This is a genomic window from Mesorhizobium intechi, assembly GCF_002879535.1.
Lineage (GTDB): Bacteria > Pseudomonadota > Alphaproteobacteria > Rhizobiales > Rhizobiaceae > Mesorhizobium > Mesorhizobium intechi.
In genome coordinates this window covers 1-51,884 of the sequence record NZ_PNOT02000258.1, presented here as the reverse complement: position 1 = coordinate 51,884, position 51,884 = coordinate 1, and the positions used below count along the sequence as shown (strand labels likewise).

Below are 51,884 nucleotides of genomic sequence, written 5' to 3'. Positions count from 1 at the left end.
GGAAATTCGCAAGCTGCATCGCCGGCTGAACGCCACCTCCGTCTTCGTCACCCACGACCAGGTCGAGGCGATGACGCTGGCCGACCGGCTGGTGGTGATGAATGGCGGACGCGTCGAGCAGGTCGGGACGCCGAGCGAAATCTACACACGCCCCGCAAGCCGCTTCGTCGCCACCTTCGTCGGCGCGCCGGCGATGAACATTCTGGAAGGCACGGTCGAACTCGACGGGCTGTCGCTGCTCGGCGGCAGCCGGCGCCTCGCCATGGCACGCACGGGCCTGCCCGTCGGCACCAGGGTCGCGATGGGCATCCGGCCGGAAGCCGTCCGGCTGGTGGCGACCGGCGTGGCCGGCGCGTTGAATGCCACGGTCGACCTCGTCGAGGAACTGGGGGCGGGGCGGGTCATCTACGTCGATCTCGACGGAGCACCGTTTTCGGTGATGACATCGGAGGCGGTCCACCCCGAGCCCGGCAGCCAGGTCGGCCTCAAGATTTCGCCTGAAGACATGCATTTCTTCTCGTCGGAGACGGGAGCCCGCCTCGATGTCTTCAAGGCGTCCGTACCCGAGCCGGCGCTCTGAAAGCGTGATGAAAATCATCCAGGTCACCGATGTGCATCTTGGCCGGCAAGGCGAGCGCCGCTATGGCGCGGACCTGCATCAAAGGCTGGCGTCCTGCGTCGCGCATATCAATGCGCATCACGCCGACGCCGCCCTTTGCATCTTCACCGGCGACCTGACCGAGACCGGCGCGCCGCAGAGTTATGCGGATCTGCGCGCTGCCCTGAACAGGCTGTCAGTACCGTACAGGCTGCTGCCCGGCAACCATGACCGGCGGGCCAATCTCGTCGCGGCGTTCCCGGAAAATCCGGTCGACGAGAATGGCTTCGTGCAGTCGGTCCATGACACCGGCAACGAAGTGCTGCTGTTTCTCGACTGCCTGGCGGAAGGGCGCATCGAAGGCGAATTGTGCGACAGGCGGCTTGCCTGGCTCGAAACCCACCTGGACCGATCAGCCGGCAGGCCCGCCTACATCTTCCTGCACCATCCGCCGGTCGCGCTCGGCCTGCCGCAGCTCGATCCGCTGGCGCTTGAACAGCCCCAGCGGTTGCTCAGCCTGCTGAAGCGCCATGGCGATGTCCGCCATATCTTCTTCGGCCATGTCCATCGCGACATCGCCGGCACCGTGGCCGGGATTCCATTCTCGGCGCAGCGCGGCCTGCACGCAAGGTTCGAACTTGCGCTTGACCGGTCGAGTGAAATTGTCGAACAGGCGCCGCCCTCCTACGCCGTCATCCTTGTCCACAGCGCCAACGAGAGGGTTGTCGTGCATGGCTGTGATTTTCTCGAGCGCTGGCCGATCTATTCAGCCGAAACCGGCGAACGCATCACGGCATGAACTGCTCGCCGGGCGCCGGTCCTCGGTGCCTAGACGAACACATGCGCCTTTCCCGACACGGTGAGCCGGACGATCTCGCCGACCATCGGTGCGTCCATGCCTGATTTGCGCAGGATCAGCGGCGTGTTGCCGATGGCGGCGGCGTCCGGTGGATCGAAGTTGTTCAGGAGCCGAACCGCGATCGTGCATGTCGAGCCGGCGAATTCCGATTCCGTCACCTCGCCGAACAGCATGTCGGGCGTGCCCGACATGCCTTCGCGCGACGTGCGCTTCAGCCCGATCTGCTCCGGCCGCAGCATGATGCGGGCGACATCGCGGCTGTCATTGGTATCGACGGCGATGCGGCCGAGCGGCGAGTCGGCGAAGCCGCCCGAAATGCTCGCCGGCAGGATGATGGCGTCGCCGAGGAATTCGGCGATCATCCTGTCCTTCGGCTTGAGGTAGAGATCGCGCGGCGTGCCGACCTGCGAGAATTTCCCGTCGCGCATCACTGCCACCTGGACAGCGAAGGACAGTGCTTCGGCCTGGTCGTGGGTCACCAGGATGGTGGTGATGCCGGCCGCCTCCAGAAGTTCGGCCACGGCCTTGCGCATCGAGGCGCGCAGGCCGGTGTCGAGCGCCGAGAACGGCTCGTCGAGCAGCATCAGCCGCGGCTTCATCGCCATGGCGCGGGCGAGCGCCACGCGCTGCTGCTGGCCGCCGGAGAGCTCGTGCGGGCGGCGCTTGAGGATCGCCTTGTCGAGCCCGACGATGTAGGCCAACTCGACGATGCGCTCGGCGCGTTTGTCATCGCCGCGGCCCATGCCGAAACCGATATTGTCGCCGATGGTCAGATGCGGGAACAGGGCGCCGTCCTGCGCCACCACGCCGATGCCGCGGCGATGCGCCGGGACAGCGGCCCCGCCATTGGCCAGCACCTCGCCATCGAGCACGATGCGGCCCTGGTCCGGTGCCTCAAAGCCGGCGATCAGCCGCAGCAAGGTGGTCTTGCCGCAGCCGGAGGGACCGACGATTGCGGTCCGGCTACCGCTGGCGACTTCGAGGTCAACACCGGCCAATGCGGCGACCGGGCCGTAATGCTTGTGCAGGCCGCGGATTTCGAGAAAGCTCATCGTCCGGCCATCCGTTTCGACTGGACATAAAGCAGCCAGGTCAGGGGCAGCGACATCGCCACCATGATGAAAGCGTAAGGGGCCGCCGAGGCGTAGTCGATCTCGCTGCTGTAGGACCAGAATGCCATCGCCAGCGTGCGGGTGCCGTTCGGTGCCAGCATCTGGGTCGCGGTCAGTTCGTTCATGATGCCGAGCGCCACCAGAGCCATGCCGGCCGCGGCACCAGGCGCCGACAGGCGAATGGTCGTCGACCACAGCGCGTTGAGCGGATGCCTGCCGAGGCTGGACGCGGCGCGCTCGAGCTCGACCGGCGCCTGGGCGATCGAGGCGCGCAGGCTGACCAGGGCACGCGGCAGGAACATGAGGGCATAGGCGACCAGGATGGTGAACAGGGTCTGATAGAGCGGAAGGGCAATGCGCACGGTGATGGTGACCAGCGCCAGCGCAATGACGACACCCGGTAGCGAGCCGACGATGTAGTTGCAACCCTCAAGCAGGCGCTGCAGCGGCCCCGGGGCGCGGATCGAGATCCAGGCCATCGGCATGGCGGCGACAGTGGCAAGCAGTGCCCCGGCGAGCGACAGGAACAGCGTCTGGCCGAGCGCCAGGCCAATCTCGTTGAGACGCCAGACCTCGGCGCCGCCGGCGATGAGCCAGCGGCTGATGGTGATGAACGGCACGCCGAGCGCCAGCAGCGTAATGACGACCAGCAAGAGCAGGCTCGGCGTGGTGGCGCGGCCGAGGTTCGCGCGCTGCTGGTTACGCGCCGCGCCGGCGCCGACACGGGCATAACGCTCCTCGCCGCGCACCAGCACTTCGAGGCCCAGAAGCACGAAGCAGCAGGTCACCAGCACGCCGGCCAGCATGTTGGCGGCCGGTCCGTTGAAGGTCGATTGGAACTGGTCGACGATCGCCGTGGTGAAGGTGTCGAAGCGGATGAAGACATAGAGGCCGTATTCGGCCAGCAGATGCAGTCCGACCAGCAGCGAGCCGCCGCATATGGCGAGCCTGAGCTGCGGCGTCACGACACGCCAGAAGACGCGCCACGGGCCAAGGCCAAGGGCGGCGGCTGCGTCCTCAAGGGCAGGATCGAGACGGCGCAGCGCCGCCGATATGGGCAGATAAAGGAAGGGGAAATAGGCGATCACCGACACCAGCACGCCGGCCCACAGGCCATGCAGGCCGGGCACCATGGTGATCCAGGCATAGGAGTGCACGAAAGCGGGGATGGCGAGCGGCGCCACGCACAGCCAGGCCCACAGCCTGGCGCCGGGCAGGTCGCTGCGCTCGGTCAGCCAGGCCAGCGCGACAGACAGTACGATGGCGATCGGCACGGTCAGCAGCACCAGCAGCGTGGTGTTGACCAGTAGTTCCCCGACGCGCGGCCGGAAGACCAGCGCCGACACGGTCTCCCAGCCGGTCTGCACCGCGACCCAGATGATGAAGGCGAGCGGCAAAAGGGCGAGCAGCGCGACGAGAACAGCGGCGGTGACAAGCCAGCGCGCCACCCGCCGATGCGGCATTCGGCGCATCTTCGACGGCGAGCCGGCGTGCCCGAGATCGACGGCGGACTGCATCAGCTCGGACACCCCACGGTTGCGGCGGGGCGCCGGCAATCGGGGGACCACGGTCGGAGGTCAGGAACGCAGCGTGTCGTCATCGACGAATGCCATCTCGAAAACAAAACGCTCCCGCGGAAGGTGGATTCCCGCGGGAGCACGGTCGGTTTGTCCTTATTAGGACGAACGACAACTAAAGCAAGCCGGCTGCCGTCATCAGGTCGGTGACCTTCTTGGAGTTCAGCGTCGTGGCGTCGACTTTCGGCGCCTGCAGGTCGGCCAGCGGAACGAGCTTCGGGTTGGACCCGGCACCCTTGCCGACCGCGTACTCGAAGGAGTTTCCGTTCTTCAGCACATCCTGGCCGCCCTTGCCGGTCACCCATTTCAGGAAGGCCTGGGCTTCTTTCTGATGCTTGCTCGAGGCGAGCACGCCGCCACCCGAGACCGAGACGAAAGCGCCCGGATCCTGGTTCTTGAAATAATGCAGCGCGACGTTCTTGCTGTTCTCGCCGGTCTTGGCTTGATCGCCGAAGTAGTAATAGTGGTAGATCACACCACCCTCGATCTCGCCGGCGTTGACCGCCTTCATCACCGTGCTGTTGCCCTTGTAGGCGGTGAAATTCTCCTTCATCGCCTTCAGCCAGTCCGCCGTGGCGGCCTCGCCCTTGAGCTGCAGCAGCGCGCTGACGATGGCCTGGAAATCGGCGCCCGTGGGCGAGGCCGCCCAACGGCCCTTCCAGCTCGGATCGGCGAGGTCGAGCAGCGACTTGGGCAACTGATCGGTCTTGAGCTTGGTCGTGTTGTAGGCAAAGACGGTGCTGCGCGCGGCCACACCAACCCATTTGCCGCTGGCCGCCTGATAGTCCTGCGGCACCTGCGCCAGCGTGTCGGCATCGACGGGCGTGAACAGGCCGGCATTCTCGACCAGCGCCATGGCGGGCGAATTCTCCGTCAGGAACACGTCGGCGGGCGATGCGGCCCCTTCGGCAACGATCTGGTTGGAGAAGTCGCTGTCGCCGCCATTGCGCAGCGTGACCTTGATGCCGGTCTCCTTGGTGAAGCCTTCGGCCCATTCCTTGGCCAGGCTTTCGTGCTGGGCGTTGTAGACGATGATGCCGGCATCCTCGGCCGTCGCCGGACCGGAGGCCAGGCCGATTGCAAGCGCGGTGGCGCCTATAAGGGCGGAAAGGGTGTATCTCATGGCGTCATCCTTGCTTTTGTTGGTCTTGGCACGCTGCACCTATCGATACATGACACGAATAGTCAACATTGTTGGCCTGCTTCAATCGGTCGCTGAGGCGGCGCGAGACGTACAATTCCATGTGATGGCACCCCGAGGAACGGTTTGCCGCAAGACGTACGAGCAAGGCCCATGAGTTCGTCCGGTCTGGGGCTGGGCCTCCAGGACCCGCAAACTTTCGTGATTTGCCCGTAGTTTGGCTTGGACATTATTTCGCCGGCCACGTAACAAATCAGTGCCGAGGCACGAAAATCGGGGGAGTGAACTCTTGTGAGCGGCAAGGACGAGGCCGAGCTTTCCCGGCTGTTGCGGGCCGCGATCGCCGGAGATGAAAAGGCCTATGCCGACTTTCTGCACCGGATTGCCGCGCTGGTGCGCGGCTTTGTCCGGCGCAAGATCGTGCAGGGCGGAGTCGATCCCGAGGATGTCGTGCAGGAAACCTTGCTGGCCATTCATGTGAAACGGCATACCTGGCGCCAGGACGCACCGGTGCTGCCGTGGATCTATGCGATTGCCCGCTTCAAGCTGATCGATGCGTTCAGGCGGCGCGGTCGGCGCATCGAAATCGATGTCGACGATATCGCCGAGACCTTCGCCGAACCGGAAGTCGAAACGGTCAGCGAGCGCGACATCAACAGGGCCCTCGACGGGCTGCCGCCGGCACAGCGTTCCGTGGTCTCGGCCGTATCCGTGGAGGGCCGCTCGATCGGCGAGACGGCATTGAAGTTCGGCATCAGCGAGACGGCGGTGCGTGTGTCGCTGCATCGCGGGCTAGCCGCCATAGCCAAGCGATTCGGGCAGGGGCGATTCGGGCGGGAATGACATGAGGACCGAGGATCTCATCAAGGCGCTCGACGCCGATGCAAGCAGCAAGGCGATGCCTCTGCGCTCGGCCTGGTGGCTGGCGGCTGGCGCGGCCATTGTCGTCGCGGCGGTGGTTTTCCTGCTGACGATCGGCCCGCGCCCGGATTTCATGGTGGCCGCGCACACGATGCGCTTCCTGTCCAAATTCGTCTTCACCATCGTGCTTGCGGCCACGGCCTTCGGCCTGATCCGGGCGCTGTCGACACCTGGCGCCTCGACGGCCAGGGCCGTGGCCTGGATGGCCGCGGCCCCTCTGCTGGTTGCCGTGGCGGTGGTTCTGGAGCTCTTCATGGTACCGGAGGCGTTGTGGGGCACCAGGATGATCGGCTCCAACATGATGATCTGCATGGGCTTTATCCCGCTGATCGGCATCGGCCCGCTGGCCATCTTCCTGTGGATGCTGCGCTATGGCGCGCCGACGCGGCCGGTGCTTGCCGGCGCGGTGGCGGGGCTGCTCGCCGGCGGGCTGGCGGCAACCTTCTATGCCGCGCACTGTTTCGACGATTCGCCGCTTTTCGTCGCCACCTGGTACACGATCGCGATCGCGATTCTCGCCTTGCTCGGCGCGCTCGGCGGGCGGTTTTTCGTGCGCTGGTAGCACGATAGAAGCGACGACACCCCGTGCACACCGATCCTTAATCATGCCGGCGATTGTTTGCCGGTTGACCAAATCGCGGTACCCCCACTCAACCTTTCCTTAAAATCGATCCTTCAGGGTTATCCCGGGAAAAAGCGATTGCCCACGGGGGTGGCACGGATCGTGAGACTACAAGGACCGATCAGGCTCGACAAACACGCAGCGCCGGCGTCGCTCGTGGCCGGCTTCGCCGTGGCCGCGGCCCTGGTCGTGCTGTCGAGGCTGGACCTTGGCGCGGAAGCGCTCAGACTTTGCCTGCAAGTGTCGGTCGCGATGACAATTGGCGAGCTTTTTTTCGCCTGTCTTTTCATCGGCCGCATCTCGAAAGATCGGCGGCAGATCGCCGAGAGCGAACAGCGTTTTCGCCGGGCGATGGAGGACTCGGCAATCGGCATCGCCGTCGTCGGCCTCGATGGGCGGTTTGTGCAGACCAATCCGGCGTTCGCCTCGATGCTCGGCTACAGCCGCGAAGAGATCGAGGCGCTGACCTTTTTCCAGATCACCCACCCCGACGACCTGCATGTCGGGCGGGAAACCATGGAAGGCATCAAAGCTGGCACGGTCAACGCCTTCCAATTCGAGAAGCGCTACCTCAAGAAGGACGGTACAGCGGTCTGGGCGCATCTCGCCGGCTCCGTCATTCGCGAGGAGAAGAGCGGCCGCCCGCTCTATCTCGTTTCACAGATCGAAGACATCGACGCGCGCAAACAGGCCAAGGCGCGCATCGCCGAGGCCGAAACGCGCTGGAATTTCGCGCTTGCCGGCGCCGGCCAGGGCGTCTGGGATCTCGACATCCGCAAAGGCGGCACCACCTACTCCTCGGCCTTGGTCAAGATGCTGGGTTATGCGGATGGCGAACTCGACGGCGACCCCGATCGCTGGCTGACGATGATCCATCCCGACGACCGCGAAACCGTCGCCGAGGCGGATCGCGCCCATCTCGACGGCCAGACAGAGTTCTTCGAGGCCGAGTTCAGGATGCGTCACAAGGACGGCCGATGGATCTGGATTCTCGACCGCGGCAAGGCCATCGAGCGTGACGGGGACGGGCGTCTGGTCCGGGCCATCGGCAGCCTGACGGACATCACCCGGCGCAAGGAGGCCGAGGAGCGCCTGACCGTATCGGCGGCAATGCTGGCCGACGAGAAAGAGCGGCTCAGGGTAACGCTGCAGTCGATCGGCGATGCCGTCATCTGCACCAATGCGGCGAACCGCGTCACCTTCATGAATCCGGTTGCCGAGAAGCTGACCGGCGTCCCGGCGGAGGCGGCTCTCGGCAAGACGCTCGGTCATGTCTATTGGGCGGTGGACGAGGAGACGGGACACAGGATCGGTGTGACACGGCCGGCGATCGGTGCGGAGACGCCCTCCGACCAGAATAGCCGCGCCGTGCTGGTGCGCCGTGACGACATACGCTGCAGTATCCGCCAGGTCGTGTCGCCGATCATGAACGAGCGCAACGAATTCTGCGGGTTGGTCATAGTTTTCCAGGATTTTACCGATGCACGCGCCCTGCAGCGCCAGCTTGCCCACGCCGCCGCGCATGATGCGTTGACCGGCCTTGCCAATCGCTCGAGCTTCATCCGCACCATGGAGGAGATCGTCGATCAGGCCCGCAAGGACGCCGCCGGGGCTGGCGGCAGCGACCATCAGTTCATGTTCATCGACCTCGACCATTTCAAGCTGGTCAACGACACCGGCGGTCACGCCGCCGGAGACGCCTTGCTGAAGCGGGTCGCACAGGCCGTGCGTGGCGTACTCGGGCCTGAAGACAGTGTCGCGCGCCTAGGCGGCGACGAATTCGCGGTCATCCTGAAATCGGGCTCGACCGCCGGCGCCAGGATCGCGGCGCGCTCCGTGATCGATGCGATAGCGGGATTGAACTTCACCTGGGATGCCCGGCCACATGCCATCGGCGCCAGCATCGGCGTGGCGGCGATAAACGCCAATTCCGGGGAGGCGGACGAGATCATCGCAAGGGCGGACGCCGCCTGCTATGCCGCCAAGGCGGCCGGCCGCGGATGCGTCTGCGTGGCGCCCGACGACAAGTCGAGGCCCCCCGCGCCGCTTGCCGCGGCGTCGTGAACGGACGCGTCAGCGCGTCGGAACGGGTTGCTCGCCGCGATAGTCGTAGAAGCCGCGCCCGGTCTTGCGGCCGAGCCAGCCGGCTTCGACGTATTTGACCAGCAGCGGGCAGGGGCGGTACTTCGAATCCGACAGGCCGTCATGCAGCACCTGCATGATCGAGAGGCAGGTGTCGAGGCCAATGAAATCGGCCAGCTGCAGCGGTCCCATCGGATGGTTGGCGCCGAGCCGCATGGCCGTGTCGATGGCGTCGACCGAGCCGACACCCTCATAGAGCGTGTAGATCGCCTCGTTGATCATCGGCAGCAGGATGCGGTTGACGATGAAGGCCGGGAAATCCTCCGAGACCGTGATAGTCTTGTCGAGCTGCTTCACATAGGTCTTGGCCGCCTCGAAGGTCTGGTCCTCGGTGGCGATGCCGCGCACCAGTTCGACCAGCTTCATCAGCGGCACCGGATTCATGAAATGGATGCCGATGAAGCGCTCCGGCCGGTCGGTCTGGGCGGCGAGCCGCGTGATCGAGATCGACGAGGTGTTGGTCGCCAGTATGGCTTCGGGATTGAGCTGCGGACAGAGCTGCGCGTAGATCTTGCGCTTGACCGTCTCGTCCTCTGTCGCCGCCTCGATCACCAGATCGGCGCCGGCGAGATCGGCCATCGTCGGTGCGGAGGCGATGCGCGACATCGCCTGGTTGCGCAGCTTCTCGTCAAGCTTGCCGGAGCCCACCTGGCGGGCCATGTTGCCGCTGATGGTGGCGATGCCCTTTTCAATGCGGTCGGGCGAAATATCGTAGATCAGCACCTTGTAGCCCGAAAGCGCGGAGACATGGGCGATACCCCCACCCATCTGGCCTGCGCCGATGATGCCGATCGTCTCGATCTTGCTCATTACACCGATCCCGTCCAAAGGCCTTTGCAGCCTGCTTTTTGTGCGGTGCAAACTAAAAGGGCGGGGCGACTTCGTCTACCCCACCCCAAGCATTTAATACGCTTTGCCAGAGAGCGTCAAAGCGCCTTCTGCAACTCCGGCAGAATGACGAAGAGATCGCCGACGAGGCCGTAGTCGGCAACCTGGAAGATCGGTGCCTCCTCGTCCTTGTTGATGGCGACGATGACCTTGGAATCCTTCATGCCGGCGAGATGCTGGATGGCGCCGGAGATGCCGACCGCGATGTAGAGGTCCGGAGCGACCACCTTGCCGGTCTGGCCGACCTGCCAGTCGTTCGGTGCATAACCGGCATCGACAGCGGCACGCGAGGCGCCGACCGCCGCACCGAGCTTGTCCGCGACCGGCAGGATGACCTCCTGGAACTTCTCCGACGAGCCGAGCGCGCGGCCGCCCGAGATGATGATCTTGGCCGAGGTCAGTTCCGGACGGTCGGTCTCCGACAGCTTGTTCTCGACGAAGGAGGACAGGCCGGGATTGGCGGCTGCCGCGACAGTCTCGACCGCGGCCGAGCCACCCTCAGGCGCCGCCTGGAAGGAGGCGGTGCGCACGGTGATGACCTTCTTGGCGTCTGTCGACTGCACGGTCTGGATGGCATTGCCGGCATAGATCGGCCGCTTGAACGTGTCCGGCGAGACCACTTCGATGATCTCGGAGACCTGCGCGACATCGAGCAGGGCCGCGACGCGCGGGGCGACATTCTTGCCCGAGGAGGTCGCCGGCGCGATGATGGTGTCGTAACCGCCGGCAAGCGACACGACGAGCGCTGCCGTCGGTTCGGCGAGGCGCTCGGCGAGTTCATCGGCTTCGGCGAGCAGCACCTTGCCGACGCCCTTGAGCTTGGCTGCTGCGTCCGCCGCGCCCTTGGCGCCCTTGCCGGCCACCAGCACATGCACGTCAGAGCCGATCTGCAGGGCCGCCGAAAGCGTCTTGGCGGTCTGGTCGGAAAGGCTGGCGTTGTCGTGTTCGGCGATGAGGAGAATTGCCATTTTATCTGTTCCTTTCCCGATCGCTTACAAAACGCCGGCTTCGTTCTTGAGCTTGTCGACCAGTTCGGCGACGCTCTTGACCTTGACGCCCGCCTTGCGGCCGCCGGGCTCCTCGGTCTTGATGACCTTGAGGCGCGGCTTGACGTCGGCGCCGTAGTCCGCCGGGGTCTTTTCGTCGAGCTGCTTCTTCTTGGCCTTCATGATGTTGGGCAGCGAGGCATAGCGCGGCTGGTTGAGGCGCAGGTCGGCGGTGATGATAGCCGGCGTCTTCAATTCCACGGTCTGCAGGCCGCCGTCGACTTCGCGCGTCACCTTGGCCTTGTCGCCTTCGAGCACAACCTTGGAGGCGAAGGTGCCTTGCGCCCAGCCGAGCAGGGCAGCCAGCATCTGGCCGGTCTGGTTCGAGTCGTCGTCGATCGCCTGCTTGCCGAGAATGACGAGGCCGGGCTGTTCGGCTTCGACGACGCCCTTCAGCACCTTGGCGACGCCGAGCGGCTCGGTCTGCTCGTCGGTCTTGACCAGGATGGCGCGGTCGGCGCCCATGGCGAGCGCGGTGCGCAGGGTTTCCTGCGCCTGCTGCGGGCCGATCGAGACGACGATGATCTCCTCCGCCTTGCCGGCTTCCTTGAGCCGGATCGCCTCTTCCACCGCGATCTCGTCGAACGGGTTCATCGCCATCTTGACGTTGGCGAGTTCCACCGCCGAACCGTCGGCCTTCACGCGAACCTTGACGTTCGCATCCACAACCCGCTTCACGGGCACAAGGATCTTCATTTGCCTGTCACCTCTTCACGCTAGTTGGGCGCGCTATAACAGCTTGCGCCCCTTCTGAGTTGTCGAAAGCCGACATTCCGGATGGAAATTCTGGTCTTTGCCCGTCTTGAACTGCTCCTTGAAAGCCTTGGGGCCCGGACGGAGACGTTTCCGTAGTTGGGGCAATCCTTGCCGTCAATACGCTGAAAGCGCCTCAAATCGGTTCAGTTTGGGCCAGAGGGGTTTCCCCGCCCCCAGCGCGTCGTGCTGGCCTGCGGTTCAGGCGCCGCCGGTTCAGCAGCAACCGGTGGCTGGTCCGATGTGGGAACCACGGCATCCTCGTCGGCGCCGGCAAAAAGCGGCACGCCGCGGCTGCGCAGGACCAGCACCAGCACCGCGCCTGCCATGATGCCGCCGATATGGCAGGCCCAGGAAATCTGGTCCTCGCCGCCGGCGGCGAACATGAAGACCTGGAACAGCACCCACAGGATAAGCGGGATGAAGGCCGGGATGCGCAGCGGGATTCGGGCAAAGGCCAGGACCCAGACCTTAACCCTGGGATAGAGGATCAAATAGGCGACGACCACGCCGGCGATGGCGCCGGAGGCACCGATCAGCGGCACCTGCGAATCCCAGGCGATAAGGCCCTGGAAGGCGGCGCCGGCGATGGCGCACAGGAGATAGAAGATCAGGTAGCGGATGTGGCCGAGCGCGTCCTCGACATTGTCGCCGAACACCCACAGGAACAGCATGTTGCCGCCAAGATGAAAGATGTCCGCATGCAGGAAGGAATAGGTAAGGTAGCTCAGGCTTTCCGGAATGATGATGAACCGAGGATCAAGCTCGGCCGTGTTGTGAACCACGGACGGAATAAAGCCGAGGCCAAGCACGGCGGCATTGGTGAAGTTCTCGCCGCCGAGTGCCGTGGCGCAATAGACCAGCGCATTCACCACGATCAGGCCGATCGTCACATATTGCAGGCGGATGTGGCGCAGCCTGTTTGTGTCGTAAAGCGGGATGAACATGCGTGCCTGGTCCCCTCCCGCTCTTCGATCCGTTCAGCGGTTCTTACCGGGAACCCATAGCACGTCGGCATTTCCATTGTCATTGACCGCCCGGGCGGCGACAAACAGGAAATCCGAGACGCGGTTGATGTATTTCAACCCGTCGCGGTTGACGTGCTCGCCCGGGTCTTGAGCCAGCGCCACCATCAGCCGTTCGGCCCGCCGCGCCACCGTGCGGGCCAGATGCAGCGCCGCGGCCGCCGGCGTGCCGCCGTTGAGCACGAAGGATTTGAGCGGCTGGAGATGCTTGTTGAGGAGGTCGATGTCCTTTTCGACACGGTCGGTCTGGGCGGCAACGATGCGCAGCGGCTCGTAGCCAAGCGGCTTGCCGTCATCGGGCACGGCGAGATCGGCGCCGAGGTCGAAGAGATCGTTCTGGATGCGTGACAGCATGGCATCGATCGCCGGATGGCTCGCTGCCGTGTGCACGCGCGCCATGCCGATGCAGGCATTGGCTTCGTCGACCGTGCCGTAGGCGTCCACCCGCAGGTCGGATTTCAGCCGCCGCTCACCAGTGCCGAGACCCGTCGTGCCGTCATCGCCGGTGCGGGTATAGATCTTGTTGAGCTTGACCACGTCGCCTCCCGGACGGCCTCACTTGCGGGTGAAATACACGGCCAGCAGGATCAGCACCAGCGCCACCGCCTGCAGCATGACACGCGCCTGCATCAGCTTGTTCGAGGTGACGCCCGAACCGCCACGCATCATGTTGATGAGGCCTCGGATCAGCACGATCACCACGGCGGCCATGACCAGAATGGCGAGGATGTTGAAGACGGTTGCCATTGTTGCGTTTCCAGTTGTTTCGCGTTCAGGCGCGTTTGGCCATCAGGCGGTAGAGTATCGATGCCGGCAGGATGCGTTTGAGCGCCGCGCCGATTCTGGCCGGCACTGTTACCACATAGTGCGGACGCGGGCGCCGCGACAGAAGGGCATGACGCAGAACCCTGTAGACCACTTCCGGCCCGGGCTTCAACGCCGATTGGCTGCCGCCGGCGCGCAGCCGCTCCAGCTGCGCGGCATAGTCCGCCCTGTGCACGGAATTCTCGATGTCGATGTTTTTCAGGAACCAGGGCAGGCCGTTGCTGGCGATCTTCGATTTCACCGGCCCCGGTTCGATCAGCGAAACATGGACGCCGCTGCCGTCCAGTTCCTGGCGCTGACAGAGCATCAACGCCTCGAGCGCATGTTTGGATGCCGAATAGGCGCCGCGAAAGCGCACCGGCACCAAACCGAGGATCGAAGAGCAATGCACGAGGCGGCCATGACCCTGGCGGCGCATCACCGGAACCAGGCGGCGGGTCAAATCATGCCAGCCGAAGAAATTGACCTCGAACTGCTCCTTGAGCGCGGCCACCGACAGATCCTCGACCGCGCCCGCCTGGGCGTAGGCGCCGTTGTTGAACAGGGCATCGAGCCGGCCGCCGGTGCGTTCGAGCACCTCCGTCACCAGCGCTGCAAGGGACTCCGGTTCGCTGTAGTCGAGGTAGAAAGCCTCGATGCCGTCGCTTTCGAGGGCGGCGATGTCCTCGGGTTTTCGCGCTGTTGCAAAGACCCGCCAGCCTTCCGCCTTGAGTGCCCGGGCGCAATATGCACCTATGCCGGACGAGGCGCCGGTGACGATGATGGTGCGCAACTCCTGCGCCGTCGGACTCGTGATTTCGCCTAGGGTTGCCATTTGCCGCATTCACTTCCCATATTCGCGGCGTCGAGACAATCGAAGGGAACGCGGGGTCTTGCTGCGGAATATTGTCGCTCTGCGCCGCGTGCTCTACGACGCGCTCGGCCATTTCAACACCGATGACGGCTGGGCGATGGCCAGCCATCTGGCGATCACCTCGCTGATGGCGCTGTTTCCGTTCCTGATCTTCGCCACGACGCTGGGCAGCTTCCTCGGCGCCCAGGCCTTCGCCGACACGGCCGTGCACCTGGTCTTCGACACCTGGCCCGATCAGATCGCCAAGCCGATCGCGCATGAGGTGCTGAACGTGCTGACGGTTAGGCGCACCGATTTGTTGACCTATGGCGTGCTGCTTGCCGCCTATTTTGCCTCGAACGGTATCGAGGCCCTGCGCACCTCGCTCAACCGCGCCTATCGCGTCACCGAGACGCGCGGCATCATCTATCGCCGGGTGCAGAGCATCTTCTTCGTGCTGATCGCGACGGCCGGCTTCCTGGCGATCAGCGTGCTTCTGGTCTTCGCGCCCCTGCTGGCGCGGCTGGCGGAAGCGCATTTCGAATGGATAAAGCCCTATACCGGCACGATCACCCTGTGGCGCTACGTCATTGCCTCGGCCGTTATCATCGGCGGGTTGTTTGCCGTCCACTACTGGCTACCGGCCGGCAAGCGCCGCTTCGTCTCGCTGGTGCCGGGCATCGTCTTCACACTGGCCGCATGGCTCATCGGCTCGACGATGTTCGCCACCTATCTCGACCACTTCTCGTCCTATGTGACGACCTATGCCGGGTTGGCCTCGATCATGATCGCGGTGGTCTTCCTCTACATCGTCTCGGCGATCTTCATCCTCGGCGGCGAACTCAACGCCGCGATCAGCCGCTATCTGGAGGCGCGGGCCCGCGTGGGTTGACCCTGTGCCTTGGCCTGCCGCGCCGTTGCCAGGCCGACGCCGAAGGTGGTGATCGCCATGCCGACGATCTGCAGCGCGTTGAGCTGCTCGTCGAACAAGCCCCAGGCGATGATCGCCGTCACCGCCGGCACCAGGTAGAACAGCGAGGCGACTTTCGACATTTCGCCGTCGCGGATCATCACCATCAGCAGGAAGATGGCACCGAGCGACAGCACCAGCACCAGCCAGGCCATGGCGAAGATCAGTTCGCCATTGATGATGACGGTGTGCGTTTCGAAGGCGAGCGCGGCCAGGATCATCAGCGAGGCGCCACCGACATATTGCCACATGGTCGCCGCCACGAGGTCGCCGCCGGAAGCAAAACGCTTCTGCCAGATGGTGCCGGCGCTCATGCCGAGCACCGAGACCAGCGAGGCGGTCAGCGTCGCCGCGGTCACGCCGCCGCCGAGCGCGCCGAGCTTTGGCCACAGCACGATGACGATGCCGATCAGGCCGATGCCAAGGCCAAGCCAGTGGCGCGGCAGGATCGCTTCTCCCAGGAACTTGCCGGCAAGCACCGCGGTGATCAGCGGCTGCAGGCCGACGATCAGCGCCGAGAACCCGGCCGGCATGCCCCTGTGGATGGCCCAGAAGACGGCGCCGAGATAGACACCATGCATCAGCACGCCGGCGCCGGTGGCATGGAGTGCTTCCTTGCGAGTGGCGCGCTTCGAACCCAGAACGGGCATCAGGGCTGCCAGCAGGATGGCCGCTATGACGAAACGGGCGGCGAGGAAGGTGAACGGCTCCGCCCATGGCATGGCATAACGCGCGCCGATGAAGCCGGTTGCCCACAGGACGACGAAGGTGGCGGGGATGAACCGCTTGATGCTTTGCATTTTCCGCAGGCCGCCGCGCTGGTGAAAAACTGATCGTGGCGCTGCTCTAATCCGGTTCAACCCGGCGTGCAAAACGAAACGATTGATCCATGCATCACGGGAATTCAATCGGTGGCGAATTCGTCACGCCTGGCCAGAGCTCAACCGGCTCAGAGACCGACCATCCGCCTGACGTCGTCAGTCGATGCGCCGGCCACGCGCAACTTGGCAAGGCCGGTGTCACCAAGGCTTTTCGACAGTTTCCGGCCGTCCGGCCCAAGGATGAGCCGATGGTGGAAATAGGCGGGTTGCGGAAGCCCAAGAAATTCCTGCAGCAGGCGCTGCACGCCGGTGGCGGAAAACAGGTCCTGCCCACGCACGACATGGCTGACCCCTTGCAGGGCGTCGTCGACGATGACGGCCAGGTGGTAGCTGGTCGGGATGTCGCGGCGCGCCACGATCACGTCGCCCCAGTCCTGCGGGCGGGCCTCGACCGAGCGCGTCGCCGATAGCGTCTCATCGCTGAATTCGGTCCATGCGAGGTCCCTGCCCACACGCGCAACAGCGGCATCGACATTGAGCCGCCAGGCGAAGGGCTCGTTTTCGGCGATACGCCGTTTGCGTTCCTTCACCGGCAAAGCCTTGTCGGACGGGGGATAGAGCGGCACGCCGTCGGGGTCGCGCGGCCAGTCACGCCCGCGCTTTTCGCTGTCGGCTATGAAGGCCCTGATCTCGCCACGGCTCATAAAAGCGGGGTAGACGAGGTCCTCGCGGATCAGCCGGTCGAGCTGCGCCTGATATTCTGCGAAATGCTCCGACTGGCGGCGCACCGGCTCTTCCCAGCCAACGCCCAGCCATTTCAGGTCGGCAAGCACGCCGGCTTCGAATTGCGGCGTGCAGCGCGTGGTGTCGATGTCCTCGATGCGCAGCAGCAGGCGGCCGTCGTGGGTCTCAGCGAGCTTCTGGTTGAGCAGCGCGGAATAGGCATGGCCGAGATGCAGTTCGCCGTTGGGGCTTGGCGCGAAGCGGAATGTCAGGAGCGTCATGTCTGAGGCGGCAGTCGGGTTGTGCTGTGCTTTCGGCGGTTGCTACTTTGCTGCACTTTGGCGGACAAGGATACCATGCAACGCATCGCGACGCTGGACGACATTGCGCGGGGGCTCGATGCGCTTTGCATCATCGACCCGCGCCTGGAAAAGGTGCGCGGCATGGCCGGCGAGGTGCCGCTCCGGCTTTCTGAGCCGGGGTTCAGGAGCCTGGCTTCGATCATCGTCTCGCAGCAGGTGTCGCGGGCGAGCGCCGACGCCATCTTCGGCCGCCTGACGAAACTCGTCGATCCGCTGACGCCGCAGGCGATCCTGGCCGCCGGCGAGGATATGTTTCGCGAGGCCGGCCTGTCGCGGCCCAAGCAGCGCGGACTGATCGCGGTTGCCCAGGCGGTGGCCGACGGGCTCGATCTCAATCACCTCTGCTCGCTCGACGCGACCGAAGCGATTACGGCGATGACGGCGGTGCCCGGCATCGGCCCGTGGACGGCGGAAGTGTACCTTTTGTTTGCGGCCGGGCACCCTGACATTTTCCCCGCGCGCGACGTTGCGCTGCAGAGCGCGGTCGGCCATGCGTTGGGCATCGACCCGCGCCCGCCGGAGAAAACACTGATCGCATTGGCCGAATCATGGAGCCCGTGGCGAGGTGTCGCATCGCGGCTTTTCTGGTCCTATTATCGCGAAACCAGGGGCAGGGATGCCGCGCCGCCGTCCTGAGTCTACAAAAAAGCATAAAAATCGGGGTGTTTTGACGCTTTGGGCAAGCGACAATCCGCTTCACATCCCTGTCATGTCGGGCTTACAGTATCCGCGCCGTTCGGGTCTAGAACCAAGGAGGTAAACACGTGACGGTTGCCGTATCTCCGGATGGGCTTCCAGCACTGGTGCTGAACGCGGATTACCGTCCGCTCAGCTACTACCCCCTGTCGCTCTGGTCCTGGCAGGACGCCATCAAGGCGGTGTTCCTCGACCGGGTGAACATCGTTGCCGAGTACGAGCATGCGGTGTCCTCGCCGACCTTCTCGATGAAGCTGCCGAGCGTGGTCAGCCTGAAGGCCTATGTGAAGCCGTCCAGGCACCCGGCCTTCACCCGCTTCAACGTCTTCCTGCGCGACCGCTTCCAGTGCCAGTATTGCGGCACGCCCGACGACCTGACCTTCGACCATGTCATCCCCCGCCATCGCGGCGGTGCGACGACCTGGGAGAATGTCGTCGCCGCGTGCTCGCCCTGCAATCTGAAGAAGGGCGGCATGATGCCGGCGCATGCCAAGATGTGGCCGCTGCAGAAGCCCTATCAGCCGACCGTGCATGATTTGCACAATAACGGCCGCCTGTTCCCACCCAACCATCTGCACGAAAGCTGGATGGATTATCTGTACTGGGATGTCGAACTCGAACCTTGAGATCATTCGAGACTTCGGGAGGCTGGCCGCCGAAGCGATTTTGTGCGCTTGCGGTGCTCACGTACCTTGGTACGCTCCGGTCCGGTTCTCGAAAATCACTTCATCCCACTCAGCCTGCCGAACTCTTGAACGATCTCGCGCCACGCCAGATCAGTCCTTGGCCAAGGCGCCGCGGAAGGCGACGGCGGCCAGGATGAGGCTGGCGATGGCGTTCCAGCCGGCCAGTGACAGGCCCAGGATGCGCAGTGCGGCCTTGTCGCAGGAGGGCGGCACGAATTTGTCGAGCGCGTCGAGCACGCCCTTGCCGCCGGTGTCGACCGGGCCGGCGCCCGCCGTGCAGTCGGTCGGGCCGGCCCACCACTGCCATTCGACGCCGGAATGGTAGACGCCGAGATAGAGGCCGTAGAGCATCAGGAGGCCGCCAATGCCCAGCAGGCCGCGCGTCAGCCAGGCCGGCGCGCGCAGCATCGAGGCAATCACCGCCAGCACCATCAGCGGTGCGCCGACATAGTAGGGGGTGCGCTGCTCCAGGCAGAGATGGCAGGGGATGTAGCCGCCAATATACTGGAAGCCGAGCGCCGAACCGACGGTCGCGGCCATGGCAGCGGCGAGAAACAAAGCGGTCCGTGTCCGCTGGCGTCCGGTGTCGGCATTCATGGTCGCTGTCATGGGTCTTTTGTCCGTTGCTCCGGCTCGGCTAGAACGCGTATTTGACGACGATATAGAGCAAAATCAGGGCAGCCGCCGCGGCGCCGACGATCAGGCCGAGGCGCTTTTCGATGAACTCGCGGATCGGCTCGCCGTAGCGGCGCAACAGCCAGGCCAAGAGCAGGAAACGGGCGCCGCGCGCCACGATGGCCAGCACGATGAAGAGTGCCAGGTTGACGCCGATGACGCCGGACAGGATCGTCACCACCTTGATCGGCGGCAGGTGCGCCGCGCCCGAGGTGATCAGCATCAGAATGATGAAGCCGATGCCCGACGAGGTGCGCAACTGCTCGAACTCGTCATATTTGCCGTAGAATTCGAGAATCGGCCTTGCCACCGCCTCATAGGCGTAGTGGCCGATGAACCAGCCGGCGATGCCGCCCAACACCGAGGCGACGGTGGCGATCAGCGCATAGCGGTAGGCGCGATCCGGCCGCGACAGCGCCATCGGCAGATAGAGCACGTCGGCCGGCACCAGGAACACCGAACTCTCGACGAAAGCGATGAAGGCCAACCACCATTCGGCGGATTTGCGCGCCGCCAGCGAGAGGGTCCAGTCATACAGTCCGCGAAGCATCGGCTCTCCTAATCCCGTGTCGGCCAAAGTGCGCGGATGCCTGGGGCAAAGGCAGGGATGAAAACAGGACCCAAAGCGCACGCGGCGATCCCTTCAGACGCGCCACGCTCCATGCGCCGCCTGTCTAGAAAGATTTTTCGCGCTGCACAATGGCAGCATGGTCACGAAATCAAAAGGCGAAGATTGGTCGCATCGGGGGATAGCCGAGAATTGGCCAGTTGACGAACAGGCCTCCAACCGTATAGTCCGCGCCCATCCAGGCCGCCCGGCCTGAGCCCCTATGGCGGAATTGGTAGACGCGCTCGACTCAAAATCGAGTTCCGCAAGGAGTGCTGGTTCGATCCCGGCTAGGGGCACCATTCTTTTCCACAAACGCAACGCTACCGCATATTGCCGGTATGGCCCTGCGAGTATCTGCCGGGCTGCGGCCAGACGGTCAGGCCATGAGGCTCGACGCCGACCCGGATTTTCGTCACGGCACCCGAATTCGTGTCGATCATGTAGACCTCGCTGTCGAAGCGGCCGGACAACCACAATTGCCTGCCGTCGGCGCTGACATTGCCCATGTCGGGGCTGCCGCCTCCGGGTATGGGCCATTGTGCGACGACCGAACGGGTGGCGAAGTCGATGACGGTCACGCTGCCCGGCCCCTTTGCACGGCCTTGCTCCATCTTGTGCGAGCCACGGTTTGAAACGTAGAGTTTTGTCCCGTCGCGGCTCACGACAAACCCGTGCGTTCCGATGCCGGTGGCGATGAAGCCGATCTCGGAAAAGCTGTCTCCGTCGATCAGGAACACCCCGTCGTTCATCATGTCGGCGACATAGAAGACCTTGCCGTCGGGCGAAAGCCGGATGTCCTGCGGCATGCCCATCTTCGACAAAGCGAGGTGGCCGAGCACCTTCTGGTCTTTCAGGTCCACCTTCAACAGTCCACCATCGCCGTATTCGCAGGTGAATATGGCGTAGGCATTGTCGGCGGAGAAATCGGCATGGTTGATGCCGGGGCAGGTCGGCGTCGGTATCGTCGATTTCAGCGCCATGGTCCGTGGATCGCGCAGATCAAGCCGCTGATAGGCCTCATCGACGATGACGGCCGAACTTCCGTCCGGCATGAAGTACATGTTGTAGGGGTCATCGACCGGAATCTCGTGACCCGGCCTGGCGGTCTTGGGGTCGATCGGGGTCACGCTGCCCTTGCTCGTGCCGCTGGCGTTGTTGGCGACCCAGAGCGTTCTGAGATCCCACGCCGGAACGACGTGCTGTGGCTTGCGCCCGACAGGGAACCTGTCGACCTCCTTGAGCGTCGCGGGGTCGATGACCGATACGCTGTTGGACGAGCGGTTCGGAACATAGACGCGCGGCAGCGCGCCTGTCGTGGCCGGGCTCAAATGGTCAGAGGTTGTCTGGTCGTAGATATTGACCGCAGAGCGCGCGGGCGGCGGCTCGCTGCATCCTCAGGGCATGAACCAACTGAAGCCGATGCCGGCGACAGGGCAACCAACAAGACGAGCAGGGCGCGCAAGCTGGTGAACCGTGGACATGGCTTGATCATTTGGGCTGCTGTCTTGCGAATTCGCGGATCGCTTCGGTCGTCCCGTTGACGATCAGATCGACGCCGAGTTGACCGAACTCGGCCGACGATCGTGTCGGGTCGCCGCCATAGACGCCGTCGCCGGCGTCGAACTTCGGAGCCGCCGCGAGGCGATCCCCGCGCACCATGGAAGGGTCGATGGCGAGCATCAGCGATGTGTCGGCCAATCCGGCGTGGGTTCCGATCTCGGACTGCTTCGCGCCGGCCGACAGGAGCTTGTCGACATAGGCGCCCTGGGTGACCTGGTAATATTGCAGCGCCGCAAAGACCCGGACCGGGCTTTTGCGCCATTCGGCATTCAGACGATCGGCCACATGGCGCTCGTCGGCCTGATAGCCGCCATGATCGCCGATCAGCACGATGGTCCTGAAGCCGTGCAGCTTGAAGCTGCGCGCCGCGGATTCGAGCAATTGCTCGAAAATCTTGTCGCTGATGGTAATCGTTCCGGGAAACCGCATGTGGGCGCTCGGCGGGTCGATGGTTCCTTCCGGGACATAGGAGACCACCGGAGCGACCAAGGCGTTGCCGAGCTGGCCGGCAATCTTCTCGGCCAGGAACTTCACCCGCACATTGTGCTTGCCCAAGGCCATGGCAGGGCCGCTTTGCTCGGTGCCGCCTATCGGGACGATGATCGTCGTCGCCCCGGCGCTGATCCGGTCGCGCAGCTCGGTCCAGGTCTGGTCTTCGAGGAAGACCGACGCATTGGCAGCGCGGGCGGCAGAGGCAAGACCCGACAGGACCCAAAGGCCGACGACAATGGCCGCGAGCGTGAAACCGTGCCTTGCGATCATTTCAGCCTCCGGGCCTATGCGTTGCATCGGACAGCACGGCCGCCGCTTTCGTGCAATTTGTCCGGGGCGGAGGTCCCGGCATGGCGCCGGCCGCGAAGATTCGGGATCATGGCTACCGCCTTCTCAGCAGGCTCTTCATGCGGTTGCGCAGCAGGCGAGCCATGTTGCGGGTCTCGCGGTAGAGATGCAGCTGCGAGGCGGCCTGGCGGGCGAGGCGGTCGGCATCCGGCGTCAGGCCGATCACCAGCGTGCCGATCGGCTTGCGCTCGGCCCACAGCCGGCTCATCACCGGATGATCCGGCACCGCGCAGGAATCGGTCATCATGATGTTGGGATCGTCGAGATGCTGCCGGGTGACCTCGATCATGAGCAGCGTGCCGGGCGAATAGGCGGCCAGCGTCTCATCATAGGCCGTCTTCCAGGTATAGGCGACGCCGGCCTCGACGAAGACGATCAGGCTGGCGACGGTGCGGCCGTCGAGCGTCAGCGAATGGATGCGGCACATGTCCTGCTCGGCCAGCCGGTGCACCGCCTCGCGGGCAAAGGCGGCGCGGAAGCGGTCGATCGCCATTGCGGTGCGCTCGCGGCCCTTCCAGCCGGACGCTTCCAGCGTCAGGAAGCTTTCGATGGCGTGGCGGATCTCGTCAGGGCCGCGCGCCACCACGTGTTCCAGCCTGCCGAGGTCGGCAAGGCGCCGCTTCAGGCGGCGGAGTTCGCGATAGTGGTGCGAGCGCAGCGAAGCTTTCAGATAGTCGTCGCCGTCGAGTTCGCTGTCCAGCACGGGGCGCGCGGTCTGGTTGGTTGTGACCAGGGTCAGGCCGCGCGTCTCGGCCACGGTGTCAAGCAGGCTCGCCACCGGACCGTCCAGCCTGATGTCGGGCAGAACGAAGACTTTCGGCAGCTTGAGGTGCGGGCGCGACAGCATCGAGAAGAAATCCTCGACGACGCCCACCGGATCGTCGCGGTCGATCAGCGGCGTGCCGAGCGGACCGAACGGGCTCGACCAGGTGCGCATCACCGGAACGCCGAGCGGCACCACGGGACGCTCCACCGAGATCGGCACCAGCAGCCGCAGCCGGTTGCGGTATTCGTCGCCGTCGCGGATCACCGCCAGCCGCACCTCGCGATCCTCCAGCCGGGGCATGGCCGGCGCCAGGAAGCGCGGGTTGAAGAAGACGTTCGGCTCGATCGTGCGGGCGCATAGATAATCCAGCTCCTCGACCAGGTCGAAGCCGGCGGACGCCGGATAGATGGCAAGCTTGCGCTCCGGCCGGTTGTTGGCGAGGATTTCGATATGAGCCGGATCGGGATCGCGCGCCAGACCGGCAAGGCCGGACATCATGGCGCTGGCGGTGCCGCCGCTGGTTTCCTCGAGCAACGGGATGGCGACCATCAGGCGGCTCCTTTGGCAGGCACGAAGATCGCCATGACGATGCCGAGCTTGCGCCACACCGTGAAGGACAGCGCGCTGGCCTCGAAGATCATGGCGAAGGCGGTGGCCATGGCGGCGCCCCACAGGCCGAAATGCGGGATCAGCACCACGTTGAGGCCGATGTTGAAGGCCAGTGTCATGGCATAGACGGCGGCGCAGATGTTCTGGTTGCCGCTCATGGTGAGCAGGCTTTCGCAAGGGCCCACCGCGGCGCGCGCCACGACGCCGAAGACGAGCAGGAACAGCAGCGGATAGCCCGACGTGAACTCGGGGCCAAACAGCACCAGCATGGGTTTGCCCAGCGCCAGCACCAGCAGCGCCATCAGCAGCGACGGCCAGAAGGTCCACGACACCGTCTCGCGGGCAAAGGCGGCAAGCTTTTGCGGCTCGCCATGGGTGAACTGCGCATAGCGCTGGGCGACACCGGCCTTGACGGCGAAATAGACGAAATGCACCAGCGCCAGCGTCTTGACCGTGGCGAAATAGACGGCGACGTCGTTGGGATCCATATAGGCGCCGACCATCAGCACATCGGCATTGGTGAGCAGGAAGAAGAAGCTTTCGACCAGGAAGATCGGCAGCGAGACGATGAACCATTGCGCGAAATGCACCTTCATCGGGCCGGCCGGGATCTGCCTTTCCATGCGGTGCGTGACGCCGATCAGCTGGGCGAGGGTGGTGACATAGGTGGCGGCGATCGAGGCGAAGATCGCCGTCCTGGCATCGGCGGCGTAGCCGGCGAAAAGCATCAGCGCCATGAACAGCAGGATCAGCACCGGCCGTATCAGATAGGTCGGCGACAGGGCAAACAGCGCCCAGCTGTTCGCCCTGGCCTGGCCCTGCAACAGGTCCGACAGCGCGATCATCGGCAGGCAGATGATACCGAGGATGAAGGGGATCACGTAGTAGTTTTCGATCCAGGGTGCCGCCAGCCAGACGCCGAGCGCACCGAGCCCGGCGATGATGGTGGAGGCGATCAGCACGAACAGGCGACTGGCCACGACGATGCCGCGAAGTTCGTCCATCAGGCCGCGCTCGCGGTATTCGGGGATGAAGCGGATGACCGAGGTGTGGAAGCCGAGGCAGGCAAGGTTGCCGACGATCACCATCGTCACCCAGACCAGCACGAAGATGCCGTATTCGAACGAGCCCATCCAGCGCGCCATCAGCACCTGGCTGATGAAGGCGATGACGGCGCTGACGATGCGGATCGAGAAGGCGATGACCGACATGCGGCCGGCCTCGCCACGTTCATCGGCGGTGAAGAGAACCGCGTCGATGCGGCCAAGCAACGGCTCGACGCGCAGCGCCAAACGCTGCGGCAAGAACCGCCCGGCAGTCGTGGCCGCGGAAAAGCGCACCCCGATCTCTCTCCGTTTTCCGCCCCTTTTTCAGGCTTTGGTGTAGCGGAGACACATTAAGAAAACGTGGGTGGCGTCCTTTGTCCCCGTGGGCAGGAGAAGGTGCCGGCAGGCGGATGAGGGGCCGGCGCCGGCTTGCGGGTATTCTTGCCGATGCGGGAAGTTCGGGGAGAATTATCTGGGGTCCCAGCGCTTTGCCGGGTTCGCATGTCATCTCAACTGCAGATTTGGGCCAATCACGGAACTCGGCGCCGCCCCTCATCCGCCCTTCGGGGCACCTTCTCCCCGTGAAACGGGGAAAAGGAAGACGAGGCGTCCTTACGCAAACGCCCCGTGGCAGTGCTTGTACTTCTTGCCGGAGCCGCAGGGGCAGGCTTCGTTGCGGCCGACCTTGCCCCAGGTGGCAGGGTTGTTCGGGTCGCGGTCTTCGGGGGCGACGACGGCGCTCTGCTCCTGGCGCACCAGGAGGGCGGTTTCGCCGCCCTCGAAATCGTTCTCGCCGGTGGTGCCGTCAATATGCGTGCCGAACATGTCGGGCGCTTCCGGGGGCGGGGCTTCGGCGGCCTGGCGGACCAGCTCGACGCGCATCAGCTGCGCGGTGACGGCCTGGCGCAGATTGCCGAGCATCGCCTGGAACAGCTCGAAGGCTTCGCTCTTGTATTCCTGCAGCGGATCGCGCTGTGCGTAGCCGCGGAAGCCGACGACCGATCGCAGATGGTCGAGATTGACGATGTGCTCGCGCCACAGATGGTCGAGCGTCTGCAGCACGACGGAGCGCTCGACATAGTTCATCACTTCGGGGCCGAAGCGCTCGGTGCGCTCCTTGGCGGCGGCGTCGGCGGCGACCGTGATGCGCTCGCGTATGTCGTCCTCGGCGATGCCTTCTTCCTTGGCCCAGTCCTCGATCGGCAGGTCGAGATTGAGGAATTCGGCGACCTCGGCCTTCAGGCCGGCGACATCCCACTGCTCGGCGTAGGCATTTTCGGGGATGGCCTTGGCGACGATCTCATCGATGACGCCCTCGCGCATCTCGGCAATGGTTTCCGACAGGCCTTCGCCGTCCATCAGCTCGATGCGCTGCTCGAACACCACCTTGCGCTGGTCGTTGGAGACGTCGTCATATTTGAGCAGGTTCTTGCGGATATCGAAGTTGCGCGCCTCGACCTTTTTCTGCGCCTTTTCCAGCGCCTTGTTGATCCAGGGGTGGATGATCGCCTCATCTTCCTTGAGGCCGAGCTTCTGCAGCATGCCGTCCATGCGCTCGGAGCCGAAGATGCGCATCAAATCGTCCTGCAGCGACAGGAAGAATTTCGAACGGCCGGGGTCGCCCTGACGGCCGGAACGGCCGCGCAACTGATTGTCGATGCGGCGCGATTCATGGCGCTCGGTGGCGAGCACGTAGAGGCCGCCGGCGGCCAGCGCCTTTTCCTTCAGGCGCTCGACGTCGGCAATGATCTCCTTTTCGCGCGCCTCGCGCTCGGGGCCTTCCGGCAAGTCGCCCAGTTCGTCGGCAATGCGCATTTCGGCGTTGCCGCCGAGCTTGATGTCGGTGCCGCGGCCGGCCATGTTGGTGGCGATGGTGATGGCGCCGGGCTTGCCGGCCTGGGCGACGATCGCCGCCTCGCGCTCGTGGTGGCGGGCGTTCAGCACCTCAAAATCCTTGAAACCTTCCTTGCGCAGGCGGTCGGCCAACTGCTCGGATTTCTCGATCGAGGTGGTGCCGACCAGCGTCGGCTGGCCCTTGGCGCTGGCTTCGCGGATCTCCTTGACGATCGCCTTGTACTTCTCCTCGACCGTCCGGTAGACCTCGTCGTCCTCATCCTTGCGGATGACAGGCAGATTGGTCGGGATCTCGGTGACTTCGAGACCGTAAATGTTGCCGAACTCCTCGGCCTCGGTCAGCGCCGTACCGGTCATGCCGGACAGCTTCTTGTAGAGGCGGAAGTAGTTCTGGAAGGTGACGGAGGCGAGCGTCTGGTTCTCCGGCTGGATCGCGACGTGCTCCTTGGCTTCCAGCGCCTGGTGCAGGCCTTCCGAATAGCGGCGGCCGGGCATCATGCGGCCGGTGAACTCGTCGATGATGACGATCTCGCCGTTGCGCACGATGTAGTCCTTGTCGCGCTGGAACAGCCGGTGCGCCTTCAGCGCGTTGTTGACGTGGTGGACGATGGCGACGTTCTCGACGTCATAGAGCGACTCGCCCTTCAACAGGCCGGCATCGCGCAGCATGTTTTCCAGCTTCTCGGTGCCTTCCTCGGTGAAGATCGAGGTCTTCTGCTTCTCGTCGATCTCATAATCCTGCGGCTGCAGCTGGATGATGAAAGTGTCGATGGTGTTGTACATTTCCGAGCGGTCCTCGAGCGGACCGGAAATGATCAGCGGCGTGCGCGCCTCGTCGACCAGAATGGAATCGACTTCGTCGACGATCGCGTAATTATGGCCGCGCTGCACCATCTGGGCGCGCTCGTACTTCATGTTGTCGCGTAGATAGTCGAATCCGAGCTCGTTGTTGGTGGCGTAGGTGACGTCGGCGGCGTAGGCGACGCGGCGCTCTTCGTCGGACAGGCCGTGGACGATGACGCCGACCGAGAGGCCGAGGAATTTGTAGACGCGGCCCATCCATTCGGAGTCGCGGGTGGCGAGATAGTCGTTGACCGTGACGACGTGGACGCCGTTGCCGGCCAGTGCGTTGAGATAGACCGGCAGCGTCGCCACCAGGGTCTTGCCCTCGCCGGTACGCATCTCGGCAATGCCGCCATTGTGCAGCACCATGCCGCCGATCAGCTGGACGTCGAAGGGACGCATGCCCAGCACGCGGCGTGCCGCCTCGCGCGCGGTGGCGAAAGCCGGGACCAGAAGGTCGTCAAGGCTGGCGCCATTGGCGATATCCTGGCGGAATTTTTCCGTACGCCCCGCGAGTTCGGCGTCGGAGAGCGCCCGCATCTCGTTTTCCATGGCGTTGATCGCCTCGACACGGGGCCGGGTCGATTTGACCCGACGGTCGTTGGAGGAACCGAAAACCTTACGGGCGAGACCGCCGAGACTGACCATCCAATGGTCCTTTCGATAGAATTCTCAATCTTGAGACAGGCGCCGGGCGGCCCCATCAAATCCGCGTGATCGCACCGCCTGAACACGGGCAAACACAAAAAGCGCCCGGAAAACGGTTCTGGACGCAAAGTCGTTGGACAGATAAGAGGGGGCTCAACTGATGTCAACGCCGCGCTGGCCCTGCCGGTCGCGCCAAATTCCGCCACAATCTGGCTGATCTGGAAGCCACCCCTTCTTACAATCCTTCACCGGAGTCATCCTTATGCCCTTGTTGTTCCGCCGTGCGTCGCTTGCCAGCCTTGGTCTGGCCTTCGGCCTGTCGGCCCTTTGCCTGTCGCCCGTCATGGCGCAGGAGGCCGCTCCTGCTGCCCCGGCCGCACCCGCGGCGGCGCCCGTCGACCCCAATGCCGTGGTCGCCACGGTCAACGGCCAGCCCCTGACCGAAGCCGACCTGGTGCTTGCCGAAGGCGAGCTGTCGCAGCAATTCGCGCAGCTGCCGCCCGAGCAGCGCCGCGCGGCTGCCCTTTCGGCGGCCATCGAGATCCGCGTCATGGCCGCCAAGGCCGTTACCGACGGTCTCGACAAGGATCCCGACTTCCAGCGCCGCATGGCCTTCCTGCAGCAGCGCGCGCTGCATGGCGAGATGGTCGAGAAGGGCGTCGTCAACAAGGTCACCGATGCCGAGATCCGCGCCCGCTACGACCAGGAAATCGCCAACACGCCGCCGGTCAATGAGGTGCATGCCCGTCACATCCTCGTGAAGACGAAGGAAGAGGCCGAGGCGATCATCAAGCAGCTCGACGGCGGCGGCGATTTCCAGAAGCTCGCCAACGAGCACACCAGCGATCCCTCTGGCAAGTCCAATGGCGGCGATCTCGGCTGGTTCGGGCCTGGCCAGATGGTGCCGGAGTTCGACAAGGCGGCCCTCGCGCTCGAGGTGGGCAAATACACCGAGCAGCCGGTGCAGACGCAGTTCGGCTGGCATGTCATCAAGCTCGAGGACAAGCGCGCCAAGCAGCCGCCGGCCTTCGACGACGTCAAGGACCAGGCCAAGCAGGCAGTCATCCGCGACAAGTATTTCGCGCTGGTCAAGTCGCTGCGCGCCGGCGCCAAGGTCGAGATCCCCGACGCCAAGCTGAAGCAGGCCGTCGATACGATGGAAGCCGGCAAGTAAGGCCTGGACGGTTTTTTCAAAGAAGGGCGCGGCAGCCAAGGGTTGCCGCGCCTTTTTTGTTGGCCGCCGCTATCTGCCTGAGGGCGCTATGCCTCGCAGGAGATAGTGGACCATCTTGCGTATCGTCGCCTCGGGTTCGTCGAGCCGGTTGGTCAGGAGATGCCGCCAGGCGTAGGACGCGATGAGATCGGCGACCACACCCGCATCGATCTCGCCGGCGATCTCGCCCCGTGCCTTGGCGCGCTCGATGATCTGGCCGGTGTGGGTGCGACGCGCTCCGGCATAGCCGGCCAGGGCCGCCGCCGCGGTTTCATCCGACTGCGCCTCGGCGATCAGCGACTTGAAAACATTGCCCGACGATGTCTCGCGCCAGTGCGTGAACAGATTGATCAGGAAGCCGACGAGGTCCTCCTCCAGGCTTCCAGTATCGGGAATGTCGACGCGCTTCTGGCGCTGGTAGACTTCGAGCAGCAGGGCCGCCTTGCTTGGCCACCAGCGGTAGATGGTCGGCTTGCCGGCACGGGCGCGCCGCGCCACCGCCTCGATCGAGAAACCGGCGTAACCGGCCTCGATCAGCACGGCTTCGGCGGCCTCCAGAATGGCTTCGGCGCTGTCGGGATTGCGCCTGGCGCCAATCGATTTGCGTGCCGGATCGGCAATTTCGCCCATGAGCCGTTCCTCCCGAAGCGGTCGCGTGTCGGCTGAAACGACGCCCGCCGGCCACTGTTGCATCGCCCGCATTTTTGCCAGCCGGATGCCCAGCCCTCCGGAAGCAAAAGCGTTCTGGTTCCTTGCAGCGTCCGTGCGGACGCCAAATGAAGTCATTTGGCGGCAAAATGCGCTGATGCCAAGAGATGCTCATACATCATTGCTTGACGAAACGAAACGGTTCGTTCTATTCAACGAAACGTTTCGTTCCGATGGACATCGCCATGACGACCATTACCGCATCCGGCGCCGCACCCGCCGAGACAACGATTTCGAGCTGGCTGACCTTCTTGCTGGCTGCCGCCTGCGGGCTGATCGTCGCCAACATCTACTACGCACAGCCATTGATTGGCCCGATCGGCGCGGAACTTGGCCTGCCGCCGCATGCGGCGGGCCTGATCGTTACGATGGCGCAGATCGGCTACGGGGTGGGCCTGCTGTTCATCGTGCCGCTCGGCGACCTCATCGAGAACCGCAGGCTCGTGCTTGGCATACTCGCCGTCGCGACGCTTGCCTTGCTGGGCGCGGCGATATCGACGCAGCCGGCGGCATTTCTGGCCGCGATGCTGTTTGTCGGTCTTGGCTCGGTCGCGGTGCAGACCCTTATCCCCTATGCGGCCCACCTGGCCCCGGATGCCAGGCGTGGCCGCGTGGTCGGCAATGTCTCGGTGGGACTGTTGCTGGGCATCATGCTGTCGCGACCGTTTTCCAGCTTCATTACCGCGCTGTCGTCCTGGCATGTGGTCTACCTCACCTCTTGCATTGTCATGCTCGTGCTGATGGTGGTGCTGCGGTTCGCGTTGCCCAGGCGCATGCCGGCGGCCCGCCTGAGCTACGGGGCGCTTTTGGCATCCATGGTGCACATCGCGCGCTCGACGCCGGTTCTGCGGCGACGGGCTCTCTATCAGGCCTTCCTGTTCGCGGCCTTCAGCCTGTTCTGGACGACGACGCCGCTGCTGCTGGCCGGACCCGATTTTGGCTTGACGCAGCGCGGCATCGGGGTGTTTGCTTTGGCCGGCGTCGCCGGCGCGATCGCCGCGCCGCTCGCCGGAAGGGTCGCCGACCGCGGCTGGAGCCGCCCGGCGACAGCCTTTGCCATGCTGTGCGTCGCCGTCGCGTTTCTTGTAACCCACATCGCCCACAGCGGTTCGACGCTTTCGTTGGCGCTGCTGGTCGTCGCCGCCATCGTGCTGGACTTCGGCGCGCAGACCAACCTTGTCCTCGGCTATCGGGATCTGTTCGCGCTCGGCGCCGCGCATCGCAGCCGTCTGAACGGACTCTACATGGCGACGTTCTTCATCGCCGGCGCGATCGGCTCTGGCGTCGGCGGTTGGGCGTATGCGCAAGGCGGCTGGCCACTGGTGTCCTGGATCGGCCTGGCGCTGCCGGTTGCGGCACTGCTCAGTTTCGCCACCGAATTCACGTCGCGCCAAAGCGGGTGACTTCGCGCCCGGATCAGGCCATCATTGCATCGCTTGCGAGGTTTCGGCTTCGATGCGCCATCCCTCCACGGCCTTGAACAGCCCCAGCGTAACGCGCGCCTTGCCGGTCAGCCGTGCCGCCGACTTGTCCTTCGGCACATAGTCGTAGCGCATGGCAAAGGCGGCGTCGGCGCGGTCCTCGCCATGCGGCGTGATCTCCAGGCTGCCGGGTTCCAGCCCGAGCGACCACGAGGCCCACTGCGCGAACCAGTCGGTCTTCACCTTGACGATGGCATCGGTGTCGTAGCGTGTGCCGAAAATGGTGGCTGACGCGCCGTAGATCCGCTTGACCGTTTCAGCCATCGTCTTGGTGTCGGGCGTCAGATAATCCCGGCGCAGGAATTGTTCGATCGAAGCCTTGTCGTCACCCACGGAGCGCTCAAGTGCCGCGACCTGTGGAGCCGGCGCCGGCTCGGCCGCCGGCTTGGGCTTCGGGGCTGGGCTTTCACCCGGAACGAATTCGAAGCGTTCGAGCAGCGAGCCCTGCTCCCAGGGGCGCTGGCCTTCGCGGGTTTGCGAAACGACGTCGCGCCGCACGGCGATCATCATGTCGTTGATGCTCTGGCCGGGCTCGGCGATGTGCCGCAACAGGGCGGCGGCAAAGGGCGAGTTGCGCCCGGTGCCGTCCATGGCGACCGCGCCCGCCGCCGTCGAGAAGGCGATGAAGGAGCCGCGCGTCGAATCGAACCGCGCCAGCCCGGCGAGCGCCGTCGCCGAGCGTGTGGTGGCGGTGCGGCTCAGGCCGCGGGCAAATGGATTGTTGCGGCAGGCATCAAGAAACACCAGGCTGACCTTGGTCTGCTGTTCCATGATGTCTAGGACTTCGTCGATCGGCACGGCTTCGAGCTGCAGTTTCACCGGCATGTCGAGCCTGGCGTCAACCGGCACGATATAGTTGCGCCCGTCGACCTGCAGGCCGTGGCCGGCATAGTAGAAAAGCCCGACGCCCGCGCCTTCGAGCGCATCGGAGAACTCGCCGATGCTGCGTTCGAGTTCGCGCTTGCCGAGGTCATTGCCTTCGATGACCTCAAAACCGATGGAGCGCAGCTTGTCGGCGATGTCTACGGCGTCGTTGACCGGATTGGCCAGCCTGCCGGCCTCGGCATAGGTGCCGTTGCCGATGACGAGCGCCACGCGCCGCGCCGGCTCAGCGTCGGCGCTCAGCAGCAACAGTCCCAGAAATGCCCAAGCGAGGATCGCAAGCCTGCCCATGGGGCGCAATCATAGCGCCACAGGGCCGGGCGACGCCAACAGAATTGAAATGCAGGCCTAATTCGGCGTTGTCCGCCGCCCCGGCAGGCGCGGCGAAAACGCCCTTGCGCCCACGCGCCGTATCGGGCAAACCGGCCTTCCCTTGCGATTTTCCCGCCCGAGGTCCCCATGTCCACGATGATTTCGCCGCTCGCGCCGAAGAAGTACCCCAAGATGCCCGTCATTGAAGGGGTGCGCATCGCCACCGCCGAAGCGGGGATAAAGTACAAGAACCGCACCGACCTGCTGGCCATGGTGTTCGATGCCGGTACCGCGGTTGCCGGCGTGTTCACCAGGTCGAAATGCCCCTCGGCGCCGGTCGATTTCTGCCGCCAGAACCTTGCCGCCGGCAAGGCCCGGGTGCTGGTCGTCAATTCCGGCAATGCCAATGCCTTCACCGGCAAGAAGGGCCGCGAATCCACCGCGCTGACCGGCGAGGCGGCGGCAAAGGCCGCCGGCTGCACGGCGGGCGAGGTCTTCCTGGCCTCGACCGGCGTCATCGGCGAGCCGCTCGACACCACCAAGTTCAGCCATTTGCTCGCCGGACTGGTCAGCGATGGCAAGCCCGACCTGTGGACCGAGGCGGCGAAGGCCATCATGACCACGGATACCTATCCGAAGGTGGCGACGCAGACCGTCAAGCTTGGCGATACCGACGTCACCATCAACGGCATCTCCAAGGGCGCCGGCATGATCGCCCCCGACATGGCGACGATGCTGTCCTTCATCGCCACCGACGCGCCGATCGCGGCCCCTGTGCTGCAGGACCTGCTGTCGCGCGGCACGGCCAAGACCTTCAACGCGGTGACCGTCGACAGCGACACCTCGACCAGCGACACGCTGCTGATCTTCGCCACCGGCAAGGCGGCGAAGCGCGGTGCGCCTGAAATCACCGACCCGAAAGACGCACGGCTCGGTCAGTTCCGCCGGGCGCTCGGCAAGGTGCTGAAGTCGCTGGCGCTGCAGGTGGTGCGCGACGGCGAGGGCGCCCGAAAGCAGGTCGAAGTCACCGTCACCGGCGCGAAATCGGCCCGCTCGGCCAAACGCATCGCGCTGTCGATCGCCAATTCGCCGCTGGTCAAGACGGCGGTCGCCGGCGAGGACGCCAATTGGGGCCGTGTCGTCATGGCCGTCGGCAAGGCCGGCGAGCCCGCCGACCGCGACCGGCTGTCGATCTGGTTCGGCGACAACCGGCTGGCGCATGAGGGTGAGCGCGATCCGGCCTATTCGGAAGAAGAGACCTCGGCCTATATGAAGCGCGACGATATCCGCATCCGTGCCGATATCGGCATCGGCCGCGGCAAGGCGACGGTGTGGACCTGCGACCTCACCAAGGAATATGTCGCCATCAATGGCGATTATCGGAGCTGACGGGTTTGGCTTCGAGGCATCCGGCAAGCATGCTCGCGATCGTGCGCCGCTACGAGGCGGCCGGCTTTCGCGCCTGGCCGGCGGCCGCCGTCCATTATGACGGCACCTGGGTGGTGCGCCTCACCGCCGGCCATCCGGCCAAGCGGCTGAATTCGGTCAATCCGCTCGATCCCGGCGATGTCCAGCACATAGCCGACCGTATCGGCCGCGCCAGCCGCCGTTTCGACGCCTATGGCCGGCCGCTGACGTTTCGCATGTCGCCGCTGTCGGGTCCCGATCTTGCCGGCCATCTCGACAAGGAGGGCTGGAGCCGATTCGACGAATCGCTGGTCATGCGGTTGCCTCTGGCCGACGCCCAACTCGATGCCGCCATGGACCAGATTCCGCTCAAGGACATCAGCCGCTTCATCGGCGCGTCGCTCAAGGTCAGCGGCTCGGATGTTTCGCTGCGGCCCGGCCTGTCGGAGATCATCGGCGCCATCCAGCCCGAGGCCGGGCTGTTCGCACTGGAAGATGGGGCAGAGGCGCTGGCGACGTTGATCTGCGTGCATGACGGCGATCTCGCCGGCCTGTTCGAAGTCGCCACCGACAAGGCGGCGCGCAACAAGGGCCATGGCCGCAACCTGATCCGGTCGGCGCTGAAATGGGCGCGGCTGCGCGGCGCGCGCGAAGCCTGGCTGCAGGTCGAGGCCGGCAATGTGCCGGCGCTGGCGCTCTATCGGTCGCTCGGCTTCGAGGAAGTCTATCGCTACCATTATCGCCGGCCGCCCGGTCATGAGTGACCTCGGGCATGAATGATCCGGCCAATACCGGCAAGCGCCTGCTCCTGGTCGCGGCCTGCGCGCTGGTCGATACCGACGGCCGCGTGCTGCTTGCGCAGCGGCCCGAAGGCAAGCAGCTTGCCGGCCTGTGGGAATTTCCCGGCGGCAAGGTCGAGCCCGGTGAGACGCCGGAACAATGCATCGTGCGCGAATTGCACGAGGAGATTGGCATCGACACCGAAATCCCGTGCCTGGCGCCGCTTACCTTCGCCAGCCACTCCTATGACGACTTCCATCTGTTGATGCCGCTGTTTGTCTGCCGCCGCTTCCGCGGCATTGCCCAGCCGCGGGAAGGGCAAGCACTGAAATGGGTGCGGCCAAAGCAGATGCGTGACTATCCGATGCCACCGGCCGACGCGCCGCTGATTCCGTTCCTGATCGATCTGCTCTGAGGAGCAGGGCGGAGCGGGCACAGCCCATATCAGCCAGCGTTAATAGAAGATTTATCTGATCATGAAAAATTGATGCGTGGCCGTGTCTTCGCGGCCGCGTCGCGGATGGCTGGGGAGCGATAGGATGAGCCTGGACAGGGATTGGGATTCGATCCGGCCCGACCGCGGCTTTCGGGCCGCCGATGCGGGCATGGGCATCCTGCGCGTGACACTGCTGTTCGGCTCGGCCGCGGTGGCGCTGGCGCTGATCGCGACCCCTTTTCTCGACAACCAGACGCGATCGCAATCGGCGCGCGATGATTTTCCCGGTGGTCTCGACATGACGGCAACCGGCTCAATCGCCCATCGTACCATCTATACGGTGCGCCGCAGCGTGCTGCAGGCGCAGCCCGGTTCGGTCTGCATCATCGGCTCCGATGGCAAAACCAGCGGCGACTGCTGACATGGTTGGAATTTGCAAGGGTGGCGGTTTCACCGCCTGTTAAGGCTTTGCCGTTAACCTTTCTTAACAGGTCGGCGGTAAGGTCATTGGCGAGGGGATCGAGGTGATGAAACCAGTGCTGCTGCATTTTCTGAAAGACGAAACCGGCGCCACGGCGGTCGAATATGGCTTGATCATCGCTGTGTTGTCGCTGACCATCGTCGCCGGCATCAGTCAGGTCTTCAACTCGATCACCTGGCTGTTCAGCGACAATGGCAGCCGGCTTGCGAACGCATTCGCACCTTGATCTGGCTGTCGGCGGCTGACCCGATCATTGCCCGTCGGGAGCTTCAAGGATCGTCTTCAGCGAGACTTTGGCTGAACCCGGCTTCAGCGGTTTCTGCTGCGATGCATCGGGCGCCCAGCCGGACATCCAGACCATTGAGAAACTTGCCCGGATCCGGCCGTCGGCGTCGGAAAACCGCTCGGCATAGATTTCCGCGGCACGCGCAAACAGTCCGCGTGTGCCCGGCCGCCGGCTGCGATCGGTGAGGGCGCTCGTCTCGCCCATGGCGCGCAGATCGGCCATCAACGCAAACAAATTGGCATAGCGCACCGTAACGGTCTCGACATCGGCGACCGGCAGGGCAAGACCGGCTCGCTGCAGCAGCGCACCGGCATCGCGCACGTCGGTGAAAGGGACGACGCGGGGGCTGGCGCCGCCGTAAAGCTCGGTCTCGGCGGCAAGCAGGCTCTCACGCAGCTCGCCCAGCGTGCCGGCGCCGGCGAAGGCGCCGAGAAAGAGCCCATCCGGCCGCAGCGCGCGGCGGATCTGGATCAGCATGCCGGGAATATCGTTCATCGCCTGTAGCGACAGAAGCGACACCGCCAGGTCGAGGCTTTCCGGCTCGAACGGCACGGTTTCCAGCGGCGCGACCATGCCGGCGGCAACCGTCAGGAAGACGGCGTCCGTCTCGACGCGGACGATCTCCGTCACCTTGCCGCTCGCGGCGAGCACATCGGCCGCGGCCGGCGTCTGGCAAAACAGCACCGCCGCCTTGCCGAACCGGCGCTCGACGGCGCCCAGCCGGTCGGCGAGGTCCTCGGCGGCGCGGGTCATCAGGAAATCGGCGCCATCGACCGGATGGCCGAGCGCGCGCCGCTTGTGCGCCATCCACAAAGAGGTATCCATAATGGTCTGCAACGGGTGGATCCTTGTTTGTCCACGCCCTGATATACTTGGTACACTCGGTGCGGAGAACCAACCACGTGGCCGATCCGATGCCAGAGATCAAGTCCATCGGGATCAGGAACCTCGTCCGATCGGCCCTGGGCTGGCCGGCGCGCATCCTGTTTCCACCCGTCTGTGCCGGATGCCGTCGTCATGTCTCGCAACCGGGCGTGCTGTGCGGCGCCTGTTGGCCGAAGCTGCGGCTGCTGGAGCGGCCCTGGTGCCCGGTGATGGGTACGCCGTTCACCCACCATATGGGCGAGGGTTTTCTGTCGGCCGAGGCGATCGCGGATCCGCCGCCCTTCGAGCGGGCCCGGGCAGCCGTCGCCTATTCCGGCGTTGCCCGCCAGATGGTGCAAGGGCTGAAATACCAGGATCGCACCGATCTGGCACCTTGGATGGCGCGGTGGATGGTGCGCGCAGGCGCCGATCTCATCGCCGAAGCCGATGTGGTGGTGCCGGTGCCGCTGCACTGGCGGCGTTTTTTCCGGCGGCGCTTCAACCAGTCGGCGGAACTGGCGCGCGCGGTTTGCGAGCTCAGCGGCCTGTCGTTCGCGCCTTCCGCCATGCGGCGGGTGAAACTCACCCGCCAGCAGGTCGGGCTCGAGCGGCAGGAGCGCGAGGAGAACGTGCGTGCCGCCTTCCGCGTCCCGGCCGAGGCGGAGATCGAGATTGCCGGCCGCAGGGTGCTCCTGATCGATGACGTCTATACCACGGGCGCCACCGTGCGCGCGGCCACCAAGGCGCTGAAAAAGGGAGGGGCTGCCGCCGTCGACGTGCTGACCTTCGCGCGTGTGCTGCCGGGGGACTTCCGGGCGGACGAGTCCGCGACTATATAAGTCGGCAACGAAGCGGAAATTCATCATGGTCGATGTCACGATCTATACGCGCATGATGTGCGGCTATTGCACGGCGGCCAAGCGGCTGCTGGAGCGCAAGGGCGTCAGCTATACCGAGCGTGACGCCTCGTTTTCGCCGGAACTGCGCCAGGAAATGATCGCGCGCGCGCATGGCCGCACGACCTTTCCGCAGATATTCATCGGGGACACGCATGTCGGCGGCTGCGATGATCTCCACGAGCTGGAAGCCGAAGGCCGGTTGGACAGGCTGCTCGCCAACGGCGCGACGATTTGAGGATCTGACGATGGGTGTTTTCAAGGCTGCGGCGGTCCAGATGCGTTCCGGCGAAAGCCCCGAGCGTAACGCGATCGATCTCGAACGGCTGGTGCGTGAAGCGGCCGGGCAGGGCGCGACCTATATCCAGACGCCGGAAATGACCGGGGCGCTGATCCGCGACAAGCAGGCGCGTGCCGCCTCCTTCACCTCCGAAGACAAGGACATCATCGTCGCGACCGCGCGCGGATTGGCGCGCGAACTCGGCGTCTTCCTGCATATCGGCTCCACCGCCATACTGCGCGCCGACGGCAAGCTCGCCAACCGGGCGCTGCTGTTTGGTCCGGATGGCGCGACGCTCGCCACCTATGACAAGATCCACATGTTCGACGTCGACCTCGACAATGGCGAGAGCTGGCGCGAATCCGCCGCCTACGAACCCGGCACGGAGGCCGTCGTGACCGGGGTAGCGGGCGCCAGGCTTGGCTTTGCGGTCTGCTACGACCTGCGTTTCCCGCAGCTGTTCCGCACCGAGGCGCTGGCTGGCGCCGATGTTTTGACCGTGCCCGCCGCCTTCACCCGACAGACCGGCGAGGCGCACTGGCATGTGCTGCTCAGGGCCCGCGCCATCGAGAACGGCGCCTTTGTCGTCGCCGCCGCGCAAGGCGGCTTGCACGAGGACGGCCGCGAGACGTTTGGGCATTCGCTGATCGTCGATCCGTGGGGGCGGATCATCGCCGAAGCCGCGCATGACGAGCCTGCGGTGATCGTCGCCGAGATCGACCCGGCGCAGTCGCTTGCGGCGCGCAAGAAGATCCCCAATTTGAAGAATGCGCGGGATTTCACCATCAATGCCGGCGCGGTGGACGCGCCGCTTCTGCGAGGTGCCGCCTCTTGATCCGCTTTTCCCTGATCTGCGAGAACGAGCACGAGTTCGAGGGCTGGTTCCGCAGCAATGACGATTTCGACACCCAGAAGAAGCGCGGCTTTGTCGATTGCCCGAGCTGCGGCTCGCACAAGGTAGGGAAGGCCCTGATGGCGCCCGCCGTTTCTACGGCGCGCAAGCAGGAGACCATAGCGCTCGCCATGGGCGAGGCGCAGAAACAGGCCCTGGCGCAATTGAAGGCGATGGCCGAGAAGGTGCGCGAGAATGCCGACTATGTCGGCGACAAGTTCGCCGAGGAAGCGCGAAAAATCCATTTCGGCGAAACCGACCCGCGCGGCATCTATGGCGAGGCGACGCTGGAAGAGGCCAAGGACCTGGCCGAGGATGGCGTCGATTTCATGCCGATCCCGGTGTTTCCGGACGATCGCAACTGAACGTTCAGCTCACGCTGCCGATCAGCTTCTCAAGCAGGTGCGAGAGCGTTTCCCGCTCCGCCGGCGTCAGCTCCGCCAGGATCTCGTGCTCGTTGGCGACGTGAGCGGTCAGGGCCTCGTCGATCAAGGCCAGGCCTTTCTCGGTAAGCTGCACGACGATGCCGCGCCGGTCGTTGGGGTGCGGGCCGCGCAGGATCAATCCGGCCTTTTCCAATCGGTCGAGCCGATTGGTCATGGCGCCTGAGGTCACCATGGTCGCTTCGTAGAGATCTGTCGGCGTCAGCGCGTAAGGTGAGCCCGAGCGGCGCAACGTTGCCAGCACGTCGAACTCGCCGGCTTGCAATCCGAATCGCGCAAATAGCGGGGCCAGGCGATCACGCGCGATCAGGGACGATGCTTCGTTCAATCGCCCGAGCACGCCCATCGGCGAGACATCAAGGTCCGGCCGTTCCCGTTTCCACTGCTCGATCGCTTTTGCCGCGCGATCCATCTGTCTCACCGTTAAATATCTTGATGTTAAGAATCTTTGTGTTATCTTATCTCACGATACAGAACGGGCCAAGCGCCGCAAGTCAATTTCACGATTGAGTAACGGGACCATCCGATGAAATTTCTCTGGGATTCGGCACTCGGACTGCTGGTCGTCACCGGCGGCTTGCTCGGCCTGACGCTGCCCTTCGGCAAGCTGGCCACGGCAGCCGGCGTGCCCGCCATGGTGTGGGCTTTCGTCATCTCGCTCGGTGCCGGCGGCGTGCTGCTGTGCGTGCTGTTGCTGCGCGGCCAGCGTGTCCGCCTCACCGCGCACAAACTGCGCTATTTCTTCGTCACGGCGGCCGTGTCCTATGCCGTCCCCAATCTCTTGATGTTCTCGGCCATCCCGCATCTGGGCGCCGGGTATACCGGCATCATGTTCACGCTTTCGCCTGTCGTCACGCTGGTGCTCTCGATCCTGCTGCGGGTCCGGCGCCCGAACATGCTGGGCATCGTCGGCATAGCCGTCGGTTTCGTCGGCGCCGTTGTGGTGGCGGCGACGCGTGGTGAGGCCGGCCAGCCGGCCGACCTGTTCTGGGTGGTGATGGGGCTGCTGATCCCGGTAAGCCTTGCCGCCGGCAACATCTATCGCACCGTCGACTGGCCGGAAGGCACCGGCCCGATCGAGCTTGCCGTCGGCAGTCATCTGGCGTCTGCGACGCTGCTGCTCGCCGGCATCCTCGCCTTGTTCGGCATCAAGGCCTTCGCGCCGCTCGGAGGCGTGCCGCTGGTCGTCATTGCGCAGATCGCGTCGGCGTCCGCGATGTTCGCCTTCTTCTTCCGGCTGCAGGCGGTCGGCGGCCCGGTCTATCTCAGCCAGATCGGCTATGTGGCGGCCGCGGTCGGGCTGTTTGCCGGCACGATCTTCCTTGGCGAGCACTATCAGCTGCTGACCTGGGCCGGCGCCGTCATCATCACCGCCGGCGTCTTCGTCACCACGAAGGCGCAGAGCCAGGCCATCGCGAAGCCGCAGCCTGCGTAAACGTCGTCAAGGTCTTCCGCCACCGTCGGCGTCGCCGCCGGGCCCCGGCCTCGGGTGCCGGCGGCGATGCGTGGCGGCGGCCCGCGCCGCCTGTTTGGCGGCATCAAGGGCAAGCACCGCTGTGAGGGCGCCGCATGGGTGACGCTGAAGGCCAGAGCCGCGTTGCTTTCGGACGCGGCCGCCGTCTTCGACCGCAGGCTGGACGAGATGATCGACCGCGGCACGCATTCCATCGTTATCGGTTCGGTCGAGGCGGTGCGCACCCGCGATGCCGGCCAGGCGTTGATTTATTGGCGGAGCGCCTATCGGCCACTCGACGCTTAGACCGGGTCAGACGGATCCCTTTTCCGCCAGCACCATGTAGTTGACGTCCATGTCCTTCGAACGCGCCCAGCGGTCGGCAAGGGGATTGTAGGTGACGCCGGTGCGGTCGATGACCGTCAGGCCGGCGCCGCCGAGCGCCTTCTCCAGCTCTTCCGGGCGCACCAGCTTGCCGAACTGGTGAGTGCCGCGCGGCAGCCAGCGCAGCACATATTCAGCACCGATGATGGCGAGGCCCAGCGCCTTCAGCGTGCGGTTGATGGTGGCCACGAACATGATGCCGCCGGGCCGGACCATCTGCCCGCATTTGGCGACGAACAGATCGATGTCGGCGACATGCTCGACCACTTCCATGTTGAGGATGACGTCGAATGTTTCGCCGGCGTCGGCAAGATCCTCGGCAGTCGTGGCTCGGTAGTCGACGATCACATTGCCTTCGGCCGCGTGCAGTTTCGCCACTTCGATGTTTGTCTCGGATGCGTCTGCTCCCACGACCTCGGCGCCAAGTCGCGCCATCGGCTCGCACAAAAGACCGCCGCCGCAGCCGATATCGAGGATGCGCAGCCCCTCGAACGGCCGCGCGGCACGCGGGTCACGGCCGAAGCGCGTCGCTATCTGGTCGCGAATGTAGGAAAGCCGGACCGGATTGAACTTGTGCAGCGGACGGAACTTGCCGTTCGGGTTCCACCATTCGGCGGCAAGGGCGGAAAAGCGTTCCACTTCTCCGGCATCGATCGTCGATCGTCGGGGTTCTGGCATTGGTTGGTCTCCTCGGACGCTAGGAAGTCGGGCGTGGAGGCGCGAAAGTCAAGGCAACAATTTTCCTCTGCCGACAGGCGGAGCATCCTGTCAGGGCATGTCAGTTGTCGACCGCGGCGGCGAAACACAATTGGCCCGGCGGGCGAATGAGAGGCATCGTTTGGATTCGAAGGAGTGCACGATGAAGGTCACGACGGCTTCGATCCTTTGGCGCCGGCTGGACGTGGAGGGTCATGACGCCTGCCTGCTGACGCAAGCCGACGGCGGGCACGGCCTCCAGGGACAGGCCATCTTCGTCCAGGACGGCAAGCCATGCTGCCTTGCCTATGAGGTGATTTGCGATGCCGGCTGGCGCACGCGATCGGCGCGGGTCGATGGTTTTCTCGGCACGCGCAAGCTGCACTATGCCATTGAACGACGTGCCGACGGCGAGTGGATGCTGAACGGCGAGCCTCAACGGGGCGTTGCCGGCCTTGTCGACGTCGACCTTGGCTTTACACCCGCATCGAACCTGCTGGCGATACGCCGGTTTGATCTCGGTATCGGCGAGACGACGCCCGCTCCAGCCGCGTATCTGAGCTTTCCAACGCTCGAGATGGTGCTTCTCGAGCAAAGCTATCGGCGTCTCGACCAGACCCGCTACGCCTACACCGCGCCCGTGTTCGGCTATGACGAGATCCTTGGCGTCTCGCCGCATGGCTTCGTCGTCGACTATCCCGGCCTGTGGAGAGCCACGGCGCAGCCAGCCTGACCCAGCCGCCCGCTCTGGGAAGAGGTGGTCCGTCAGGACGCCTTAACATGACATTTACGAGGTTGGCGGTTTCGCCGCTGTTGCACGCCGCCCCAACATCGCACCAACACCGTCCTCTGGCCTATCGGCCTGTGCGGCCGCCGTGTTGATCTCGGCGATCTCGACTTGGGCCAGGCCGATCCGCAATGGGACCTTTCCACCGCCAGCCAAAGCGTGGGTTAATCCGACAGAACGAGTTCGGCATGTCCCATGTCGACGCTGGCGGGATCGATGGCGCGCATGGCTTCGCAATCACCGATCTCGGCCACGATCCGTCCGGCCGCGCCAAGCGCCTGCTCGCGGCTCTGCCAGCGCACCACATCGACCCACCCGCCATCATCCCGTCGGGCCAGGCATCGGCTTACGAAACCCGGTTGCCGTGCCAGCCAGTCGCTGACCAGGCGGTTGCCAGCGGCAAAGCCCGCTTCGGTCCCGGGCTTGAGGCGAAAATTGACGATTTCCAGCGTCTCGGTCATGGAACCTTCTCAATTTGACCCACGGTCCGCAAGGCGGCGTGCTGTAGGAAATGGCCGAACATTGGGGTCGCGGTGTTGGTGCAGGCATCCTCTGGAAAGCGCAACAGCTATCCTTTTGCGTCCAGCACGTCGCGCAGCTTGGCTTCGAGTTGCTCGATGGTGAACGGCTTGGCCAGGAAGTGCACGTCATGGTCGAGCACGCCGTTATGGACGACGGCATTCCTGGTGAAACCGGTGGTGAAGATGACCTTCAGACCGGGTTGGCGTGCCACCGCTTCCTCGGCGAGCTTGCGGCCGTTCATCGCAGGCATGACGATATCCGTGAAAAGCAAGGCGATGTCCGATGTCGCCGCCAGCTTCTGAAGGGCCTCCTGGCCACTCCCGACGTGGATGACCGTGTAGCCGAGTTCGCGCATCGCGTCGGTCGTGGCGGCCCGCACGCGGGCATCGTCCTCGACGACGAGGATCGTCTCGGTGACCCTGGCGGTACTCTTGCCGTGCCCGGCGGGTGCCGCCGGCTCCTCCGCTCCGAAAAACCGGGGCAGATAGATCCTGATCGTCGTGCCTTGCCCCGGTTCGGAGTAGATCTTGACGTGGCCGCCCGACTGCTTGACGAAGCCGAACACCTGGCTCAGCCCGAGTCCCGTACCCTTGTTGACCGGCTTGGTCGTGAAGAAGGGTTCGAACGCCTTGGCGATGACCTCGGGTGACATGCCGGTGCCCGTGTCGGTGACCGCGATCATCACATATTGGCCTGGCGTGACTTCGGCATGCGTCGCGGCGTAGGCCTCGTCGAGGTGGCTGTTGGCGGTCTCGATGGTTAACTTGCCGTCATTGTCCATGGCGTCACGGGCGTTGACGGCAAGGTTGAGGATGGCGTTCTCGATCTGGCTGGGGTCGGCGTAGGTTTTCCACAGGCCCGCCGCCAGCACGGTTTCGACGCGGATGCCTTCGCCGAGCGCGCGGTGCAGAAGGTCGGACATGCCGGTCAACAGCCGGTTGGTATCGACCACCTGCGGCGCCAACGGCTGCAGGCGCGAGAAGGCAAGCAGCCGGGAGGTCAAATTGGCGGCACGGTTGGCCGCATCCGTCGCGGCCTCGATGAATTTCTCGATGTCATTCTCGCCGCGCTTCAGCTTGCGCTGGGCAAGGTTCATCGCGCTGAGGATGACCGCCAGCATGTTGTTGAAATCGTGGGCGATGCCGCCCGTCAGCTGGCCGACCGCCTCCATTTTCTGCATCTGGCGAATCTGGGATTCGGCCTTCTCGCGCGTGTCGATCTCGTTGCCGAGTTCGATGTTCTTGCGCATCAGCTCTTCCTGGGCGGTGGCGACCTCGCGGAATCGGCGGCGGGATTGGCGGATGGTGTAGGCGCCGAGCAGGAAGATCGCGACGAGGGCCGTAAGCGAACCGACACGCAGCCAGGCCTCGACCTGGTCCGTCTGCTCATCGCGCGCCGCGATGTCGGCGGCGCCGATGCGCCGGATGGTGTCCATGCTGGCACGGATATCGTCCATGGCGGCCTTGCCCTGGCCGCTACGGACCAGTTCCAGCGCCTTCGACGCATCGCCCTTGTCGTAAAGGGCGATCGTCACAGCCAGTTCAGCCTGTTTTTGCGCCAGCGCGCCCTTGATCTGGCTGATCAGCGGGGCGAGCTGATCATTGGATGATGTCATGGCATCGATGCGAGCAAGTTGGCCCGGAATTGCATCGACAGCCTTCTGGTACGGTTCGAGATAGGATTTCTCGCCGGTCAGCAGATAACCGCGCTGGCCTGCCTCGGCATCCTGCGCCAATGAAAGCAGCCCCGAAAGCTGTTGCTGGTACTCGATTGTCTCACGCGCGGCGGCACGGTTGGCCCTTTGTCCCTCGACAAGCAGCGCGCGGGTGCCAACGATGAGCGCCAGCACGGCAAAGCCGGCGACAACCGGCAGCGATTGCAACCGCATGGCGCGCCGAAGACGAGCAATCATCTGTTATGCCGAGCCAAAACGAAATCCCCCGCGGGCAGCATTTGGTAAGCGGCGTCGGCCCGGATGGCAATATGGCGTCTTCTTGAAGCCGGCATCCCGCCGCCAGCCTTGCGAAACCCAAAGCATTTGGCTAAGGAGGCCGCGCATTCAGCGGCCGGCGCCAGCCGGGCGCTTTCCTTCTTTTTCGGCTCCTGGCCGGCTTCAGTCAAAGGCATTTCGCTTCCATGGCGCGTATCGTGATGAAATTCGGCGGAACCTCCGTCGCCGACATCGCCCGCATCCGCAATGTGGCGCGTCACGTCAAACGCGAGGTCGACGCCGGCCATGAGGTGGCCGTGGTGGTTTCGGCGATGGCCGGCAAGACCAACGAACTGGTCGGCTGGACGCGCGAGGCCTCGCCGATGCACGACGCACGCGAATATGACGCGGTCGTCGCTTCCGGCGAACAGGTCACGGCCGGTCTGCTCGCCATCACCTTGCAGAATATGGGCGTACATGCCCGGTCCTGGCAGGGCTGGCAGATTCCGATCAAGACCGACAACGCGCATGGCGCGGCGCGCATCCTCGACATTGACGGCGCATTCCTGATCAAGCGCTTCGGCGAGGGCCAGGTGGCCGTCATCGCCGGCTTCCAGGGCATCGGGCCGGACAACCGCATCGCGACCCTCGGTCGCGGCGGTTCCGACACCAGCGCGGTCGCCATCGCCGCGGCGGTCAAGGCCGACCGCTGCGACATCTACACCGACGTCGACGGGGTCTACACCACCGACCCGCGCATCGAGCCCAAGGCGCGGCGGCTGGGCAAGATCTCCTTCGAGGAAATGCTTGAAATGGCCTCGCTCGGCGCCAAGGTTCTGCAGGTGCGTTCGGTCGAGCTTGCCATGGTGCACAGGGTGCGCACCTTCGTGCGGTCGTCCTTCGACGATCCCGACGCGCCCGGAATGGGGGATTTGCTCAATCCTCCGGGAACGCTCATTTGCGACGAGGAAGAGATCGTGGAACAGCAGGTCGTCACCGGAATTGCCTACGCCAAGGACGAGGCCCAGATTTCGCTGCGCCGCGTCGGCGATCGCCCTGGCGTCGCCGCCGGCATTTTCGGGCCGCTGGCCGAGGCCAACATCAATGTCGACATGATCGTCCAGAACATCTCCGAGGACGGCAAGTTCACCGACATGACCTTCACCGTGCCTTCGGGTGACGTCGACAAGGCGCTGGCCGTGCTCGACCGGCTGAAGGCCGAGGTCGGCTACGATGTCGTGCAGTCGGAAGCCGGCATGTCGAAGGTTTCGGTCATCGGCATCGGCATGAGGAGCCATGCCGGTGTCGCCGCCACCGCTTTCAAGGCGCTGGCCGAGAAGGCGATCAATATCCGCGCCATCACCACCTCCGAGATCAAGATTTCGATACTGATCGACGGTCCGTACACCGAACTTGCGGTTCGCACTTTGCATTCCGTCTACGGTCTGGATAAGCAGTAGCAAGACTGAATCAGTTGTTGCGCGCATGCCGGCAGCGGCGGAAACTGCGCCGGCAAGTGTTTCATTGGAGAAGAAGCCGCGATGCGTGACCAGGCCAGCGGCCCGCGCGTTTTGCTGAAACGGCTCCGCGAGCTCATGCAAGAGCCGCTGGAGCCGCAGGAGCGGCTTGACCGGATCGTGCGCGACATCGCTTCCAACATGGTCGCGGAAGTGTGCTCGCTCTATGTGCTGCGCGCCGATTCGGTGCTTGAGCTCTACGCCACCGAGGGTCTGAACCCGAACGCCGTCCACCTGGCGCAGCTGCGGCTCGGGCAAGGCCTGGTCGGCACCATCGCGGCCAGCGCGCGGCCGCTCAATCTGTCCAATGCGCAGGAACATCCGGCTTTCGCCTATCTGCCGGAGACCGGGGAAGAGATCTACAATTCCTTCCTCGGCGTGCCGGTGCTCAGGGCCGGGCGCACGCTGGGCGTCCTGGTCGTGCAGAACAAGACCATGCGCCACTATCGCGACGACGAGGTCGAGGCGCTGGAAACCACCGCCATGGTCATCGCCGAGATGATCGCCACCGGCGATCTGGCGCGGCTGACCCGGCCTGGGCTGGAACTCGATCTGCGCCGGCCCGTCAGTTTCACCGGCCTGTCCTTCAACGACGGCGTCGGGCTCGGCCATGTCGTGCTGCATGAGCCGCGCATCGTCGTCACCAATCTGTTCAATGAGGACAGCGAGGAAGAGGTCCGGCGGCTGGAGAGCTCGCTCGGTTCTCTGCGGCTCTCCATCGACGACATGCTGGAGCGCCGCGACGTCGCCTTCGAGGGCGAGCATCGCCAGGTGCTGGAAGCCTACCGCATGTTCGCCAACGACCGCGGCTGGGTGCGTCGCCTGGAAGAGGCGATCCGCAACGGCCTGACAGCGGAAGCTGCCGTGGAAAAGGTGCAGAGCGACATGCGCGCCCGCATGCTGCATATGACCGATCCCTATCTGCGCGAGCGGATGAGCGATTTCGACGACCTCGCCAACCGGCTCTTACGCCAGCTGATGGGGCGCGGGCCGGAAGATGTCGCGGCTTCGCTGCCGAAGGACGCCATCATCGTCGCCCGCTCGATGGGCGCGGCCGAGCTTCTGGACTACCCTAGGGAGAAAATGCGCGGGCTGGTGCTCGAGGATGGTGCCGCCACCAGCCACGTCGTCATCGTCGCGCGCGCCATGGGAATTCCGGTCGCCGGCCAGATGAAGGGCGCCGTTTCCATGGCGGAAAACGGCGATGCCATCATCGTCGACGGCGAGGAAGGCACGATCCATCTGCGGCCGCAGTCCGATCTCGAAGCGGCCTATGCCGAAAAGGTGCGCTTCCGCGCGCGCCGGCAAGAGGTCTACCGCGAGCTGCGCAAGAAGCCGTCCACGACCAGGGACGGTGTCCAGGTAGACCTGTTGATGAATGCCGGGCTTGCCGTCGACCTGCCGCAACTGGCCGAGTCGGGGGCTGCCGGCATCGGCCTGTTTCGCACCGAACTGCAGTTCATGGTCGCCTCGACCTTTCCGCGCGCCGAGGCGCAGGAGAAACTCTATCGCGACGTGCTGGACGCGGCGCGCGGCAAGCCGGTCACCTTCCGCACCATCGATATCGGCGGCGACAAGGTGCTGCCCTACTTCAAGGGCGCCATCCAGGAAGAAAACCCGGCGCTTGGCTGGCGGGCGATCCGGCTGACGCTCGACCGGCCCGGCTTGCTGCGCACCCAGATCCGCGCCTTGCTGAAGGCAAGCGGCGGGCGCGAGCTCAAGCTGATGCTGCCGATGGTGACCGAGCTTGGCGAGATCGCCCAGGCGCGCGAAATCATCGACCGCGAGGTGCGGCATCTCTCGCGTTTCGCCCATCATCTGCCGACCAGCCTCAAGCTGGGCGCGATGCTTGAAGTGCCGTCGCTTCTGTTCCAGCTCGACGAATTGATGAAGGCGGTCGATTTCGTCTCGGTCGGCTCGAACGATCTGTTCCAGTTCGTTATGGCGGTCGACCGCGGCAACACGCAACTGGCCAACCGCTTCGACACGTTGTCGGCGCCGTTCCTGCGCGTGCTCAAGCAGATCGCCGATGCCGGCATCCGCAACCACACGCCGGTGACTCTGTGCGGTGAGCTGGCCGGCAAGCCGATCTCGGCGATGGCGCTGATCGGTCTTGGCTTCCGCTCGATCTCGATGTCGCCGGCCTCGATCGGTCCGGTCAAGGCGATGCTCACGGAGCTGCCGCTGGATGAGCTGACGGCGTTCTTCGACGACAATCTGATGGCGCCGGCGCAGGGGTTGCCGATGCGGGCGTTGCTGCAGGCCTTCGCCGACGACCGCTCTATTCCGTTGTAGCGTGCCCATCATGGTCAATTTGCCCCGCGATCGTATGGATCAAGTCGTCAAGCGTTTCGAGATGCTCGAAGCGCAGATGTCGGCCGGGCCGGCGCCGGATGCCTATGTGAGGATGGCATCGGAATATGCCGAGCTGCAGGAGATGGTGGCCAAGGTCAGGGAATTGCGCTCGGCCGAGCATGAGCAGGCCGACCTCGAGGCAATGGTTGCCGACAAGGGCACCGACGCCGAGATGCGGGCGCTCGCCGAGGCGGATCTGCCCGGCGTGGAGGAGCGCATCGAAACGCTGCAGAAGGATATCCAGATCCTGCTTCTGCCCAAGGATGCCGCCGACGACAAGAACGCCATCCTCGAAATCCGTGCCGGCACCGGCGGTGACGAGGCGGCACTCTTCGCCGGCGACCTGTTTCGCATGTATGAGCGCTATGCCGCCGAACGCGGCTGGCGGTTCGAGACCGTGTCGGCCAGCGACGGCGATGCAGGCGGTTTCAAGGAAATCATCGCCACCGTTTCGGGCAAGGGCGTGTTTGCCCATCTGAAATTCGAATCCGGTGTGCATCGCGTGCAGCGCGTGCCGGCGACCGAGGCCAGTGGGCGCATTCACACCTCGGCGGCGACCGTCGCCGTGCTGCCGGAAGCGGAAGAGGTCGACATCGAAATCCGCGCCGAAGACATCCGCATCGACACGATGCGTGCCTCAGGCTCCGGCGGGCAGCACGTCAACACCACCGATTCGGCGGTGCGCATCACCCATTTGCCGACCGGCATCATGGTGGTGCAGGCGGAGAAGTCGCAGCACCAGAACCGGGCGAAGGCCATGCAGATCCTGCGCGCCCGGCTCTACGACCTGGAGCGCAGCAAGGCGGACGAAGAGCGCTCGGAATCGCGCAAATCGCAGGTCGGCTCCGGCGATCGCTCGGAGCGCATCCGCACCTACAATTTCCCGCAAGGCCGCGTCACCGACCATCGGATCAACCTGACGCTCTACAAGCTCGACCGGGTGATGATGGGCGAGCTCGACGAGATCGTCGACGCGCTGATCGCCGATCACCAGTCGAAGCTGCTGGCCGATATCGGCCTTGATGGCTGACCGTCTGCCCGAGGCGCTGGGGCCGCTGCTGCGGGGAGCGCGGGCCAGGCTTATGGCGGCCGGGGTCGGCGATCCGGCGCTCGATGCGCGGCTGATCGTCGAACATTTTTCCGGCACGACGCGCACGCAGGCCATTGCCAACCCTGCACGCATGATCGACAGCAACGCCATCGCCGCGATCGATGCCGCCCTGAGACGCCGGGCGGGTGGCGAACCGGTGCATCGCATCCTCGGCTACCGCGAATTCTACGGTTTGCGCCTGTCGCTGTCACCGGAAACGCTCGAGCCGAGGCCGGATACCGAAACGCTGGTCGAGGCGGTGCTGCCCTTCGTCAAGGCAACGGCCGCGCGGGAAGGATCCTGCCGCATCCTTGATCTCGGCACCGGGACGGGAGCCATCTCGCTGGCGCTGTTGAGCGCCGTGCCGGCCGCGACCGCCACCGGTGTCGACATTTCCGCCGGCGCGCTGGCGACGGCGGCGCGCAATGCCGGGGAACTCGGACTCGGGGCCAGGTTCACGACGGTGCAGTCTGATTGGTTCGAAAAAGTTTCCGGCCGATACCATGTAATTGCCGCAAACCCTCCCTATATACCTTCACGAGACGTTGGAAATCTGCAGGACGAGGTCCGCGATTTCGACCCGCGCCAGGCCTTGGATGGCGGCGTGGATGGGCTGAACCCCTACAGGATCATTGCCGCGGAGGCGGCACGCTTTCTAGAAGCCGAAAGCAGGATTGCGGTCGAGATCGGCCATACGCAACGCAATGAGGTTACAGATATATTCAAGGCGGCTGGTTATGCATCGGTTGCTGCTTTGCGTGATCTCGGCGGAAACGACAGGGTTCTTGTCTTTCAATGGGGATAAGCCTTGACGCAGTGCGAAAAAACCGCTTGGCAATACCGGGGAATGCGGCTAGGGTCGCCTCAACCGGATGAGACGAAGCAGGCAGTGCTCTTAGCGATTCGGTCCTCCTTGGAAATAGCTGCCTTCTTGCGCAAACGACGCCCAAGCTTCGTGCGGGAATCGTCCGGCAAGTGATGTAACCGGAACAGGATGGCACGTGGCGCCAACGCAATTGATGCGGGCGAACGCCGGTGAAGAAACGAAACGGCTGGCTGCATGAGCGCCTCCGTTCGTAACGAGTTTTCGAAAATTTCAAGATGAAGAGAGTCGAATGAGGCCACAACAGCAGAACAGGCGCATGCGCGGTCGCAACAACAATGGCGGCGGCGGTGGCAACAACAATAACAACAACAACCGCAAGGGCCCGAATCCCCTGACGCGCAACTACGAGAGCAACGGCCCGGATGTAAAGATCCGTGGATCGGCTCAGCAGATCGCCGAGAAATACGCTACCCTGGCGCGTGACGCGCAAAGCTCCGGCGACCGGGTCATGGCGGAGAACTATCTCCAGCACGCCGAACACTACAATCGCATCATTGCTGCCGCGCAGGCGCAGATGCCGATCCAGAACGTCCAGCAGAACCGTGACGATTTCGACGATGACGGCGATGAAGATCGCGACGATTTCGAAAATGCCGGCAACAGTGGCGGCGGCAGTGGCGGCAACACCGTCTCCGATCCGCAAATTCCTGTCGTCAACCATGGCGCCGGCCCGCAGCCGGTGATCGAAGGCATGCCGGCCGAAGTCGCGCTGAACCGGGACGGCCGCGACAATCGTGACAACAGCGGGCGCGACAACAGCGGGCGTGACAATGCCGGGCGCAACAATGGTGGCCGCGACAACAATGGCGGGCGTCATCGTGATCGCCGCCCCAATGGCGGCTATGGCCAGAAT

The 51,884-nt window shown here is 64.6% G+C and carries 55 protein-coding genes and 1 tRNA gene; 28 read left to right on the top strand and 28 right to left on the bottom strand.

The window, feature by feature from the left end; all coding sequences use genetic code 11:
- On the top strand, positions 1-580 hold a 580-nt coding region (locus tag C1D09_RS23015), incomplete at its 5' end, for a TOBE domain-containing protein (RefSeq protein WP_143976444.1).
- A gap of 7 nt (positions 581-587) precedes the next feature.
- A complete protein-coding gene (locus C1D09_RS23010; protein ID WP_143976443.1) occupies positions 588-1,397 on the top strand; it encodes a phosphodiesterase in 810 nt (269 codons plus the stop codon).
- A gap of 29 nt (positions 1,398-1,426) precedes the next feature.
- On the opposite strand, the gene C1D09_RS23005 is transcribed toward C1D09_RS23010, so the two are convergent.
- The 3 genes from C1D09_RS23005 to C1D09_RS22995 form a co-directional block, all read right to left on the bottom strand.
- Positions 1,427-2,509, bottom strand: coding sequence for an ABC transporter ATP-binding protein (locus tag C1D09_RS23005; RefSeq protein WP_143976442.1), 1,083 nt, complete (start codon positions 2,507-2,509; stop codon positions 1,427-1,429).
- The gene (locus C1D09_RS23000; protein ID WP_167514714.1) at positions 2,506-4,086 is read right to left on the bottom strand and encodes an ABC transporter permease; all 1,581 of its coding nucleotides are present in this window, start codon (positions 4,084-4,086) and stop codon (positions 2,506-2,508) included. The genes C1D09_RS23005 and C1D09_RS23000 overlap by 4 nt, the downstream gene beginning before the upstream one ends.
- A gap of 175 nt (positions 4,087-4,261) precedes the next feature.
- Positions 4,262-5,269 carry an iron ABC transporter substrate-binding protein gene (locus C1D09_RS22995; protein ID WP_143976440.1) on the bottom strand — a complete coding sequence of 336 codons (1,008 nt, stop codon included), beginning with the start codon at positions 5,267-5,269 and terminating at the stop codon, positions 4,262-4,264.
- A 309-nt stretch (positions 5,270-5,578) separates the two neighbouring features.
- Between C1D09_RS22995 and C1D09_RS22990 the strand changes: the two genes are divergently transcribed.
- The 3 genes from C1D09_RS22990 (at position 5,579) to C1D09_RS22980 (ending at position 8,894) form a co-directional block, all read left to right on the top strand.
- Complete coding sequence (locus C1D09_RS22990) at positions 5,579-6,130, top strand: sigma-70 family RNA polymerase sigma factor (RefSeq protein WP_143976439.1); 552 nt, start codon at positions 5,579-5,581, stop codon at positions 6,128-6,130.
- Between the two features lies 1 nt (position 6,131).
- Positions 6,132-6,770, top strand: a complete 639-nt coding sequence (locus C1D09_RS22985; protein ID WP_143976438.1) for an NrsF family protein — start codon at positions 6,132-6,134, stop codon at positions 6,768-6,770.
- Positions 6,771-6,932: 162 nt separating this feature from the next.
- The gene (locus C1D09_RS22980; protein ID WP_246135840.1) at positions 6,933-8,894 is read left to right on the top strand and encodes a PAS domain S-box protein; all 1,962 of its coding nucleotides are present in this window, start codon (positions 6,933-6,935) and stop codon (positions 8,892-8,894) included.
- A gap of 9 nt (positions 8,895-8,903) precedes the next feature.
- On the opposite strand, the gene C1D09_RS22975 is transcribed toward C1D09_RS22980, so the two are convergent.
- The 7 genes from C1D09_RS22975 to C1D09_RS22945 form a co-directional block, all read right to left on the bottom strand.
- On the bottom strand, positions 8,904-9,782 hold the full coding sequence (locus tag C1D09_RS22975) for a 3-hydroxybutyryl-CoA dehydrogenase (RefSeq protein ID WP_143976437.1): 879 nt from the start codon (positions 9,780-9,782) through the stop codon (positions 8,904-8,906).
- A 116-nt stretch (positions 9,783-9,898) separates the two neighbouring features.
- Positions 9,899-10,828 (bottom strand): electron transfer flavoprotein subunit alpha/FixB family protein, encoded by a 930-nt coding sequence (locus tag C1D09_RS22970; protein WP_143976436.1) that lies wholly within the window; start codon positions 10,826-10,828, stop codon positions 9,899-9,901.
- A 24-nt stretch (positions 10,829-10,852) separates the two neighbouring features.
- Positions 10,853-11,602, bottom strand: a complete 750-nt coding sequence (locus tag C1D09_RS22965; protein ID WP_143976435.1) for an electron transfer flavoprotein subunit beta/FixA family protein — start codon at positions 11,600-11,602, stop codon at positions 10,853-10,855.
- Between the two features lie 203 nt (positions 11,603-11,805).
- Positions 11,806-12,606: a rhomboid family intramembrane serine protease gene (locus C1D09_RS22960; protein ID WP_143976434.1), complete on the bottom strand. Its 801-nt coding sequence runs from the start codon at positions 12,604-12,606 to the stop codon at positions 11,806-11,808.
- A gap of 33 nt (positions 12,607-12,639) precedes the next feature.
- A complete protein-coding gene (locus C1D09_RS22955) occupies positions 12,640-13,221 on the bottom strand; it encodes a cob(I)yrinic acid a,c-diamide adenosyltransferase (protein ID WP_143976433.1) in 582 nt (193 codons plus the stop codon).
- 18 nt (positions 13,222-13,239) lie between these two features.
- A complete protein-coding gene (locus C1D09_RS22950; protein ID WP_027031242.1) occupies positions 13,240-13,431 on the bottom strand; it encodes a twin transmembrane helix small protein in 192 nt (63 codons plus the stop codon).
- Between the two features lie 25 nt (positions 13,432-13,456).
- On the bottom strand, positions 13,457-14,323 hold the full coding sequence (locus C1D09_RS22945) for an SDR family oxidoreductase (protein WP_143976432.1): 867 nt from the start codon (positions 14,321-14,323) through the stop codon (positions 13,457-13,459).
- A gap of 58 nt (positions 14,324-14,381) precedes the next feature.
- On the opposite strand from C1D09_RS22945, the gene C1D09_RS22940 reads away from it, so the two are divergent.
- The gene (locus C1D09_RS22940) at positions 14,382-15,233 is read left to right on the top strand and encodes a YihY/virulence factor BrkB family protein (protein WP_027047430.1); all 852 of its coding nucleotides are present in this window, start codon (positions 14,382-14,384) and stop codon (positions 15,231-15,233) included.
- On the opposite strand, the gene C1D09_RS22935 is transcribed toward C1D09_RS22940, so the two are convergent.
- Entirely contained in the window at positions 15,203-16,111 is a 909-nt protein-coding gene (locus C1D09_RS22935) for a DMT family transporter (RefSeq protein WP_143976431.1), read from the bottom strand. The two genes, C1D09_RS22940 and C1D09_RS22935, sit on opposite strands and share 31 nt — an antisense overlap.
- Before the next feature lie 149 nt (positions 16,112-16,260).
- Positions 16,261-17,136, bottom strand: coding sequence for a tRNA glutamyl-Q(34) synthetase GluQRS (gluQRS, locus tag C1D09_RS22930; protein ID WP_143976430.1), 876 nt, complete (start codon positions 17,134-17,136; stop codon positions 16,261-16,263).
- A 75-nt stretch (positions 17,137-17,211) separates the two neighbouring features.
- Here gluQRS and C1D09_RS22925 point away from each other — a divergent pair, with 75 nt between their 5' ends.
- Together C1D09_RS22925 and C1D09_RS22920 are read left to right on the top strand one after the other, a co-directional pair.
- On the top strand, positions 17,212-17,853 hold the full coding sequence (locus tag C1D09_RS22925) for a DNA-3-methyladenine glycosylase family protein (RefSeq protein ID WP_123169931.1): 642 nt from the start codon (positions 17,212-17,214) through the stop codon (positions 17,851-17,853).
- Positions 17,854-17,981: 128 nt separating this feature from the next.
- Entirely contained in the window at positions 17,982-18,539 is a 558-nt protein-coding gene (locus tag C1D09_RS22920; protein ID WP_143976429.1) for an HNH endonuclease, read from the top strand.
- A 150-nt stretch (positions 18,540-18,689) separates the two neighbouring features.
- Here C1D09_RS22920 and C1D09_RS22915 read toward each other — a convergent pair whose 3' ends face one another.
- Together C1D09_RS22915 and C1D09_RS22910 are read right to left on the bottom strand one after the other, a co-directional pair.
- On the bottom strand, positions 18,690-19,208 hold the full coding sequence (locus C1D09_RS22915) for a disulfide bond formation protein B (RefSeq protein WP_143976428.1): 519 nt from the start codon (positions 19,206-19,208) through the stop codon (positions 18,690-18,692).
- A 28-nt stretch (positions 19,209-19,236) separates the two neighbouring features.
- On the bottom strand, positions 19,237-19,824 hold the full coding sequence (locus C1D09_RS22910; RefSeq protein ID WP_143976427.1) for a YqaA family protein: 588 nt from the start codon (positions 19,822-19,824) through the stop codon (positions 19,237-19,239).
- A gap of 274 nt (positions 19,825-20,098) precedes the next feature.
- On the opposite strand from C1D09_RS22910, the gene C1D09_RS22905 reads away from it, so the two are divergent.
- Positions 20,099-20,183, top strand: a tRNA-Leu gene (locus tag C1D09_RS22905).
- A 21-nt stretch (positions 20,184-20,204) separates the two neighbouring features.
- Here the strand turns inward: C1D09_RS22905 and C1D09_RS22900 are convergent.
- The 5 genes from C1D09_RS22900 to secA all read right to left on the bottom strand — a co-directional run bounded on the left by C1D09_RS22900 (position 20,205) and on the right by secA (position 28,050).
- A complete protein-coding gene (locus C1D09_RS22900; RefSeq protein WP_246135839.1) occupies positions 20,205-21,212 on the bottom strand; it encodes a YncE family protein in 1,008 nt (335 codons plus the stop codon).
- A 160-nt stretch (positions 21,213-21,372) separates the two neighbouring features.
- Positions 21,373-22,206, bottom strand: a complete 834-nt coding sequence (locus C1D09_RS22895; protein ID WP_246135838.1) for a creatininase family protein — start codon at positions 22,204-22,206, stop codon at positions 21,373-21,375.
- Positions 22,207-22,318: 112 nt separating this feature from the next.
- The gene (locus C1D09_RS22890) at positions 22,319-23,599 is read right to left on the bottom strand and encodes a GNAT family N-acetyltransferase (RefSeq protein WP_143976425.1); all 1,281 of its coding nucleotides are present in this window, start codon (positions 23,597-23,599) and stop codon (positions 22,319-22,321) included.
- Positions 23,599-24,999 carry a lipopolysaccharide biosynthesis protein gene (locus C1D09_RS22885; protein ID WP_143976424.1) on the bottom strand — a complete coding sequence of 467 codons (1,401 nt, stop codon included), beginning with the start codon at positions 24,997-24,999 and terminating at the stop codon, positions 23,599-23,601. The genes C1D09_RS22890 and C1D09_RS22885 overlap by 1 nt, the downstream gene beginning before the upstream one ends.
- Positions 25,000-25,317: 318 nt before the next feature.
- Positions 25,318-28,050, bottom strand: a complete 2,733-nt coding sequence (gene secA, locus C1D09_RS22880; RefSeq protein WP_143976423.1) for a preprotein translocase subunit SecA — start codon at positions 28,048-28,050, stop codon at positions 25,318-25,320.
- Positions 28,051-28,312: 262 nt separating this feature from the next.
- Between secA and C1D09_RS22875 the strand changes: the two genes are divergently transcribed.
- The gene (locus C1D09_RS22875; protein WP_095787858.1) at positions 28,313-29,224 is read left to right on the top strand and encodes a peptidylprolyl isomerase; all 912 of its coding nucleotides are present in this window, start codon (positions 28,313-28,315) and stop codon (positions 29,222-29,224) included.
- Between the two features lie 69 nt (positions 29,225-29,293).
- Here C1D09_RS22875 and C1D09_RS22870 read toward each other — a convergent pair whose 3' ends face one another.
- Both C1D09_RS22870 and C1D09_RS33850 read right to left on the bottom strand, forming a co-directional pair.
- The gene (locus C1D09_RS22870) at positions 29,294-29,893 is read right to left on the bottom strand and encodes a TetR/AcrR family transcriptional regulator (protein ID WP_143976422.1); all 600 of its coding nucleotides are present in this window, start codon (positions 29,891-29,893) and stop codon (positions 29,294-29,296) included.
- A 226-nt stretch (positions 29,894-30,119) separates the two neighbouring features.
- Positions 30,120-30,260: a hypothetical protein gene (locus C1D09_RS33850; protein WP_246135842.1), complete on the bottom strand. Its 141-nt coding sequence runs from the start codon at positions 30,258-30,260 to the stop codon at positions 30,120-30,122.
- Here C1D09_RS33850 and C1D09_RS22865 point away from each other — a divergent pair.
- Positions 30,223-31,374, top strand: a complete 1,152-nt coding sequence (locus tag C1D09_RS22865) for an MFS transporter (RefSeq protein ID WP_246135841.1) — start codon at positions 30,223-30,225, stop codon at positions 31,372-31,374. The genes C1D09_RS33850 and C1D09_RS22865 overlap by 38 nt on opposite strands.
- A 21-nt stretch (positions 31,375-31,395) precedes the next feature.
- Here the strand turns inward: C1D09_RS22865 and C1D09_RS22860 are convergent, their stop codons facing one another.
- Complete coding sequence (locus C1D09_RS22860; RefSeq protein WP_143976420.1) at positions 31,396-32,625, bottom strand: caspase family protein; 1,230 nt, start codon at positions 32,623-32,625, stop codon at positions 31,396-31,398.
- A 168-nt stretch (positions 32,626-32,793) separates the two neighbouring features.
- Between C1D09_RS22860 and argJ the strand changes: the two genes are divergently transcribed.
- The 5 genes from argJ to C1D09_RS22835 all read left to right on the top strand — a co-directional run bounded on the left by argJ (position 32,794) and on the right by C1D09_RS22835 (position 35,976).
- A complete protein-coding gene (gene argJ / locus C1D09_RS22855) occupies positions 32,794-34,035 on the top strand; it encodes a bifunctional glutamate N-acetyltransferase/amino-acid acetyltransferase ArgJ (protein WP_143976419.1) in 1,242 nt (413 codons plus the stop codon).
- 29 nt (positions 34,036-34,064) lie between these two features.
- Positions 34,065-34,817 (top strand): GNAT family N-acetyltransferase, encoded by a 753-nt coding sequence (locus C1D09_RS22850; protein WP_143976418.1) that lies wholly within the window; start codon positions 34,065-34,067, stop codon positions 34,815-34,817.
- An 8-nt stretch (positions 34,818-34,825) separates the two neighbouring features.
- Positions 34,826-35,248 carry an 8-oxo-dGTP diphosphatase MutT gene (gene mutT, locus C1D09_RS22845; RefSeq protein WP_143976417.1) on the top strand — a complete coding sequence of 141 codons (423 nt, stop codon included), beginning with the start codon at positions 34,826-34,828 and terminating at the stop codon, positions 35,246-35,248.
- 124 nt (positions 35,249-35,372) lie between these two features.
- Positions 35,373-35,690: a hypothetical protein gene (locus C1D09_RS22840; protein WP_143976416.1), complete on the top strand. Its 318-nt coding sequence runs from the start codon at positions 35,373-35,375 to the stop codon at positions 35,688-35,690.
- 106 nt (positions 35,691-35,796) lie between these two features.
- On the top strand, positions 35,797-35,976 hold the full coding sequence (locus C1D09_RS22835) for a Flp family type IVb pilin (protein WP_140891971.1): 180 nt from the start codon (positions 35,797-35,799) through the stop codon (positions 35,974-35,976).
- A gap of 24 nt (positions 35,977-36,000) precedes the next feature.
- Here the strand turns inward: C1D09_RS22835 and C1D09_RS22830 are convergent, their stop codons facing one another.
- Positions 36,001-36,873, bottom strand: coding sequence for a methyltransferase domain-containing protein (locus tag C1D09_RS22830; RefSeq protein WP_143976415.1), 873 nt, complete (start codon positions 36,871-36,873; stop codon positions 36,001-36,003).
- A 65-nt stretch (positions 36,874-36,938) separates the two neighbouring features.
- On the opposite strand from C1D09_RS22830, the gene C1D09_RS22825 reads away from it, so the two are divergent.
- The 4 genes from C1D09_RS22825 to C1D09_RS22810 are packed head-to-tail and all read left to right on the top strand — an operon-like array spanning position 36,939 to position 39,333.
- Complete coding sequence (locus C1D09_RS22825) at positions 36,939-37,739, top strand: ComF family protein (protein ID WP_143976414.1); 801 nt, start codon at positions 36,939-36,941, stop codon at positions 37,737-37,739.
- A 25-nt stretch (positions 37,740-37,764) separates the two neighbouring features.
- Positions 37,765-38,034: a glutaredoxin 3 gene (grxC, locus tag C1D09_RS22820; RefSeq protein WP_143976413.1), complete on the top strand. Its 270-nt coding sequence runs from the start codon at positions 37,765-37,767 to the stop codon at positions 38,032-38,034.
- A gap of 10 nt (positions 38,035-38,044) precedes the next feature.
- On the top strand, positions 38,045-38,911 hold the full coding sequence (locus C1D09_RS22815) for a carbon-nitrogen hydrolase family protein (protein ID WP_143976412.1): 867 nt from the start codon (positions 38,045-38,047) through the stop codon (positions 38,909-38,911).
- A complete protein-coding gene (locus C1D09_RS22810) occupies positions 38,908-39,333 on the top strand; it encodes a DUF1178 family protein (RefSeq protein WP_143976411.1) in 426 nt (141 codons plus the stop codon). Before C1D09_RS22815 ends, C1D09_RS22810 begins: the two co-directional genes overlap by 4 nt.
- A 4-nt stretch (positions 39,334-39,337) precedes the next feature.
- Here C1D09_RS22810 and C1D09_RS22805 read toward each other — a convergent pair whose 3' ends face one another.
- Positions 39,338-39,823, bottom strand: coding sequence for a MarR family winged helix-turn-helix transcriptional regulator (locus tag C1D09_RS22805; RefSeq protein WP_143976410.1), 486 nt, complete (start codon positions 39,821-39,823; stop codon positions 39,338-39,340).
- Positions 39,824-39,937: 114 nt separating this feature from the next.
- On the opposite strand from C1D09_RS22805, the gene C1D09_RS22800 reads away from it, so the two are divergent.
- Positions 39,938-40,846, top strand: a complete 909-nt coding sequence (locus C1D09_RS22800; protein WP_143976409.1) for a DMT family transporter — start codon at positions 39,938-39,940, stop codon at positions 40,844-40,846.
- 66 nt (positions 40,847-40,912) lie between these two features.
- Positions 40,913-41,170 carry a flavin reductase family protein gene (locus tag C1D09_RS22795; protein ID WP_246135837.1) on the top strand — a complete coding sequence of 86 codons (258 nt, stop codon included), beginning with the start codon at positions 40,913-40,915 and terminating at the stop codon, positions 41,168-41,170.
- 6 nt (positions 41,171-41,176) lie between these two features.
- Here the strand turns inward: C1D09_RS22795 and ubiG are convergent, their stop codons facing one another.
- Entirely contained in the window at positions 41,177-41,926 is a 750-nt protein-coding gene (gene ubiG / locus C1D09_RS22790) for a bifunctional 2-polyprenyl-6-hydroxyphenol methylase/3-demethylubiquinol 3-O-methyltransferase UbiG (RefSeq protein ID WP_143976408.1), read from the bottom strand.
- Positions 41,927-42,107: 181 nt separating this feature from the next.
- On the opposite strand from ubiG, the gene C1D09_RS22785 reads away from it, so the two are divergent.
- Entirely contained in the window at positions 42,108-42,677 is a 570-nt protein-coding gene (locus C1D09_RS22785) for a putative glycolipid-binding domain-containing protein (protein WP_143976407.1), read from the top strand.
- Positions 42,678-42,895: 218 nt separating this feature from the next.
- Here C1D09_RS22785 and C1D09_RS22780 read toward each other — a convergent pair whose 3' ends face one another.
- From C1D09_RS22780 to C1D09_RS22770, 3 genes are all read right to left on the bottom strand, one after another.
- On the bottom strand, positions 42,896-43,192 hold the full coding sequence (locus C1D09_RS22780; RefSeq protein WP_143976406.1) for an antibiotic biosynthesis monooxygenase family protein: 297 nt from the start codon (positions 43,190-43,192) through the stop codon (positions 42,896-42,898).
- A gap of 107 nt (positions 43,193-43,299) precedes the next feature.
- Positions 43,300-45,141 (bottom strand): CHASE3 domain-containing protein, encoded by a 1,842-nt coding sequence (locus C1D09_RS22775; protein ID WP_143976445.1) that lies wholly within the window; start codon positions 45,139-45,141, stop codon positions 43,300-43,302.
- A gap of 20 nt (positions 45,142-45,161) precedes the next feature.
- Complete coding sequence (locus C1D09_RS22770) at positions 45,162-45,380, bottom strand: hypothetical protein (RefSeq protein WP_143976405.1); 219 nt, start codon at positions 45,378-45,380, stop codon at positions 45,162-45,164.
- Between the two features lie 9 nt (positions 45,381-45,389).
- Here C1D09_RS22770 and C1D09_RS22765 point away from each other — a divergent pair, with 9 nt between their 5' ends.
- The 5 genes from C1D09_RS22765 to C1D09_RS22745 all read left to right on the top strand — a co-directional run.
- Positions 45,390-46,643: an aspartate kinase gene (locus C1D09_RS22765; RefSeq protein ID WP_143976404.1), complete on the top strand. Its 1,254-nt coding sequence runs from the start codon at positions 45,390-45,392 to the stop codon at positions 46,641-46,643.
- Between the two features lie 81 nt (positions 46,644-46,724).
- The gene (gene ptsP, locus C1D09_RS22760) at positions 46,725-48,995 is read left to right on the top strand and encodes a phosphoenolpyruvate--protein phosphotransferase (RefSeq protein WP_143976403.1); all 2,271 of its coding nucleotides are present in this window, start codon (positions 46,725-46,727) and stop codon (positions 48,993-48,995) included.
- Positions 48,996-49,005: 10 nt separating this feature from the next.
- A complete protein-coding gene (gene prfA, locus C1D09_RS22755) occupies positions 49,006-50,085 on the top strand; it encodes a peptide chain release factor 1 (RefSeq protein WP_143976402.1) in 1,080 nt (359 codons plus the stop codon).
- Complete coding sequence (prmC, locus tag C1D09_RS22750; protein WP_143976401.1) at positions 50,078-50,950, top strand: peptide chain release factor N(5)-glutamine methyltransferase; 873 nt, start codon at positions 50,078-50,080, stop codon at positions 50,948-50,950. The genes prfA and prmC overlap by 8 nt, the downstream gene beginning before the upstream one ends.
- Positions 50,951-51,260: 310 nt before the next feature.
- Positions 51,261-51,884 (top strand): DUF4167 domain-containing protein (locus C1D09_RS22745; protein ID WP_143976400.1); only part of this gene is annotated, 624 nt, incomplete at its 3' end.

What these genes read in the sequence shown, in the direction of transcription:
- C1D09_RS22835 (WP_140891971.1), top strand. Translation starts at nt 35,797, where the DNA reads ATGAAACCAGTGCTGCTGCATTTTCTGAAAGACGAAACCGGCGCCACG.
- C1D09_RS22975 (WP_143976437.1), bottom strand. Translation starts at nt 9,782, where the DNA reads ATGAGCAAGATCGAGACGATCGGCATCATCGGCGCAGGCCAGATGGGT.
- C1D09_RS22785 (WP_143976407.1), top strand. Translation starts at nt 42,108, where the DNA reads ATGAAGGTCACGACGGCTTCGATCCTTTGGCGCCGGCTGGACGTGGAG.
- C1D09_RS22925 (WP_123169931.1), top strand. Translation starts at nt 17,212, where the DNA reads ATGCAACGCATCGCGACGCTGGACGACATTGCGCGGGGGCTCGATGCG.
- C1D09_RS22910 (WP_143976427.1), bottom strand. Translation starts at nt 19,824, where the DNA reads ATGCTTCGCGGACTGTATGACTGGACCCTCTCGCTGGCGGCGCGCAAA.
- C1D09_RS22890 (WP_143976425.1), bottom strand. Translation starts at nt 23,599, where the DNA reads ATGGTCGCCATCCCGTTGCTCGAGGAAACCAGCGGCGGCACCGCCAGC.
- C1D09_RS22775 (WP_143976445.1), bottom strand. Translation starts at nt 45,141, where the DNA reads ATGCGGTTGCAATCGCTGCCGGTTGTCGCCGGCTTTGCCGTGCTGGCG.
- C1D09_RS22850 (WP_143976418.1), top strand. Translation starts at nt 34,065, where the DNA reads ATGCTCGCGATCGTGCGCCGCTACGAGGCGGCCGGCTTTCGCGCCTGG.
- C1D09_RS22795 (WP_246135837.1), top strand. Translation starts at nt 40,913, where the DNA reads ATGCGTGGCGGCGGCCCGCGCCGCCTGTTTGGCGGCATCAAGGGCAAG.
- C1D09_RS22950 (WP_027031242.1), bottom strand. Translation starts at nt 13,431, where the DNA reads ATGGCAACCGTCTTCAACATCCTCGCCATTCTGGTCATGGCCGCCGTG.
- prmC (WP_143976401.1), top strand. Translation starts at nt 50,078, where the DNA reads ATGGCTGACCGTCTGCCCGAGGCGCTGGGGCCGCTGCTGCGGGGAGCG.
- C1D09_RS22875 (WP_095787858.1), top strand. Translation starts at nt 28,313, where the DNA reads ATGCCCTTGTTGTTCCGCCGTGCGTCGCTTGCCAGCCTTGGTCTGGCC.
- C1D09_RS23005 (WP_143976442.1), bottom strand. Translation starts at nt 2,509, where the DNA reads ATGAGCTTTCTCGAAATCCGCGGCCTGCACAAGCATTACGGCCCGGTC.
- C1D09_RS22780 (WP_143976406.1), bottom strand. Translation starts at nt 43,192, where the DNA reads ATGACCGAGACGCTGGAAATCGTCAATTTTCGCCTCAAGCCCGGGACC.
- prfA (WP_143976402.1), top strand. Translation starts at nt 49,006, where the DNA reads ATGGTCAATTTGCCCCGCGATCGTATGGATCAAGTCGTCAAGCGTTTC.
- C1D09_RS22995 (WP_143976440.1), bottom strand. Translation starts at nt 5,269, where the DNA reads ATGAGATACACCCTTTCCGCCCTTATAGGCGCCACCGCGCTTGCAATC.
- C1D09_RS23000 (WP_167514714.1), bottom strand. Translation starts at nt 4,086, where the DNA reads ATGCAGTCCGCCGTCGATCTCGGGCACGCCGGCTCGCCGTCGAAGATG.
- argJ (WP_143976419.1), top strand. Translation starts at nt 32,794, where the DNA reads ATGTCCACGATGATTTCGCCGCTCGCGCCGAAGAAGTACCCCAAGATG.
- C1D09_RS33850 (WP_246135842.1), bottom strand. Translation starts at nt 30,260, where the DNA reads ATGTTGGCGACGATCAGCCCGCAGGCGGCAGCCAGCAAGAAGGTCAGC.
- C1D09_RS22960 (WP_143976434.1), bottom strand. Translation starts at nt 12,606, where the DNA reads ATGTTCATCCCGCTTTACGACACAAACAGGCTGCGCCACATCCGCCTG.
- C1D09_RS22765 (WP_143976404.1), top strand. Translation starts at nt 45,390, where the DNA reads ATGGCGCGTATCGTGATGAAATTCGGCGGAACCTCCGTCGCCGACATC.
- C1D09_RS22985 (WP_143976438.1), top strand. Translation starts at nt 6,132, where the DNA reads ATGAGGACCGAGGATCTCATCAAGGCGCTCGACGCCGATGCAAGCAGC.
- C1D09_RS22860 (WP_143976420.1), bottom strand. Translation starts at nt 32,625, where the DNA reads ATGGGCAGGCTTGCGATCCTCGCTTGGGCATTTCTGGGACTGTTGCTG.
- C1D09_RS22965 (WP_143976435.1), bottom strand. Translation starts at nt 11,602, where the DNA reads ATGAAGATCCTTGTGCCCGTGAAGCGGGTTGTGGATGCGAACGTCAAG.
- grxC (WP_143976413.1), top strand. Translation starts at nt 37,765, where the DNA reads ATGGTCGATGTCACGATCTATACGCGCATGATGTGCGGCTATTGCACG.
- C1D09_RS22970 (WP_143976436.1), bottom strand. Translation starts at nt 10,828, where the DNA reads ATGGCAATTCTCCTCATCGCCGAACACGACAACGCCAGCCTTTCCGAC.
- C1D09_RS22840 (WP_143976416.1), top strand. Translation starts at nt 35,373, where the DNA reads ATGAGCCTGGACAGGGATTGGGATTCGATCCGGCCCGACCGCGGCTTT.
- ubiG (WP_143976408.1), bottom strand. Translation starts at nt 41,926, where the DNA reads ATGCCAGAACCCCGACGATCGACGATCGATGCCGGAGAAGTGGAACGC.
- C1D09_RS22870 (WP_143976422.1), bottom strand. Translation starts at nt 29,893, where the DNA reads ATGGGCGAAATTGCCGATCCGGCACGCAAATCGATTGGCGCCAGGCGC.
- C1D09_RS22770 (WP_143976405.1), bottom strand. Translation starts at nt 45,380, where the DNA reads ATGCCTTTGACTGAAGCCGGCCAGGAGCCGAAAAAGAAGGAAAGCGCC.
- mutT (WP_143976417.1), top strand. Translation starts at nt 34,826, where the DNA reads ATGAATGATCCGGCCAATACCGGCAAGCGCCTGCTCCTGGTCGCGGCC.
- C1D09_RS22935 (WP_143976431.1), bottom strand. Translation starts at nt 16,111, where the DNA reads ATGCAAAGCATCAAGCGGTTCATCCCCGCCACCTTCGTCGTCCTGTGG.
- C1D09_RS22895 (WP_246135838.1), bottom strand. Translation starts at nt 22,206, where the DNA reads ATGATCGCAAGGCACGGTTTCACGCTCGCGGCCATTGTCGTCGGCCTT.
- C1D09_RS22800 (WP_143976409.1), top strand. Translation starts at nt 39,938, where the DNA reads ATGAAATTTCTCTGGGATTCGGCACTCGGACTGCTGGTCGTCACCGGC.
- ptsP (WP_143976403.1), top strand. Translation starts at nt 46,725, where the DNA reads ATGCGTGACCAGGCCAGCGGCCCGCGCGTTTTGCTGAAACGGCTCCGC.
- C1D09_RS22815 (WP_143976412.1), top strand. Translation starts at nt 38,045, where the DNA reads ATGGGTGTTTTCAAGGCTGCGGCGGTCCAGATGCGTTCCGGCGAAAGC.
- C1D09_RS23010 (WP_143976443.1), top strand. Translation starts at nt 588, where the DNA reads ATGAAAATCATCCAGGTCACCGATGTGCATCTTGGCCGGCAAGGCGAG.
- C1D09_RS22805 (WP_143976410.1), bottom strand. Translation starts at nt 39,823, where the DNA reads ATGGATCGCGCGGCAAAAGCGATCGAGCAGTGGAAACGGGAACGGCCG.
- gluQRS (WP_143976430.1), bottom strand. Translation starts at nt 17,136, where the DNA reads ATGACGCTCCTGACATTCCGCTTCGCGCCAAGCCCCAACGGCGAACTG.
- C1D09_RS22915 (WP_143976428.1), bottom strand. Translation starts at nt 19,208, where the DNA reads ATGACAGCGACCATGAATGCCGACACCGGACGCCAGCGGACACGGACC.
- C1D09_RS22945 (WP_143976432.1), bottom strand. Translation starts at nt 14,323, where the DNA reads ATGGCAACCCTAGGCGAAATCACGAGTCCGACGGCGCAGGAGTTGCGC.
- secA (WP_143976423.1), bottom strand. Translation starts at nt 28,050, where the DNA reads ATGGTCAGTCTCGGCGGTCTCGCCCGTAAGGTTTTCGGTTCCTCCAAC.